Origin of the sequence: Streptomyces sp. NPDC048211 (assembly GCF_043202315.1) — a bacterium.
Classification (GTDB): Bacteria; Actinomycetota; Actinomycetes; order Streptomycetales; family Streptomycetaceae; genus Streptomyces.
Window position 1 is genome coordinate 689,126 of sequence record NZ_JBIDAD010000003.1, and the last position, 53,927, is coordinate 743,052.

General features: G+C 64.9%; 70 protein-coding genes and 2 pseudogenes (1 of these 72 cut by a window edge). 63 read left to right on the top strand and 9 right to left on the bottom strand.

Annotated features, from left to right (window positions below; genetic code table 11):
* The first annotated feature begins 416 nt into the window (after positions 1-416).
* From ACGFZA_RS15760 to ACGFZA_RS15835, 16 genes are all read left to right on the top strand, one after another.
* Entirely contained in the window at positions 417-560 is a 144-nt protein-coding gene (locus tag ACGFZA_RS15760) for a hypothetical protein (RefSeq protein WP_393679474.1), read from the top strand.
* 10 nt (positions 561-570) lie between these two features.
* A complete protein-coding gene (locus ACGFZA_RS15765; protein WP_393679476.1) occupies positions 571-816 on the top strand; it encodes a hypothetical protein in 246 nt (81 codons plus the stop codon).
* Complete coding sequence (locus tag ACGFZA_RS15770) at positions 813-959, top strand: hypothetical protein (RefSeq protein WP_393679478.1); 147 nt, start codon at positions 813-815, stop codon at positions 957-959. Before ACGFZA_RS15765 ends, ACGFZA_RS15770 begins: the two co-directional genes overlap by 4 nt.
* Complete coding sequence (locus tag ACGFZA_RS15775) at positions 956-1,081, top strand: hypothetical protein (protein ID WP_393679480.1); 126 nt, start codon at positions 956-958, stop codon at positions 1,079-1,081. Before ACGFZA_RS15770 ends, ACGFZA_RS15775 begins: the two co-directional genes overlap by 4 nt.
* The gene (locus tag ACGFZA_RS15780; RefSeq protein WP_393679482.1) at positions 1,078-1,236 is read left to right on the top strand and encodes a hypothetical protein; all 159 of its coding nucleotides are present in this window, start codon (positions 1,078-1,080) and stop codon (positions 1,234-1,236) included. Before ACGFZA_RS15775 ends, ACGFZA_RS15780 begins: the two co-directional genes overlap by 4 nt.
* A 5-nt stretch (positions 1,237-1,241) precedes the next feature.
* A complete protein-coding gene (locus tag ACGFZA_RS15785; RefSeq protein ID WP_393679484.1) occupies positions 1,242-1,511 on the top strand; it encodes a hypothetical protein in 270 nt (89 codons plus the stop codon).
* Between the two features lie 34 nt (positions 1,512-1,545).
* Positions 1,546-1,827, top strand: a complete 282-nt coding sequence (locus tag ACGFZA_RS15790; RefSeq protein WP_393679486.1) for a hypothetical protein — start codon at positions 1,546-1,548, stop codon at positions 1,825-1,827.
* A gap of 89 nt (positions 1,828-1,916) precedes the next feature.
* The gene (locus ACGFZA_RS15795; protein WP_393679488.1) at positions 1,917-2,096 is read left to right on the top strand and encodes a hypothetical protein; all 180 of its coding nucleotides are present in this window, start codon (positions 1,917-1,919) and stop codon (positions 2,094-2,096) included.
* Complete coding sequence (locus tag ACGFZA_RS15800) at positions 2,093-2,410, top strand: hypothetical protein (protein WP_393679490.1); 318 nt, start codon at positions 2,093-2,095, stop codon at positions 2,408-2,410. Before ACGFZA_RS15795 ends, ACGFZA_RS15800 begins: the two co-directional genes overlap by 4 nt.
* A 142-nt stretch (positions 2,411-2,552) precedes the next feature.
* A complete protein-coding gene (locus tag ACGFZA_RS15805; protein ID WP_393679492.1) occupies positions 2,553-2,813 on the top strand; it encodes a dsRBD fold-containing protein in 261 nt (86 codons plus the stop codon).
* Positions 2,803-3,234: an endonuclease VII domain-containing protein gene (locus ACGFZA_RS15810; protein ID WP_393679494.1), complete on the top strand. Its 432-nt coding sequence runs from the start codon at positions 2,803-2,805 to the stop codon at positions 3,232-3,234. Before ACGFZA_RS15805 ends, ACGFZA_RS15810 begins: the two co-directional genes overlap by 11 nt.
* A 49-nt stretch (positions 3,235-3,283) precedes the next feature.
* Positions 3,284-3,487 carry a hypothetical protein gene (locus ACGFZA_RS15815; RefSeq protein WP_393679496.1) on the top strand — a complete coding sequence of 68 codons (204 nt, stop codon included), beginning with the start codon at positions 3,284-3,286 and terminating at the stop codon, positions 3,485-3,487.
* Between the two features lie 19 nt (positions 3,488-3,506).
* Entirely contained in the window at positions 3,507-4,328 is an 822-nt protein-coding gene (locus ACGFZA_RS15820) for a hypothetical protein (RefSeq protein WP_393679498.1), read from the top strand.
* Entirely contained in the window at positions 4,315-4,491 is a 177-nt protein-coding gene (locus ACGFZA_RS15825) for a BldC family transcriptional regulator (protein WP_393679500.1), read from the top strand. Before ACGFZA_RS15820 ends, ACGFZA_RS15825 begins: the two co-directional genes overlap by 14 nt.
* Positions 4,488-5,105, top strand: coding sequence for a hypothetical protein (locus ACGFZA_RS15830; RefSeq protein WP_393679502.1), 618 nt, complete (start codon positions 4,488-4,490; stop codon positions 5,103-5,105). The genes ACGFZA_RS15825 and ACGFZA_RS15830 overlap by 4 nt, the downstream gene beginning before the upstream one ends.
* Positions 5,106-5,182: 77 nt before the next feature.
* A complete protein-coding gene (locus ACGFZA_RS15835) occupies positions 5,183-5,479 on the top strand; it encodes a hypothetical protein (RefSeq protein WP_393679504.1) in 297 nt (98 codons plus the stop codon).
* 62 nt (positions 5,480-5,541) lie between these two features.
* Here ACGFZA_RS15835 and ACGFZA_RS15840 read toward each other — a convergent pair whose 3' ends face one another.
* A complete protein-coding gene (locus tag ACGFZA_RS15840; protein WP_393679506.1) occupies positions 5,542-5,736 on the bottom strand; it encodes a DUF397 domain-containing protein in 195 nt (64 codons plus the stop codon).
* Entirely contained in the window at positions 5,733-6,575 is an 843-nt protein-coding gene (locus ACGFZA_RS15845; RefSeq protein ID WP_393679508.1) for a helix-turn-helix domain-containing protein, read from the bottom strand. Before ACGFZA_RS15845 ends, ACGFZA_RS15840 begins: the two co-directional genes overlap by 4 nt.
* Before the next feature lie 650 nt (positions 6,576-7,225).
* On the opposite strand from ACGFZA_RS15845, the gene ACGFZA_RS15850 reads away from it, so the two are divergent.
* From ACGFZA_RS15850 to ACGFZA_RS15940, 19 genes and pseudogenes are all read left to right on the top strand, one after another.
* A complete protein-coding gene (locus ACGFZA_RS15850) occupies positions 7,226-7,387 on the top strand; it encodes a hypothetical protein (RefSeq protein ID WP_393679510.1) in 162 nt (53 codons plus the stop codon).
* Positions 7,388-7,397: 10 nt separating this feature from the next.
* The gene (locus ACGFZA_RS15855) at positions 7,398-7,583 is read left to right on the top strand and encodes a hypothetical protein (RefSeq protein WP_393679512.1); all 186 of its coding nucleotides are present in this window, start codon (positions 7,398-7,400) and stop codon (positions 7,581-7,583) included.
* A gap of 102 nt (positions 7,584-7,685) precedes the next feature.
* Entirely contained in the window at positions 7,686-7,946 is a 261-nt protein-coding gene (locus ACGFZA_RS15860; RefSeq protein ID WP_393679514.1) for a hypothetical protein, read from the top strand.
* Positions 7,933-8,100 (top strand): hypothetical protein, encoded by a 168-nt coding sequence (locus ACGFZA_RS15865; RefSeq protein WP_393679516.1) that lies wholly within the window; start codon positions 7,933-7,935, stop codon positions 8,098-8,100. Before ACGFZA_RS15860 ends, ACGFZA_RS15865 begins: the two co-directional genes overlap by 14 nt.
* Positions 8,097-8,693: pseudogene (locus ACGFZA_RS15870) on the top strand (bifunctional DNA primase/polymerase); the annotation flags it as partial. The gene ACGFZA_RS15865 and the pseudogene ACGFZA_RS15870, both read left to right, overlap by 4 nt.
* A gap of 178 nt (positions 8,694-8,871) precedes the next feature.
* The gene (locus ACGFZA_RS15875) at positions 8,872-9,081 is read left to right on the top strand and encodes a hypothetical protein (protein ID WP_393679717.1); all 210 of its coding nucleotides are present in this window, start codon (positions 8,872-8,874) and stop codon (positions 9,079-9,081) included.
* 3 nt (positions 9,082-9,084) lie between these two features.
* Positions 9,085-9,585, top strand: a complete 501-nt coding sequence (locus ACGFZA_RS15880; RefSeq protein WP_393679518.1) for a DNA cytosine methyltransferase — start codon at positions 9,085-9,087, stop codon at positions 9,583-9,585.
* Positions 9,586-10,530: 945 nt separating this feature from the next.
* Positions 10,531-10,788, top strand: coding sequence for a hypothetical protein (locus ACGFZA_RS15885; protein ID WP_393679520.1), 258 nt, complete (start codon positions 10,531-10,533; stop codon positions 10,786-10,788).
* A 2-nt stretch (positions 10,789-10,790) separates the two neighbouring features.
* Positions 10,791-11,822 (top strand): hypothetical protein, encoded by a 1,032-nt coding sequence (locus ACGFZA_RS15890; RefSeq protein WP_393679522.1) that lies wholly within the window; start codon positions 10,791-10,793, stop codon positions 11,820-11,822.
* Complete coding sequence (locus tag ACGFZA_RS15895; protein ID WP_393679524.1) at positions 11,819-12,052, top strand: hypothetical protein; 234 nt, start codon at positions 11,819-11,821, stop codon at positions 12,050-12,052. The genes ACGFZA_RS15890 and ACGFZA_RS15895 overlap by 4 nt, the downstream gene beginning before the upstream one ends.
* Complete coding sequence (locus ACGFZA_RS15900; protein WP_393679526.1) at positions 12,049-12,321, top strand: hypothetical protein; 273 nt, start codon at positions 12,049-12,051, stop codon at positions 12,319-12,321. The genes ACGFZA_RS15895 and ACGFZA_RS15900 overlap by 4 nt, the downstream gene beginning before the upstream one ends.
* On the top strand, positions 12,321-12,533 hold the full coding sequence (locus tag ACGFZA_RS15905; protein WP_393679528.1) for a hypothetical protein: 213 nt from the start codon (positions 12,321-12,323) through the stop codon (positions 12,531-12,533). The genes ACGFZA_RS15900 and ACGFZA_RS15905 overlap by 1 nt, the downstream gene beginning before the upstream one ends.
* Positions 12,520-12,786 (top strand): hypothetical protein, encoded by a 267-nt coding sequence (locus tag ACGFZA_RS15910; RefSeq protein ID WP_393679530.1) that lies wholly within the window; start codon positions 12,520-12,522, stop codon positions 12,784-12,786. The genes ACGFZA_RS15905 and ACGFZA_RS15910 overlap by 14 nt, the downstream gene beginning before the upstream one ends.
* Positions 12,787-12,829: 43 nt before the next feature.
* Positions 12,830-13,732, top strand: a complete 903-nt coding sequence (locus ACGFZA_RS15915; RefSeq protein WP_393679532.1) for a helix-turn-helix transcriptional regulator — start codon at positions 12,830-12,832, stop codon at positions 13,730-13,732.
* Complete coding sequence (locus tag ACGFZA_RS15920) at positions 13,729-14,538, top strand: sigma-70 family RNA polymerase sigma factor (RefSeq protein ID WP_393679534.1); 810 nt, start codon at positions 13,729-13,731, stop codon at positions 14,536-14,538. The genes ACGFZA_RS15915 and ACGFZA_RS15920 overlap by 4 nt, the downstream gene beginning before the upstream one ends.
* Positions 14,529-14,714 carry a hypothetical protein gene (locus tag ACGFZA_RS15925; RefSeq protein ID WP_393679536.1) on the top strand — a complete coding sequence of 62 codons (186 nt, stop codon included), beginning with the start codon at positions 14,529-14,531 and terminating at the stop codon, positions 14,712-14,714. Before ACGFZA_RS15920 ends, ACGFZA_RS15925 begins: the two co-directional genes overlap by 10 nt.
* A gap of 151 nt (positions 14,715-14,865) precedes the next feature.
* Positions 14,866-15,099: a hypothetical protein gene (locus tag ACGFZA_RS15930; RefSeq protein WP_393679538.1), complete on the top strand. Its 234-nt coding sequence runs from the start codon at positions 14,866-14,868 to the stop codon at positions 15,097-15,099.
* A complete protein-coding gene (locus ACGFZA_RS15935) occupies positions 15,089-15,781 on the top strand; it encodes a hypothetical protein (protein ID WP_393679540.1) in 693 nt (230 codons plus the stop codon). Before ACGFZA_RS15930 ends, ACGFZA_RS15935 begins: the two co-directional genes overlap by 11 nt.
* The gene (locus ACGFZA_RS15940; RefSeq protein WP_393679542.1) at positions 15,675-16,877 is read left to right on the top strand and encodes an AAA family ATPase; all 1,203 of its coding nucleotides are present in this window, start codon (positions 15,675-15,677) and stop codon (positions 16,875-16,877) included. The genes ACGFZA_RS15935 and ACGFZA_RS15940 overlap by 107 nt, the downstream gene beginning before the upstream one ends.
* Before the next feature lie 154 nt (positions 16,878-17,031).
* On the opposite strand, the gene ACGFZA_RS15945 is transcribed toward ACGFZA_RS15940, so the two are convergent.
* The gene (locus tag ACGFZA_RS15945) at positions 17,032-17,529 is read right to left on the bottom strand and encodes a hypothetical protein (RefSeq protein WP_393679544.1); all 498 of its coding nucleotides are present in this window, start codon (positions 17,527-17,529) and stop codon (positions 17,032-17,034) included.
* Positions 17,530-18,230: 701 nt separating this feature from the next.
* Here ACGFZA_RS15945 and ACGFZA_RS15950 point away from each other — a divergent pair.
* The 25 genes from ACGFZA_RS15950 to ACGFZA_RS16070 all read left to right on the top strand — a co-directional run bounded on the left by ACGFZA_RS15950 (position 18,231) and on the right by ACGFZA_RS16070 (position 46,448).
* Positions 18,231-18,623 carry a hypothetical protein gene (locus tag ACGFZA_RS15950; protein WP_393679546.1) on the top strand — a complete coding sequence of 131 codons (393 nt, stop codon included), beginning with the start codon at positions 18,231-18,233 and terminating at the stop codon, positions 18,621-18,623.
* Positions 18,624-20,333: 1,710 nt separating this feature from the next.
* Complete coding sequence (locus tag ACGFZA_RS15955; protein WP_393679548.1) at positions 20,334-21,644, top strand: hypothetical protein; 1,311 nt, start codon at positions 20,334-20,336, stop codon at positions 21,642-21,644.
* A gap of 12 nt (positions 21,645-21,656) precedes the next feature.
* A complete protein-coding gene (locus ACGFZA_RS15960; RefSeq protein WP_393679550.1) occupies positions 21,657-22,160 on the top strand; it encodes a hypothetical protein in 504 nt (167 codons plus the stop codon).
* Between the two features lie 2 nt (positions 22,161-22,162).
* On the top strand, positions 22,163-22,750 hold the full coding sequence (locus ACGFZA_RS15965) for a hypothetical protein (protein ID WP_393679552.1): 588 nt from the start codon (positions 22,163-22,165) through the stop codon (positions 22,748-22,750).
* Between the two features lie 80 nt (positions 22,751-22,830).
* Positions 22,831-24,012 carry a hypothetical protein gene (locus ACGFZA_RS15970; RefSeq protein WP_393679554.1) on the top strand — a complete coding sequence of 394 codons (1,182 nt, stop codon included), beginning with the start codon at positions 22,831-22,833 and terminating at the stop codon, positions 24,010-24,012.
* Between the two features lie 258 nt (positions 24,013-24,270).
* The gene (locus ACGFZA_RS15975) at positions 24,271-25,824 is read left to right on the top strand and encodes a terminase (protein ID WP_393679556.1); all 1,554 of its coding nucleotides are present in this window, start codon (positions 24,271-24,273) and stop codon (positions 25,822-25,824) included.
* Between the two features lie 6 nt (positions 25,825-25,830).
* Positions 25,831-27,510 (top strand): phage portal protein, encoded by a 1,680-nt coding sequence (locus ACGFZA_RS15980; RefSeq protein WP_393679558.1) that lies wholly within the window; start codon positions 25,831-25,833, stop codon positions 27,508-27,510.
* A 30-nt stretch (positions 27,511-27,540) separates the two neighbouring features.
* The gene (locus tag ACGFZA_RS15985) at positions 27,541-28,251 is read left to right on the top strand and encodes an HK97 family phage prohead protease (RefSeq protein ID WP_393679560.1); all 711 of its coding nucleotides are present in this window, start codon (positions 27,541-27,543) and stop codon (positions 28,249-28,251) included.
* Between the two features lie 4 nt (positions 28,252-28,255).
* Positions 28,256-29,500, top strand: a complete 1,245-nt coding sequence (locus ACGFZA_RS15990) for a phage major capsid protein (RefSeq protein ID WP_393679563.1) — start codon at positions 28,256-28,258, stop codon at positions 29,498-29,500.
* Positions 29,501-29,610: 110 nt separating this feature from the next.
* A complete protein-coding gene (locus tag ACGFZA_RS15995) occupies positions 29,611-30,177 on the top strand; it encodes a hypothetical protein (protein ID WP_393679565.1) in 567 nt (188 codons plus the stop codon).
* A 17-nt stretch (positions 30,178-30,194) separates the two neighbouring features.
* On the top strand, positions 30,195-30,806 hold the full coding sequence (locus tag ACGFZA_RS16000) for a head-tail connector protein (RefSeq protein WP_393679567.1): 612 nt from the start codon (positions 30,195-30,197) through the stop codon (positions 30,804-30,806).
* Positions 30,803-31,213 (top strand): hypothetical protein, encoded by a 411-nt coding sequence (locus tag ACGFZA_RS16005; protein ID WP_393679569.1) that lies wholly within the window; start codon positions 30,803-30,805, stop codon positions 31,211-31,213. Before ACGFZA_RS16000 ends, ACGFZA_RS16005 begins: the two co-directional genes overlap by 4 nt.
* A gap of 19 nt (positions 31,214-31,232) precedes the next feature.
* Positions 31,233-31,580, top strand: a complete 348-nt coding sequence (locus ACGFZA_RS16010; RefSeq protein WP_393679571.1) for a hypothetical protein — start codon at positions 31,233-31,235, stop codon at positions 31,578-31,580.
* Positions 31,581-31,802: 222 nt separating this feature from the next.
* Positions 31,803-32,219, top strand: coding sequence for a hypothetical protein (locus tag ACGFZA_RS16015; RefSeq protein WP_393679573.1), 417 nt, complete (start codon positions 31,803-31,805; stop codon positions 32,217-32,219).
* A 62-nt stretch (positions 32,220-32,281) separates the two neighbouring features.
* On the top strand, positions 32,282-32,710 hold the full coding sequence (locus tag ACGFZA_RS16020) for a hypothetical protein (protein WP_393679575.1): 429 nt from the start codon (positions 32,282-32,284) through the stop codon (positions 32,708-32,710).
* A gap of 81 nt (positions 32,711-32,791) precedes the next feature.
* Complete coding sequence (locus tag ACGFZA_RS16025) at positions 32,792-33,190, top strand: hypothetical protein (RefSeq protein ID WP_393679577.1); 399 nt, start codon at positions 32,792-32,794, stop codon at positions 33,188-33,190.
* A gap of 271 nt (positions 33,191-33,461) precedes the next feature.
* Positions 33,462-36,911, top strand: a complete 3,450-nt coding sequence (locus ACGFZA_RS16030) for a transglycosylase SLT domain-containing protein (RefSeq protein WP_393679579.1) — start codon at positions 33,462-33,464, stop codon at positions 36,909-36,911.
* A gap of 2 nt (positions 36,912-36,913) precedes the next feature.
* The gene (locus ACGFZA_RS16035) at positions 36,914-40,888 is read left to right on the top strand and encodes a hypothetical protein (RefSeq protein WP_393679581.1); all 3,975 of its coding nucleotides are present in this window, start codon (positions 36,914-36,916) and stop codon (positions 40,886-40,888) included.
* Positions 40,889-40,900: 12 nt separating this feature from the next.
* Entirely contained in the window at positions 40,901-42,022 is a 1,122-nt protein-coding gene (locus tag ACGFZA_RS16040; RefSeq protein WP_393679583.1) for a DUF5047 domain-containing protein, read from the top strand.
* The gene (locus ACGFZA_RS16045; protein ID WP_393679585.1) at positions 42,019-42,939 is read left to right on the top strand and encodes a hypothetical protein; all 921 of its coding nucleotides are present in this window, start codon (positions 42,019-42,021) and stop codon (positions 42,937-42,939) included. The genes ACGFZA_RS16040 and ACGFZA_RS16045 overlap by 4 nt, the downstream gene beginning before the upstream one ends.
* Complete coding sequence (locus ACGFZA_RS16050; protein ID WP_393679587.1) at positions 42,936-43,175, top strand: hypothetical protein; 240 nt, start codon at positions 42,936-42,938, stop codon at positions 43,173-43,175. The genes ACGFZA_RS16045 and ACGFZA_RS16050 overlap by 4 nt, the downstream gene beginning before the upstream one ends.
* Positions 43,176-43,215: 40 nt before the next feature.
* Complete coding sequence (locus ACGFZA_RS16055) at positions 43,216-43,983, top strand: CHAP domain-containing protein (protein WP_393679589.1); 768 nt, start codon at positions 43,216-43,218, stop codon at positions 43,981-43,983.
* A gap of 26 nt (positions 43,984-44,009) precedes the next feature.
* Positions 44,010-45,713, top strand: a complete 1,704-nt coding sequence (locus ACGFZA_RS16060; protein ID WP_393679591.1) for a peptidoglycan DD-metalloendopeptidase family protein — start codon at positions 44,010-44,012, stop codon at positions 45,711-45,713.
* A gap of 10 nt (positions 45,714-45,723) precedes the next feature.
* Positions 45,724-46,257, top strand: a complete 534-nt coding sequence (locus ACGFZA_RS16065) for a DivIVA domain-containing protein (RefSeq protein WP_393679593.1) — start codon at positions 45,724-45,726, stop codon at positions 46,255-46,257.
* Positions 46,258-46,271: 14 nt separating this feature from the next.
* A complete protein-coding gene (locus ACGFZA_RS16070) occupies positions 46,272-46,448 on the top strand; it encodes a hypothetical protein (protein WP_393679595.1) in 177 nt (58 codons plus the stop codon).
* A gap of 105 nt (positions 46,449-46,553) precedes the next feature.
* Here ACGFZA_RS16070 and ACGFZA_RS16075 read toward each other — a convergent pair whose 3' ends face one another.
* From ACGFZA_RS16075 to ACGFZA_RS16085, 3 genes are read right to left on the bottom strand one after another with little or no spacing between them, the layout of a single operon-like run.
* Positions 46,554-46,844, bottom strand: coding sequence for a hypothetical protein (locus ACGFZA_RS16075; RefSeq protein WP_393679597.1), 291 nt, complete (start codon positions 46,842-46,844; stop codon positions 46,554-46,556).
* A complete protein-coding gene (locus ACGFZA_RS16080; RefSeq protein WP_393679599.1) occupies positions 46,841-47,113 on the bottom strand; it encodes a hypothetical protein in 273 nt (90 codons plus the stop codon). Before ACGFZA_RS16080 ends, ACGFZA_RS16075 begins: the two co-directional genes overlap by 4 nt.
* Complete coding sequence (locus ACGFZA_RS16085) at positions 47,110-47,664, bottom strand: helix-turn-helix domain-containing protein (protein WP_393679709.1); 555 nt, start codon at positions 47,662-47,664, stop codon at positions 47,110-47,112. Before ACGFZA_RS16085 ends, ACGFZA_RS16080 begins: the two co-directional genes overlap by 4 nt.
* A 388-nt stretch (positions 47,665-48,052) precedes the next feature.
* On the opposite strand from ACGFZA_RS16085, the gene ACGFZA_RS16090 reads away from it, so the two are divergent.
* On the top strand, positions 48,053-48,274 hold the full coding sequence (locus ACGFZA_RS16090; protein WP_393679601.1) for a hypothetical protein: 222 nt from the start codon (positions 48,053-48,055) through the stop codon (positions 48,272-48,274).
* Positions 48,275-48,504: 230 nt separating this feature from the next.
* Here ACGFZA_RS16090 and ACGFZA_RS16095 read toward each other — a convergent pair whose 3' ends face one another.
* Complete coding sequence (locus ACGFZA_RS16095; protein ID WP_393679603.1) at positions 48,505-49,533, bottom strand: tyrosine-type recombinase/integrase; 1,029 nt, start codon at positions 49,531-49,533, stop codon at positions 48,505-48,507.
* 105 nt (positions 49,534-49,638) lie between these two features.
* Between ACGFZA_RS16095 and ACGFZA_RS16100 the strand changes: the two are divergent.
* Positions 49,639-50,940, top strand: a pseudogene (locus ACGFZA_RS16100) (MFS transporter); the annotation flags it as partial.
* Positions 50,941-51,045: 105 nt separating this feature from the next.
* Here ACGFZA_RS16100 and ACGFZA_RS16105 read toward each other — a convergent pair.
* Together ACGFZA_RS16105 and lnt are read right to left on the bottom strand one after the other, a co-directional pair.
* Positions 51,046-51,528, bottom strand: a complete 483-nt coding sequence (locus ACGFZA_RS16105) for an NUDIX domain-containing protein (RefSeq protein ID WP_385271702.1) — start codon at positions 51,526-51,528, stop codon at positions 51,046-51,048.
* A gap of 30 nt (positions 51,529-51,558) precedes the next feature.
* Positions 51,559-53,154, bottom strand: coding sequence for an apolipoprotein N-acyltransferase (gene lnt, locus ACGFZA_RS16110; protein WP_385271705.1), 1,596 nt, complete (start codon positions 53,152-53,154; stop codon positions 51,559-51,561).
* 194 nt (positions 53,155-53,348) lie between these two features.
* Here lnt and ACGFZA_RS16115 point away from each other — a divergent pair, with 194 nt between their 5' ends.
* Positions 53,349-53,927, top strand: partial view of an O-antigen ligase family protein gene (locus ACGFZA_RS16115; RefSeq protein WP_393679606.1) — the 5' portion only. The gene runs 531 nt beyond the window's last position; only the first 579 of its 1,110 coding nucleotides appear in the window; the start codon lies at positions 53,349-53,351; its stop codon lies beyond the right edge, outside the window.

Below are 53,927 nucleotides of genomic sequence, written 5' to 3' on the forward strand. Positions count from 1 at the left end.
AAACATACCGAACAGTGCAACTCGGACAGCCCTCTCCCGCCAACCCCCCGAAGCGGAAACGGACTCGCGCCCCCTCCCCGTGGCGCCGGCCCGCACACCGGCAACCCGAACTATGGTGTCCCGCCACATACGCCCCTGACCTGGCCCTTCCTACGGTATGGCGACACGGAACCGTCCCCGCCCACCGTCCGGAAGTGGTACCCATGGCCGCCCCAGCAACCTCCCCACCAGCACCGTCGAACCTCCGCCGCATCGTCGCCGCCAGCCTCATCGGCACCACCATCGAGTGGTACGACTTCTTTCTTATGGCCTCTGACCTGCGATAACACCAACGCTACTCCACAACCCCCTAGGCGCCCCTGGGGGGTTGTTTTCATCCCATCAAGTCCGATTTCTCCGCAAATCAGGTGAGTTCGATGACCAACCAGGAATTCGAAGCAGTGCAAGAGCAGATCGCCGCGTACGTCAAGGCGACGTCGTTCGGAGACCCGGACGACGACGCCGACGCCGAGCATCACCGCCACACCGAGCACGCCGAGTACGGCGCCGCACGGCACTGAGGGGTTCGTCATGAACATCACCGAGCGGAAGAAGATCCACAAGCGGTTCTACCCGGCCGTCGACTACTACGCCGACGGTCACTGGCACGTCGCTACTCCCCCTCACCCGCTCGACGGCCGAAGCGTCGCCGAGTTCGTCCAGGAGGCCCGAGCCGGCTGGCCCAAGGTGCCAGTCCCGGGCGACCCGCGAAAGGCCGCTCAGGCCCTCGCCAAGAAGTACAGCGCCGGTCTCGACGTATCGGAGTGGAAGTCATGAGCGCACATGTCTGGCCGCCGCACACCCCCGGCTCCCTCGTCTGGGACTGCCCCGGCTGTGAAGACGTCGCCGCCGAAGAGGCCGCATGGTCGGCCCACGGAAACGGCGCCGCGATGAACGTCGACTGGGACGACCCGGAATGAGCGACCACCGGCCGCCGCGAATGACCGACCGGCGGTTCTACGCACTCCTCGTCTACACGGCCCTGCTCACGTTCTTCGTGGGCGGGGTCGTTCTCACTCTCGCCGGAAAGGGCCACTCATGAACGACACGCAGATCATCCTGAACGGCGCGAATGCCGAGCACGAGGAAATGGAGCTTGAAGCCCTTGTTCACGTGCTCGGCAACGAGGAATGCCAGCGCGCCGTTCGGCATCAGATCCTTCCGGTCACCATCGCACGCGTGCAGATCGAAGAGTGATTCCGATGATGGAACTCAAGAGCATCGAGGGGTTCGACCGTGAGCAGTGGACGACTGTTCAGGTTCACCGCCTCCACAAGGGCGACGTCTTCCGTTTCCCGGATGACGAGTCGGAAAGCGTGGTTTCGACTGCGCCGTTTCCTTACGAGGATGACGGCGCCGCGTGGGTGGAATTCGCAACCCGCAATGCGCGCACAGGAGTACGTGAGGGCAAATCCATCTACCGGCGGACGACTTCCGTTCTCGTCCGGCGCGACGTCACGGCGGTGTTCTGACATGGGTATATGGCCACAAGACCCGGACGGCGATATGACGCCGATCCTCGAACAGTCCATTGAAGCCGTCAAGGAACGGCACCCGTCCGGGAAGGCCGTACCGATGGCACCGAATCTCACCGCGCACGACCGGTGCGACGCCTGTTCTGCCGCAGCACAGTTCCGGGTCCACCGGGTCGGCGGGCTCGAACTCGACTTCTGCGGCCACCACTGGCAGAAGCACCACGCCCCCCTCTACGCCGAAGGCTGGTTCGTCGTCGCCGGAACCAAGCTCGCGATGGAAGAGGCGTACGCCGCCCTGGACGGCGTCTCGTGAGCTACCCGGCATGGGTCGAGGAATCCCCGAACCCCGGATACGAACGCCACCTTTTCGACCAGATGGCAAACGCAGACAGGAAACCCGTCATGAACCAGCAGCGAATCCAGCGCCGTAAGGTCACCCGTCGTCGCGAGACGGACTGGGAGACGGCCGCCGATGCTGAGCGCCACGACCGGGAGCAGCGGGCGCGGAGGCAGGCGCGGAAGGCCACCGCGCAGGCAGAACGGTTCGTGGCCTACCTCAAAGAGTGCGAGGTCGACGCGTGAGCGATGGCGAACTGGTCCCGGTGTCTCAGGACGTCGCTGATGACTGGCAGGCGTACGAGACTGCGAAGGCCGCCCGCGCCCGGTGGGACGCCGAGGAGAAGCGACTCAAGCTGAAGATCCTCGGCGCCCTCGGGTACACCGACGACGATGACGCCCCGGCCCCGGTGCAGGCCGTAGCCCCTACTGGGGAGCCCCTGTTCCGGGTCTCGATCGGCCGGTACCGAGGAATGGACTTCAACCACCTCCGTACCAACTATCCGCACATCTACGCCGAGTGCGAGACGTCGAAAGCGACCAAGTCACTCAAGGCATGAGCGGGGGTGGGCATGGACGGCTGTGCCCACCTCTGGAACTCCGCAATCGGCGTCCCTTCGAAGGTCGTTGAGTGCGACTGGTGCGTTCGCTGCTCTGTGACGCGCCCCGGCTATCTGGACCCGAAACAGAAGTGGAAAGAACATGACCCGACCGAACCGCACGCTGACCATGACTGATGAGATCAAGGTCGTAGTGCTCGCCGACGACGACCGGACCCAAGCTGAAGTGATGGCCAAGCGCCCCTTCGGCTATGCGAGCGTCGGAGTAGGTGAGGCTCGGCGCCGCCCCGGCGACCCCCGGGACGCGGAGCTGGGCGAGATGCTGGCCTTGTCTCGGGCGTTCAAGGACGCGCACCGGACCATGACCAAGCTCATCTCCGAGGCGTACCCGAATGGGGCGTGACCCCGAGGCGAAGCCGTGCAAGGACTGCGTGACGGACTGGGCAGGCTTCCCGCCCCCGGCCGCGAAGCAGCGCCCCGCCCCTCACCCGGGGCCCCGGTGCGCAACGCACTGGCGAGCGGAGAAGAAGCGCCGGAGCGCCGCCGCGCATGAAGCGTCGGTACAGCGGACGTACGGGCTGAAGCCCGGCCAGTACGAGCAGCTGTACGAGGCGCAGGGCGGAACGTGCGCGATATGCCCCCGGGCGACCGGGGCGACCCGTCGCCTGTCCGTCGACCACGACCACAAGACGGGGGAAGTCCGCGGGCTGCTCTGCCGCCCCTGCAACGACATGTTGGGGCACGCCCGCGACGACTGGGCGATGTTCGCGAAGGCCGCCCGCTACCTGACGAATCCGCCGGCTCGGGAGGTTCTTCGACGATGACGCCCCGCCGCAAGGTTACTGATCTGCCGCTCCCCCCGGAGGCCCCGCCGTGTTCGGACGAAACACCCGCTGGCACACCGACACCTGCCAGGTCTGCGACATGTTCGCCGCCGTCTCCCACGACACCGGACCCATCACCCCCGAGCCCCATGAGCGCATCCCCGCAGATGTCGTCTACCGGGCCGAGCCCGGCCCCGGCTGCCGGTGCACGTTCTTCAGTCAGTGCACCGCATGCGCCGCCGGGGGTGGGTGAGTTCCGGCAACCCAAGCCGATGTTCGACCAGCCGTCGAGGGCGGGGACGTCGAAGGTGGTGACGTCTGCGAAGCCGATGACGCCGCTGGGGTTGGAGATCACCGCCCGTCTCAAGGAGATGTTCCACGGGTTCTCGAACCGGATGGAGCGGAACCAGCAGGCCACCCTTGGGCCGTCAGAGATCGGCACCCCGTGCGATCGGCGTATCGCCATGTCCCTGATGCGGTTGCCCCCGGTGAATCCGGGTGGCGACAACTGGGCGTCGTTCGTGGGGACGATGGGGCACGAGGGCATGAGCCAGATGCTCGAATGGGCCGACGCAGGTTCCGGCCGGTACGCGTCCGAGCTTCGCATGACGTCCCCCTCGAAGCGTGTTCCGCACGGCACGACGGACCTGATTGACCGGGTCCTGCTGTACGTCGGTGACTTCAAGTTCATGGGTCAGTGGTCCCTCGACAAGCTGAAGACGGAGGGGCCGTCTCCCACGTATCGGGTGCAGGCACACACGTATGCGTTCATGGCGTCGCTGCGAGGCGAAACGGTCAAACACGTTGCGATCCTCGGCATGCCCCGGGACAAGCCGAACCTGGACGACATGTACGTGTGGACGGAGCCGTACAACCCGCAGATCGCGCGTGACGCCCTCGCCCGCGTCGACCGCATCGGGGAGTCCGTAGATGCGCACCTAGCCACTCTCTACGGCAAGGCCGAAACGAACGAGTCGGAGTCCAAGGTTATGACTGCCGCTCAGTTCCCGATCGATGCTGCCGACTGCCGTTTCTGCCCGTTCCACAAGCCCAACTCCTCGAACCTCGAATGGGGGTGCAATGGCCGCAACTGATCTGATGACGCCCCGGGAAGTGGCGAACCTGTTTCGTGTCGACGTCAAGACCATTGCCCGTTGGGCCAAGCTCGGCAAGCTGTCGAGCATCCGGACTCTCGGCGGGCATCACCGGTACCGCCGAGCCGAAATAGAAGCGCTACTGGAAGAGGAAACCGAGTGAGCGAATTCGCGCAACCGTCGAGCGGTGGCGACAAGTTCGAACCAGGGGACTACAACGGCCGGTTGCTGCTGTTCTACCCCAAGAGTTACAACCCCAACGAAACGACGAAGTTCGGGCCGTCGACTTCGGCCGACGTCGATGTGATCGTGGTCGACCTCCCGGACCCGGCTACCGGCCAGCCCACCATCAAGTTCAACGCCCGCGTGTTCGGGAATCTCGCCAACAGCGTGCGCGACAGCATCGGCGCTGTGGTCCTGGCCAGGCTCGGCCAGGGTCCGAACACGAAGGGCAACCCGCCGTGGATTCTCCTGCCCCACACGGACGCCGACGGCGCGATGGCGTCGCCGGTGAATCAGGCGTACCAGGCCGGGCAGTTCAAGCAGCCGGAGCGGCCCCCACAGGGTCAGCAGCCCCCCGCGAACGATGCGTGGGCCGGGATGGGCCCTACGACTGCGGCGCCCCCGGTTGCGGCTGCACCTGTTGCCGCCCCGGTCGCTGCACCTGCTCCGACTGGTGATCCGAACGTTGCCAAACTCATTGCAGCCGGGATCGACCCGGCGAAGGTGGCCGCGATGGACCCGAACACCCGGGCCATGGTCGCCGCGACCCTGTGACCCCTTCCTGTCGGCACGGCTGCACTCGTGGCTGTGACACCGGATGCCCTGAATGGACGACCCGAAAGGACCCGTACATGCCCCCTCGCACGAAGAAGACCACCGTCCCCGCCCCGGAGAAGGTAGAGGCCGTGACCGAAGAAGCTCCCGCCCCCGTCGTCGCCGAGGCGGACGAGAAGCCGAAGCGCGGCCGGAAGGCTTCGCCCCTCACCGCGGTTCTCAAGGAGTTCGAGACGGCGAAGACCAAGCTGGAGCGGGCCGCGAAGAAGCGGGCCGGTGTCGATGCCGTGGTCCAGGAGCACGAAGCGGCTCAGGCCCGGTACGACGCGGCGAAGACCGCCCTGGACGCGGTGTACGCGGACCTGACGGCCTAACCAGAAAGGGCCCCGACCGGAGGTGAGTTCCGGTCGGGGCCCTGCTCTGGGGGTGGGGGTGGTCAGAGAGTGGAGACGAACGACGTCCAGGCAGCGTCGCCGAAGACGACGGCCGGGCCGTCGGTCACCTTCGAGTCGCGGACGGGGATGATGCCGGTGAAGCCGTCGGCGACCTCAACGCACGCACCGCCGTTGCCATCGCTGTACGTCGACTTCCGCCACGTGGCTGCGGTGAAGTCGGGGGCAGTTGCGCTCATGTGCTGTACTCCTTCGCCGCCGACTCGATGAGTGCTAGGGACGCCTCCGGCGACAGTGCGGCGGCCCTGGCGAGATCGTATGACAGGAGACACGCATCTAGCGTCTCCTCTTTCTCCATCATCGTTCCAGCGTGTGGCGCTTCTACGTAGGCGACGGGGGGTGCGTCCCGGAATCGCATGATGATCAGCTGTCCGGACAGTAGGGGGTGCGCGCCGGCTGAGAACGGCAACACCTGTAGAACGATCTTGTTCGAGCGTACTAGGTCTGCGACATGCAGCAACTGACCGCGCATCACCTCGGACGGTCCGATGCAGCGCCGCAACGCCGACTCGTCGAGGATCACGAGAATTTTGGGACCGCCGTCCCGGTCGAGCACCTTGGCCTTGCGCTGCATACGAGCGTCGACCAAGTCCTTGATCTCGGCTTCCGTTCGGAACGGTCCTGCCTTGCGGGTGATCTCCGTGGCGTACTCCGGGGTCTGGAGCAGACCGGGGAACAGGGCGGCCCCGTACCAGTCGATGCGCTTGGCTGTCGGCTCCAGCTCGGCGACGGCCGCGAAGTAGTCGGCGACGCCGTTCGACTCCCCAGCCCGTGTCGCCATCCGGTAGACAACCAGCAGGTGACCGTCAGCGTTCAGCGCGTTGTCGATGCGCTCGACCATGGACTCTTCGGGCTTGCGGGCCCCGGTCTCGAACTGACTGATGTATCCCTTCGATACGAACACCAGCATGGCTAACTGCTCAACGGTGAGACCCCGTTCGCCTCGGATGCGCCGGATCTCGCGCCCCAAGAACTTGAACGGGCTTTCGGTTGGGTCTAGTTCTTTAGGGTCAAACATGCCGCGATCTCCCGTTTAACAGCAGCTGTAAACACGCCGTGGCTTCCGAGCCTACCCACGTCGGGCCAAGCTTGTGCCTGTTCGGTCCCGCAGTACCGAACGGCTTCTCGCCCCCGCAGGCACGTCTTTCCCCTGGGCACGCTGTGTGTCCGCTTGCGGGGGCTGAGAGCCACCACCGACCGAAGGGAGTGCCCCAATGCGGCGCGACGCTATCGAAGGCGCGACGGCGGTCGCCGCCGACCCCCAGCCGGCCCTTACGGCTCCCATCCCGTCGCCGGGATGCCTGACCTGCTCAGCCCGGATGAAGCAGTGGCGGCAGGCACGCGACCCCGACAGCCCGGCGTACGACCTGTCGCACGCCGTGGATCTCGCGGTAGAGATCCGGCGTCACCCCCACCGAACGCTGAAGGGCCCGAACAGGTGAAGACCCTCGGCCGGTACGCGGGCGCCCTACTTATCTTCATGGTCGCCGCGTCCTGCGGCCTGGTCATCGCCATGGCCTTGACCCTCTGAACTTCCGTGCACGCGCACCCCACCCGGAGCGTGCACGGAACCGCTCCTCGACGACCGAGCCCATCGGACCCCCGTCCATACCTCGGCCGTCGGGGGGCACCCCAAGCAACAGACCGAACCGAAAGGGAGAAAGTCTGATGAACTGCCCGAATTGCGGCGCAGGGGCCACGCAGGGCTCCGACGGAAGTTGGATCTGCAACAACTACTGCGGCTGGGCGTCCGGCTTCGCCCCGGCTCCGACCACGGCGGTATCGTTCGAGCATGGATACGCCCCCGACGAGCGGCCCGGAACAGCCTGACCCTGTTCCCATGCCGCTGCCGATGCCGGAGATCACCCTTACCAGCTGCGAGCGGTGTGGAACGGTGATCGCCGGACTCGACGGCCGGTACGCCTGCGGCGGGTGCGGCTGGGTCAACCACTACTCGGAAGGGCATCACCCGATCCCAGAAGTGGTCGACGACGACGATCAAGGCCGCCCCAACATCCTCCAGTAGACCGGAACCCCCCTCGCCCCCGTGAGGGGGGTTCCTCCCCTTGTGGCGCCCCTGAGCCCTTACCGGCTCCGGGGCGCTTTTTGATGCCCCTGGGAGGGCCCCTTGAGCGAGGAAGAACCCCATGTGTGCTGCTGGCACCAGAGCGCCCCGCCGTCGCCGACAGAGTTCGTCGCTGAGCGGGCGGACATCTACCGCACGGCCGTGAAGCTGATCAGCGACTCCGGTGTTGACCACGACTCCGACGACGTCTTGAACACCGCCGGGTGGCTGGCCGGCGACAACCTCCCGGACGTCGTCACGACGATCATGCTGCGGCAGGCCGACGACGACGAGACCGAAGGCGCCGACGATGAGTCCGCGTAGCACCCCGGTCTTCAGCTACGCCCGTTGCGACTGCACGCCGTGCAGTTACCGGCATGGCCCGCCGGTTCGCCGGTTCTACATGAACAGGACCGAGCTGGGCGAGGAAGCCTGGCGGTACCTCGCTCGCATCTTCGGCGTGGCGGTCGCCCGGTGACGCTTCTTCCTGACGCGGTACGCGCGATCCGGATGGGGCTCCACATCTTCCCCGTCGAGCCGCTGGGCAAGACCCCGGCCCGAATCCACCAGGACAAGACCAAGGAAGAAGCGCCATGGACTGTGAAGTGGTCGGAGATAGCAACCAATGACATCAACACAGTTGTCCGTTGGTGGACTTACGCACCTGACTGCAATATCGGAGTCGCGTGCAAGCCGTCGGGGATATTCGTTGTCGACTGTGACGTCCCTAAGCGTGACGGCGTTCTCATTGGAACCCCATGGGAAGGTCTACACGCCGTGTTGGGCCCACGCGTGGACGGAGAGACAGCGTTCGACCAAGTGGTCCAACGTTACGGTGGCGTTGAAAGCATCCCCGACGCTTTCGACACGTACACAGTTGCCACCGGTTCCGGCGGTAAACACTTCTACTATCGATGGCCTGACGGTGTCCATTCTAGTCAGGACAGCATCATCCGAGGACTGCTGGACGTGCGCGGAAATGGCGGCAGTAGAGGCGGCTACGTCCTCGGCGCAGGGTCCCACACAGACAAGGGTCCTTACGTACCCGAGAATGTTCGGGAAATCCGTGATGCTCCTTCGTGGCTGGTCGAACTCTGCCGAGACAAACCCCGCCCGGTCGCTCCTCGATCACCACTAGCGCAACCCCGGTCCGTCTCGTTCGGCGGGCTAGTGATAGCTGTACGGACTGCCCCCGACGGGAACCTGAACAACGCACTGTTGTGGGCAGCCCGCGCCATGTGCGCCGACGGTGGCACCGAAGAACAAGCCGTCGAACTACTCGCCCCCGAATATGTCGCCGCGAACGGCCGAGGCGGACAACGCCAAGCCGAAGCGACCATTCGGAGCGCGTACCGGCTTCAAAACAGAAAAGGGTAAACCCATGACCGATGCTCAGACCTGGTTCATTCTCGTTGGCGCGTTCATCGTCGCCGTTCTTCTGGTCACCCGGGAATTCTAGCGGGTGCCGATCCTTGAACTCTGCGCCGGTTACGGCGGACTGGGGCTATCAGTCCAGGCGTTGACCGGTGACAGGGTGGCCTACGTCGCCGACTCGAACCCTGCCGCAGCAAAGGTTCTCGCCGAACGGTATCCCGATGCCCCGAACTTGGGCGATATCCAGTTCATCGACTGGGCGGAATACATCGGCAAAGTCGACATCATCACAGCCGGATTTCCGTGCCAGGACATCAGCAACGCCGGACGACGGGAAGGGATAAAGGGTGCCCGATCCGCAATGTGGTACCACGTCGCCGAAGCAATACGGGTCATACGACCGCGATACGCGTTCCTGGAGAACGTTGGAGCACTCCGAAATAGGGGGCTCGGCGAAGTCGCCGCATCGCTTCACGAAATCGGGTATGACCTCAAATGGACAACTCTTCGAGCTTCCGCCGTCGGAGCCTGCCATCATCGCGAACGGTGGTTTGGACTGGCCACACCTACCGACGCCGACCGCAGCTGACGGCGTACGCGGACCGGACTACGCCCGAAGGGATCGGGACGGTTCCGGCGGAGATGACCTAGTAACAGCGGTTGCCAGGCTCTGGCCGAGACCCAAAGCGGAGAAACTACTCAAGACCCCGACCGCCAATCTGGCTTCGAACGGGGCGCCGCAGCACCCGGAAAAGAGAAAAGCGGGCGGGCACGGCCCCACCTTGGAAGACGAATTGGCGTTCCTCCTGAACGTCGACCCCAACCAGCCGGACCCCAACACCCCTACCTCACCGGCCGAATGGTGGAACGAATTCGGGCCTGCGGTGAGGCGTTGGGAACTCCTCATGCGTCGGCCGGCGCCGGTCCCAATCGAGTACGGGCCCCGGGGCGGATTGAAACTCCGGGCCCTTTTCGGCGAATGGATGATGGGCCTCCCCGAAGGGTGGGTCACCAATGTTGCCGGGCTCGACCGGGCCGACCAGATCGCCCGAATCGGAAACGGGGCCTGCCCTCAACAGTCATACACGGCATACAGGTGGTTGATGTGCGCGAACGAATAGCCGACTTGGCACAGAACATCGTCGGTTGGTTCATGGACCGAATCCATGCTCTCGGGTGCGGTTGCTGGGAAGGCATCGACTGGGACGACGAGTGAAAGCGCATGAGCACGACTGGCGAAAAAGGTGGGTGATCGTATGGCTGATAGGTCGAGTTCAGGAAATCCCGTACAAGACGTGTCAATCGTGCGGGCAAATCCTTACCTGAGCTACTGCCGCCGATGTTGGGGGGAAGACACGAACACACCCCATGGCCGCTACTACTGCCCCAAGTGCGGGGAAGTCACCTGCGGCATGAAACGCGTCGGGGAATGGGTGGCGCTCCCCCACTACCGGAAACCAAACGAGGGGCAGCGGACACCTGTCGGCCCCCCTTGCCCCGGGGGCGTCATCGACCCGAGGAAGGACAAAGCGCCGTGAACGAATTCGATGGCTTCCTGGACGACGTCACCGACGCGTCCACCCACAAGGGCGGCTGCGGCGTCGGGAAGCTCCTGACCGAGCTCGGCGACCAGGGCGCGCAGATCGGCGCAGCACTCGACCGGCCGGAGATCACACACCAGGCGATAGCGGCGGTACTCAAACGGCGGATCGGGGCCGACGCCCCGTCGGCGTTCACCGTCGGCCGGCACCGCCGCGGGCTGTGTAAGTGCCCCCAGACAGAAGAGAGTTGAAAGTGACGATCGAAGACGACGCGGAGTACGAGGATCGCCTAGCGAAACGGACCCGCGAACGTGACCTCCTCGCCCGGCAGCTGTACGAGGTGAAGCACAAGCACGCCGACTACATCGAGACCGTCCGCGACGCCATCGCCGACAGCATCGGCCGCCTCACCCTCGCCCCGGTCGACCCCCCGACGTGGCAAGAGCTGGGCGGACAGCGAAGGCAGCCGGAACACGCCATCGCGCTCCTGTCCGACATGCAGACAGGGAAGCTCACCCCGGACTACAACTCGGATGTCTGCCGCGAACGCGTCATGCGGTACGCCGCGCGGATCGTCGAGATAGCGGAAGTGCAGCGGGCACACCACCCGGTCGACGAGATCACCGTGTGCATGCTCGGCGACATGATCGAGGGAGTCGACATCTTCCCCGGTCAACAGTGGCTGATCGACTCGACGCTGTACGACCAGCTGTTCAACACGACCCCGGCGATCCTCGCCGACTTCTGCCGGTACCTCCTCGCCCACTTCGAGAAGGTTCACGTCCTGGCCGTGGACGGCAACCACGGCCGGATCGGGCGGAAGGGCCAGTACGGGCCGATGGACAACGCCGACCGCATGGTCTACCGCATCCTCGGCCTGCTCATGCGGGACGAACCCCGCTTCGACCTGACCATGACCGACCCCCAGGGCGAACGGAACTGGTACATGGTCGGGCAGTGGGGCAACTACTCGGCGATGCTCATCCACGGTGACCAGATCCGGGGGTCCAACGGGTTCCCCTGGTACGGGCTCGGCAAGAAGGTCAACGGCTGGGCATCCGGCGGGATCGAAGAACGCTTCGACGACCTGTTCATGGGCCACTACCACCAGCTTGGGCGGATGCCGCTGAACCAGCGGTCGGTATGGGCGAACGGGTCGACCGAATCCACCAACACGTTCGCCGCCGAAACCCTGGCCGCGCAGTCCGAGCCGTCGCAGTGGTTGCTGTTCTGCGACCCCGACGCCGGACACATCACCGCAAGTTACGGGGTGGGGCTCAGGTGAAGTTCCGCATCAACGTGTTCCGCTCCGGCCCCGGCGAGAAAGCCAAGTTCGGGTGGGACGTCCACCGTTACGCCGCCTCGGGGCTCATTCAGGAGTTCCTGTTCCGAGGCACGAACGAGTCAGCTCGGAATGCCCGGAAGGCCGCCGAGGAGTGGGCCGACGCCTACGTCTCAGCCGACGAACGGGCCCTCGGGGCGTACGACTACACCAGTTACGGGGTGAAGAAGTGACCCATCACATCATGTCGTGGTCCTACCAGAACGCCGAGCACTTCATACGGCTCGCCGGCCTCAACCGGAAAGACTGCGTCATCCACACCGCCGAGACCGTCCAGTACTCCATGCGCGGTGTGGCCCGGGGTACCAAGGTCACCGTCCTCGGCCCCGAGGACATGTACGACCCTCATTACGTCCGTGAGGCGTGGGCCACCCTCACCGTCCGGGGCGTCCGCATGATCCCCGACAGCTGCGACCGGCTCATGGGCGTGGTGAGGCCCTGATGTACGAGCCCGTATACGCCCGCGTCGCAGCCTCCGGCCAAACCCGCGACCACATCGTCCGCCTCGGCCAGTTCTTCGACGGAGAAGGCAAAGCACTGTGCGGGGTGAAGCCGTTCCCGGACAAGTGGGTCGAGGTCAACGACGACACCGCCGGGGTCAACCCCTGCCCCGGCTGCATCCAGGAACTCGGGGGGCGCCGTGCCGTTCGATGACTGGCCCTGGGGCCACTGCCGCCCCTGCGGACGAGACGTCGTCACCGTCCCCGAACGACTGACCCCGCTCGACGACACCGGGCCCGTCGTGACCCGGCAGGTACTCAGCTGGCACACCACGCAGCGCATGGCCGGACAGCGCTGCGCCGGCTCCGGCCTACCCCCGTCCGCGCCGAGACCCGAACTCACGGCCGCGCAAGAAGCGGCCCTAGTCCCGATCGACACCGTCGACTACTCGGCGGAAGCCATGTAGCGAGGTGACCCCCATGGGTGGATACCGGCGACCCCGAAGGGTCATGACCGAGACCGAGAGAGAACAGGAACGCCGTAAGGCGAAACACCGGGCGTACCTGAAGCATCAGGGCAGAGGCGGCATGGTCGACGCGGCGGCGGCCGTCCAGTACCTGCGGTGGCTGCACGACGAACACGGCCTCACCTACCGCACCATCGAAGGGGACACCGGACTCACGGTCCGCACCCTGATGCGCACCTACTCCGGACCGCCTGAGATCCGGGCCCGTACCCGGGACCTCATCCTCAACTACCAGCCGGAGTCCCCCGGCCAGTGGCTACCGCCGCACGGCACGCAACGCCGAGGCCGAGCCCTGTACGCCGCCGGGTACACCTTCACGCACGTCGCCGCCATCGTCCGGATACGTGAGTGCCAGTACCACTACATGATCACGAAGGCTGCTGAGCGGGTCACTGCGGAATACGCGCACCGCGTGACCGCCGCATACGACACCCTCACCGCCACGACCCCCGAGGCCGAAGGCGTCAACCCGGGGTCGGCGCTACGCGCCCGGAACATCGCGGCGAAACGCGGGTACGCCCCGCCCGGCTGCTGGGACACCGACACCATCGACGACCCCGACGCCTTCCCCGAATGGACAGGGGTGTGCGGCACACCCAGGGGCCGGGCCGTACACCGCCGAGCAGGCATCCCCATCTGCCCCGCCTGCCGGACCGCCGCAGCCGCGCCCGTGGAGCAGCTGCCCCCGTTCCTCGCCGCGGAACTGAAACTCCACGCCGAAGCCCGCGGCCTCACCCCCGCCACCCTCGCCGCCCGGATCGGCGTCCACGAGAACACCGTCAGCCGGTGGTGGAACGGGTGGCGTGCACCCGGGCGGACCACCCGGCAGGAACTCGCGCACGCCCTGGGCGTGGCCGTCGCCGACTTGGAAGGGCCCACACCATGACCGACACCGACGACGACCCGTACACCGTGGCCGACCTCCCCAGCATCGAACGCTATCTGCGGGTCCGGTGCCGCGCCTACCGGTGGCAAGCCGACTGGGCGGACTGCATCCAGGAAGGCGTCATCTACGCATGGAAAGACATCACCAACCCTGACCGGGACTTCGAGCGGGCCCACATCCGGAACCGTGCGGCACAACGGGTGCGCGCTGTCGCCACATCGGGGCACCACCCGTTCACCGGCACCCCGGAACGGAAGCGCACAGGCACGTTCTACGGCGACCCGTCGCCCCTCACCGCGAAGGTGGGGGCGTTCATCGACGAGTACGCCGCTCTCCACGACGGCTACATGCCGTCGGGGCGTGCCATCGCCGACGCCACCGGTTGCCACATCAGCCAGGTGAAGCGGCACGTCGACCAGGTTCGGGGCCGGCGAGCACAGTACAGCTCAACTCTCCTCAAGGACGGGAAGGTTGACCGGAGGGCATACCGGTATCTGCCGCTCGACGGATGGGGTTCCGGCCCCTTCGAGTCGGACACCACGCCGGAGATCACCGCAGCTTCCGGGGTGCCCTCATTCGAGGGCGGCACCGTCGAAGACCTCTCCTATCAGCAGATGCTGACCGACGTGTTCGGGGACGACGAGCGCACGGTGAAGATCCTCACCCTGTACGTCCAGGACGGACACACCCAACGGGAAATCGGCGACGTCGTCGGCGAATCCCAAATGCAGATATCACGCATCGTCAAGAAGGCGTTGGCCAAGGTTCGGGCGTACTACGAAAGCGGCGGTACCCAATGGGTCTGATCAACATGGAGCTACGGATCAACCCGTGCCAAGACCAGCCGGGGCAGGTCGAGTTGTCCGTCCACAACCAGGCCGGCGAGAAGCAGTGGCGGGTAGTGATCCCGGCAGAGAAGGCGTACCTGGCCGCTCAGCGCCTCACGGTGTGCGCGATGGCTGTCGAGGACGACGCCACGTGAGCGGACCCCGTTGGATGACAACCCCTCACCTCGGTCTAGCTCACATCCTGCCGGGCCAATGGAACTCGCTGTGCGGTGTCGGCGAAACCAAATGGGAGCCCGACACCGAAAAGGCCCGATGCGGAGTATGCCGGGAAAGGTGGGCCGAAATATGCGACGCCGAACCTCAGAAGTGACACGCGCCGACGTCAACGCGTTCATAAACGATGTCCTCGATTTCGACGTGAACGATGTGCAATCCGTCGAGATCACACCCAAATACATCGAGGTCCGTGAATACATGCGGGACAGCTCCGGGACGCTGCGGCTCGATCACCTCGGCCCGATCGTCTGGACACGAACCCTCGAAATCGTCGAGAAAGCCGAGCCCGACAATGATCACTAACAGTGACCTCGACGCCCACTGGTTCACCCGACACACCTGGGAAGAACGCGACGCAATCCTCTGGCTCGAAGAAGACGCGTGCGACCACCTCAACGGACACCCAGACATCGACATGGCGGACCGCTACCGGTGGGCTCACCTACTCCGCGAAGAACGGGCCGCGAACCCTGAAGCCTGGCAGAACCGGCCCCGGACCCCGTACACGCAGGAACTGTTCATGGTGAAGAACGACGACTGCGCGTACGAGCAGAGCGACGAATGCGGATGCAGCCTCTCCACGATGGACCGCCTGCCCTGCAACGTCCTGTCACCGGGACCGCCCACTGACGCCGAACTGGACGCCTGGGTGAACGGGCGCATCAACGAATACAACATGCGCATCCACGCACTCACCAAGGAAGGGCAGGATCTTGGAGTTCCGGCAACCGAACCTGACCCCTCCATCCGAGGAATGTGGCGAGGCATCCGCCCCGGGTACGCCATCCTCGACGAGATCGGCGCCTTCGACACCGAACAGCTTGAACGGGCCGCCGAAGGACTCCGACGGTTCGCCCGGGGGCTCGGCGCTCACGATCGTGCCCTCACCTTCTCCCGAACCATCGCCGACCCCGGACGAGATCGTCCAGCAGATCATCGCCAAGGATCTGAGGGACCGGAACATCCGGGACCTGGCCGAACATGAACTCCTCAAGCGCGACGCCCGCCGCTACGCCGACGCCCTCGAACGCAAGGACGACCGCAAACCCGTCTGGCGGTCACTGAGCGAACAGCTCGAACGGCCACTCAATCCGCAGCTGTACAGCATCGACCGACTGCTACCCCTGTCCGGCAACGGCCTTTTCGCCGGACGGTACAAAGCCGGGAAGACCACCTTCAACGGGCAGCTGCTCAAGGCATGGGCCGACGCCGACGAGGGGGCGAAGTTCCTCGGGGAGTTCCCCTGCTACCCGGACCCCGACCGCCCCAACGTCACCTTCTTCAACTACGAGATGTCGGAAGACCAGCTTCAACGGTGGCTCGCACGGGTCGGCATCATCAACACCCACCGGGTCAACCTCGTACACCTCCGCGGCCTCTCCATGCCGTTCGGGATCGAGGCCGTACGCAAGGAACTCGCGCAGCAGCTGGCCGACGCCGGAACCGGGCTGTGGGTGGTGGACCCCGCCAGCCGGGCCTTCGCCGGAGCCGGCGACGTCAACGACAACTCCGCCGTCGCCACGTGGCTCGGGCAGCTCGACGAGATCAAGGCCGAGGCCGGAGTCAGGGATCTCGTCCTGAACATCCACATGTCACACGGCGCCGCGAAGAACACCGAGGACGAACGCGCCATCGGGGCACAGGCATGGTCCGCCTGGGCCGACGCCCTCTGGTTCCTCAACAAGAAAGAAGAAAAGGGAATTACCTCACGGTGGTTCTCAGCCGACGGCCGAGACGTCCACCTAGACAAACTCCTCGTGTCCTACCAAGCCGAAGACATGAGCGTCGCACTCGTCGAAGCCGACCCCGACAAACACGCCGAACACGAATTGCGGAACACAGTTATCCGGGTAATTAGAGAGGACCCCGGAATTACCGCAACGCAAATTCGAAGCAACGCCGGAGCGTTCATCAAGGCGCGAGTAACGGAGTTCGACCAGACCGTTGCAGACCTCATTTCTGAACAACTCGTAAGGGTTATCCAGAAGGGGAAAGCTAAGCGGCATTACTGGTACGACCAGATGCCTCAACCGGTGGATGACGATCATGACGGGGATGACCCGGATAGCGACAATCCATGATCATCGTCCGTGTGTCCCACATCGTCCGGACGGACGGACACATACCCCGGGTCGTCTGTCTGTAAATGTGTCCGTCCGAACCCCCCCTGAAAGGGGGTTCTGGGACACATACGACGACTCCCTCTGACACATCCGACCCAGAAGGAGAAAATGATCAATGGCGGGACGGATAGAACACCTGAAGCCCGTACCCCCCGGATGGGTACTCGTCGCCGAGGACGAAAGCGGAACCCCCGACGATGCCAGCGTCCGCAACCTGGCCGGATGGGGACGCTCCCAGGAATACACCGAATGGCGAGCGGTTGTATTTGAATTCGGAAAACTCCGATACGCCGATGACGTGTACGGCTTCCGGCAGAAATACGAACTGCGCCACCGGACAGGGTGAGGCATGGGGCAACACATCATCGACACACCACTGAAGGTAGCCACCTGCAATAGGTGCGGCAATATCGTATTCGCCGCAGATGTGGCAGGGCTGAAAGTAATGGCAGACCCCGCACCAATGCAAAGCCTGGCCGAGGCAGGAATAGCACTCGTTGACGGCCGGTCGCTGTACCGGGTGCTGAGGGTCGCGGGGAAGCCCCACAAGCTGCAACTGATCATCAGGGACCCCGGGCGCGTGCCACTGGGCGACATGGTGGCCGAACACGGTTGCGGCTGCTCAGGCCGTGACGCCGAGCCGGTGGAGGTCACCGAGAAGGACCCTCGCCGAGCCCCTGCGACGCGTGGAAGGCCCTGGGCTGGTCTCAGCCTGCCGGATGCCCTCGCAGGGGCGCAGACGAGCGCTCAGGGCTTTTGTTCGGCGACGTCGTCGCCCCTCGCTCATGCAAAACGTGTGAGCCCCCGCCGTTCTGAAGTCCAATTCATCAACCGGGTCTGTCAACGATGCCGACGGCTCATTGGACGCGACAAGAACGTAATCGGCATTGAATACAACGGACGATGGGTGTGGGTGCAACATGACGACTGTTGAAACCAGTGCACACGAAAACAAGGTCCTGGTGCACCTTGGCGGATCACTCGTCGAACTCACCACGCGTGACGCATTCACGTTGGTCACTCACCTACTAGAGGCCATCGACACGGCGCGACGCTTCAATGAGAGCGAAAGGGTGTGGAATGCGGGCTACGGGCGAGATACATGAACACGTGATGCATTTGTGTCACGGCTACGATGAACTCGTCACCTACGGGCCGGCGGGCTCACAAAGCCAACGCAGAGTGCATTTCAAAGCCCTACTCGACCAATTGAGCATCGCGGCCAGAGAACAGCGCTCCATAAGATCCGGCGGTGGCTCAAACCCAAACAAGTCGAGTTCCAGGCCGCCCGTAAACCAAGCGTTCCTGAACATGCTCGACGACATCCACGACAACGCCACACGCACACACCAAGCCATGTGGGCACGAATGTACCCCGATGGTGTCGACGTGCCCCACATGTGGTCAAGGGTGCCCACCCGCGGCCTACTGCACGAGATAGACCGACTAGCAGCAGCATTCGACAGCAGCGATCCCGCTTTCCTGGAAACCGTCGCCATGTGTGTTGAATCATGGGTGCGCTCCGCTAAAGTGCTCCTCGACCATGAGTCACGTGTCGTCATCTTGGCCGACACCGTATGTGGCGCCGAAGGGTGCGGATCACCGTTGCAGGTGGCATTGGACGCGAGTTCTCACGTATCCTGCACCAAATGCACAACGACCTATGAACAACACTCCTGGGCGGAAATGCTCGATGCATCGTGACCTTGACAAAGTAGACGTCCCAACAGACCAGGCAATAGCGTTTCTGGTGCGTGAAGGCGTGAGCGAGCACAACGCCAGGGAAGCGATTCATTACTGGCACCGAATCGGCCGCATCCTCAACCACGGCGGTTCGAAGAGAGGCGAGGCGCGCTGGAATCTGGGCGAATTGCAGCGCGCCACGTGGCCTCGAAGATGAGGGGTTTACGGATTCCCTTTGGCGGGAATACCATCATTTGGTGGCGGTAGCGTCGCCTACACGGAAGCACACTCCGCATTCGGTGCCACACAATGCGTCACCCAAGGGCCTTACCCCAATCGGGGTCGGGCCCTTTTTCATGCCCAAAACACCCTGGACTTAGGGGAGTTGGTACGCATCGCCGGCCCCGAAGATATCGAGTACAGGCGCGGCCGAAGCGGACGCCCCATCCAGCGAATACGGGATCACCTGCGCAAGACCGGTGCCCATATCTGCTGGCTGTGCGGTGGGTTCATACAGGTGGACCTACCGGATACACACCCCATGTCCTGGACCCTGGACCACGTACTCCCACTGAGTACCCATCCACATCTAGCTCTAGAACCTACCAACCACCGTGAAGCACACCGACGTTGCAATAGCAGCAGAGGTAACAGGACTACCACGCAAGGTAAGACATCACGTAACTGGTAGTACGTACCCCATATGCATACCCATATACCACATAGGTACATAGGTAGTGGATGCAGGTATGGGCATGGGCACATGGGTAGGTACGAGGCAGGCACATGGGTAGGTATGGGTATGTGGGTAGGCTTGGGTGTGTGGATAGGTAATGGATACGCAGTGCATATGTGATATGCATTGTGTGTTTGATTACTCAATTCGAGTTCATCATCGAAGAACTTTTTCTTTTTTGTTTTCATTTCTTTTGTCAAACTCACACGCTAAGGAATCCCTTACGGTGTGAGTAGGGTCCCCTTTTAGGGTCCCCTTTTCATGCTTTGTAGCACGCATCGTGTGCCAGCCCCACAACCCCCGAGGGCCGCAGCCCCATGCGCATAGGGATGCACGACCATGCATAGTGGAGCCCCCTTGTGCTGCATCTATATGCACGCGACCGGATGGAGGGGGGTGGGGTGTCGGCCGCTTTTCGCGGGCCCGACTGACCCCGCTCTGTGAACCGTTTCTCTCTCTACGTTGCGGGGGCTGCGGCGATCATGCATAAATGCAGGTCAGAGGCTAATACGAGGTGCGATACAGAGCTCGCTGCAGTTTGACCATGATCGTTGCGCACTCCTGCATGTCGATCATGGAATCGCGTATGCATATCCATCCATGGCCGCAAGCCGGCGCGTATAGCCGTGCATAATTCCGGGAGGTGTTGATCTTGGCTCAGGACTGGACGAAGGACCCGGATGCGGTGCTGGATTACGCATTCGACTGGCAGTACTGGCTTGCCGGTGGAGAAACGATTACGACATCCACGATGATTGCCTCACCGGGAATTAACGTCGACTCATCGTCGAACACATCGGACCGGTGCACGGTGTGGCTTTCGGGCGGTTCGGCGGGGCAGCCGTACACCATCACGAACCGAATCTCTACATCGCTCGGCCGGACCGACGACCGAACAATTACAATTCGGGTGACGAACCGCTAAAGGGGTAGCCGTGGATTTCATCGACGGCGTGGCGACGCATTCCGGGACTTCCTTGGTGGACCCTTTCGACGTGACGGCCCCCGTCATGGAGGACGGCTGCATCGTCCTGTGTTGGATGGTGCTGAACGCATTGCAGTCGTCGCGGACCATCACACCCCCGGCTGGCTGGACGCTCCTCGACGGTGGCGACAGCAGTGCGGGCAGCATCCAGGGCGCCTTGTTCTACCGGGTGGTTATGGACGCGGCCTCGGAGCCGTCCACGTACTCGTTCGACTTCAACGGCACGGTGATCGCTGCGGCGCACATGGTGTCGTACTCCGGCGTTGACCCGGACTTCCCGATCTCTGACCACAACGGCTCGGCCGGAGCTGGCACGTCCGTCACGATCGTGACTCCGTCGGTGGTCCAGGGCCACGACTGGGGTGTGTACTTCGCTGCGGTGAAGGACAACGCCACGGGCGGGAGCTTCACGAACAACCGCACGGAACGGCTCGACACGGCGGGCGGAAACGCCACGCTGTCCCTGTACCTGTCGTCGGCGGACAGTCCGGAGTCGTCGGGCGCCAAGACGACGACCTTCACGTACTCGACGTCCGGGCCGCAGGGCTCAGTAGCGGCCGGGGTCACGCTCAACCCGAAGGGGTCGAACGTCCTCTACGTGGGGAACACCCCGTACACCGACGTCACGTACATGGGGAAGTCCGAGGACTTCGGGACTGCTTCGACAGACACCCTCGTGTTCGTCCCGGTCGCCGGCCTCCGCGTCGGCGACCTGATCATCATGAACGCGGGTACGAATCAGGCGACTTGGTCGAGCATTCCCACGGGCTGGACGGAGACGTACCGGCAGAACGCCCCCACTGACACGTTCTCCGATCACGTGTTCATCCGGATCGCCGACGAGAACGACGTAGCTGCGAGTTCGTTCCTGTTCATCGCGTCTGGGGGCATTACGGCCCCGATCTTCGGGGCGATGACGTTCTGGCGGGGTGCCGACCCCAAGCAGCCGGTGCACTTCCAAGGTGTGTCGACGCAGACGAACACGACGGGTGGAACGACCCCGTCGGGTACGAACACGGTCCCGGTCTTCTGGTTCTACACCAGGGTTGCCCGAAACCCGAACTCGACGAAGATCACGTACACCGGTGCCGGATATGAGCGTTGGGACGGCGGCAACAACGGGGCGGTGGCGTACTCCGGCACGTTCCATGATTCCGGCTTCCTGACGGCTCCGGGTGGCGGGACGGGCGGTCTGTCGATGCCGGGTAGTGCGACCGGCGCGGACTGCATCCTCCGCACGATCGGCATCACTGCCGCGGCGTGCCCTCCGGCTGTAACTGGGCCAAATCCACAGGCAATTGTCCGCGCTGCGCGGTGGTAAGGAGATTCACGCATGACCCTGTACATCGCGCACAATGCTGCGCTTTCGGCGACGACGGGCATTCAGGCCGGCACGTCGTACGCGACGGGTGCGAAGGTGGCGTTGCAGCTCAACGTGCCAGACAACAAGTGCATCAACATCGTGGAAGTCGGCTGGTCGCAGGACGTTGCGACGTCCACTGGGACTCTGCTGGAACTGGCGACGACGGACACAGCGACGACCGGTCTCACAACTCACTCGACGACGACCGTCAAGCCGTTGCTGAACAACCTCTTCAGCGCGTCGGGTCTGACGATGGGCACGGCAGCGACCGGCTACGGGGCGGTTGCGATCACGTCGAACACGACGCTCCGGACCATTCACAAGCTGTACGTCCCCCAGCAGTACGTCTATCAGTACCCGTTGGGCAACTACCCGGTGGTCGGCAATGGTTCCTCGGAATCGTTCGTGCAGCTCCGGGTCAACACAACCGCCACCGTGAACGCGCTGGCATGGATCATCTGGGATGAGGCGTAAACATGGGTAACACTCCTGACAATCTCGGCTGGCATGCGTTCGCGCGGGTCGCCAAGTACACCCCCGAGCAGACAGCAGAGCTGCGGGACTTCCTCGGGCGTGAGCCCCTGGCCGCTGACTGGGAGGCGTACCGCGTCGACCCGGACCGGGTGACCGAGGCCGACGGCAACCTGATCACGACGGCCGGTCTTCAGCGGATCACCAACCTGATCATCGGGACTGGTGCCGCAGCGTTCACCGCGACTCAGGCTGTGATCGGTGTCGGGGACTCCGCGACGGCTGCAACCGCCTCGGATGCGGCGCTGGGGGCGAACGGGTCGAACGCGTGGTATCAGATCGCGGACAGTGCGCCGACGGCCGTGGCCGGTGTCATCACAGCCGTGACGACGTACGACAGCACTCACGGGAACTTCGCGTGGAACGAGTGGGGCTGGGCGGTCTGCACCGGCACCGTCACGGCAGGCGCGACGCTCGCCAGTGTCGGCGCGACGGCGAACCAGCTGATCAACCACAAGATCGCGTCGCTCGGTACCAAGGCGTCCGGCGCGTCGTGGGTGTTCACCACCACGGTGACCCTGTCGTCCAGCTGATCTGAGAGGGGCCCGCGATGGCTAGGTACGGTCGCGGGCGCCCCGCACACGCGCTCATCTTCGGGCGCGTCATTCAGTACGTGTCTGACGGCGACACGGCGACCGTGGCCGAGGCCGGACAGGTCGCCGCGCACGTTCCGTCAGCTGACGCGGTCGGGGCCGTTGACGGGCAGCTGGTGCGCGCCCACGTCTCAGCCGGCGAAACCCTCGCTGTCGTCGAGGGCGGAGCGGCCGGGTACGGGGAGCTGCACACGGACCAGGCCGCGTCGCTGGCCGAGGCGTCGTCCATCGTGGCGTCGATGTCTGACCAGGACACCGGTACGGGCGCGGAGGGCGGTCCGGCTCCCCCGGCGACGCAGACCGGCGCCGAGGCGGCCGGGGTCGTCGAGGCGTCCCCGCGCACGGGCGTACGGGGCGCGACTGAGACAGCCGCTGCGGCGGAGTCTGGGCGGCTCGCGGTCACGAACGGCGACTCGGTCACGACGGCGGAAACGTTCTCGCTCGATGCGTTCGGCGGGAACGAGAAGCTGGGGCAGGAGTCCGGGGCGTTCGCGGAGGCTGCGACGGCTCCCCCGGCGGCCCTGTCCGCTGCTGGTCAGGGTGGCTCATTCAGTGAGGGTCAGTTCGTCACTGTCCCGGACACCGACGACACGCTGTACATCGTCGAGACCGGTGTCCGCCGGAATGTGTTCTCCGCCGACTCGGCCACGGTCACCGAATCCGCGGTGGTCGTTGCTGCGATCAAGAGCGTCGACACGATGGCGCCGACGGAGTCGGCCCCTGCCCGGGTTGTCGTCTCCTTCCCTGGTCTGACGAACCAGACCAGTCAGGTGCGGGACAACGGCATCACGCCTATCGACCTGGCCGAGGATGAGCCCCTGGGCGTCGTCGACAGCGACGGCACCGTTCGGGTGCGCGCCGCCGACGCGGCATCTTTCGCCGAGGCACGTTCGATCGTCGCTTCTCCGCCGGTTCAGTCGGATGGGTTGCGGTACGTCGAGACCGAGCAGTCCCCGGAGGTAAATCTCCCGGTCGGCGTGGACCCGGTCACCGTGACGGAGTCCGCAACGGTTCACGCCACCCTTTCGGCTGCTGACTCCGGCGCCGTGGTCGACGCGTACGACCTGGACCGGGGCACCCCGCCGTCTCGGGTGTTCATCGTCGAGCAAGAGGTACGGCTCAAGGTTGTGCCGGCCGTTACTCGAATCCTCGAAGTTCCCCCGGAGGTACGGGTTTTGGTGGTTACGGGAGGCTTCCGGTGACAGACCCATTTCTGAGTTCCGATGCAGCTGAAATCCATTTCCCTCGCAAGGACTTGACGGACGCCGTCAAGGGGACCCGGCGAGAGCAGTTGGAAGCTATCCGCGACTACGTCGCGAACGAGCTGGAAGTCAACCGCTGCAATTCCTGCACGGCATCCAAGCTTCGCACTGGCGATCAAGCGTCGCTGATCCTCCGACTCCAAACCATCTTGGGCGAGTTGGACGCACTACCGTCTGAAGAAGAGGAGGAAACCGGCCTTGAGCGAATCAAGCGCGGGCTTTTCTCCGTCCCCAATCCAGGGGGATCAACGCCCCCGGCTGTCGTTTCTCCCGACCCAAGTGGCCAGCGCCGGACTGGCAGCCGTCGACCTCGCGCGGCTGGCGGGCCTGGAGCTTGACCCCTGGCAACAGTGGGTGCTGCAACACGCGTTGGGCGAGAAGGACGAGTGGTATTACAACTCGGTCCTCGGCAAGCAAATGCGGAAGTCGTCCGCGTATGAGATAGCGCTCATCGTTGCCCGTCAGAACGGCAAGGGCACCGTTATGGAGGCCCTGGAACTGGCTTGGCTGTTCCTCATGGGCGCCAAGGTGATCTGTCACTCGGCCCATGAGTTCGCGACGTCGAAAGAGCATTTTCAGCGCATCGAGTCTCTGATCTCCGGGACACCGGAACTCAAGGGCGAGTTGGCCCGGGGCGGCATCAAGTGGAGCCACGGAGACGAATCGATCACTCTCGCCAACGGGCAGCGTCTCATCTTCAAGACCCGCACCAAGGGCGCCGCGCGTGGCTTCTCCATCGACAAGTTGGTGATGGACGAAGCGATGATCCTGAAGAACGAACAGGTCGCGGCTATGCAGTTCGCGACGTCGGCCCGTCCCGATGTGCAGATCATGTACGCCGGTTCGGCTGGTGACCGGGACTCCGAGCACTTCGGCCGCGCCCGTGACCGAGGCATCGCCGGCTCCGACCCTCGCCTGTTCTTCGCGGAGTGGTCGGCGGACCTGTGCGACGAGATGTGCTACCGCGACTGCACCGAGCACACGGACCGCCGGGACGACCCTCGCACGTGGGCGCGCGCGAATCCTGGGCTTGGCTACCGGCTCCAAATCGACAACATCCAGTCTGAGTTCAACGGCATGGACCCGGACGTCTTCAACACGGAGCGTCTGTCCGTCGGCGACTGGCCGGTGTTGGGCGAGGCGTGGCGGGTCATCAGCCAAGCCGCGTGGATGAACCGGCTCGACCCTCTCTCGAAGATTCAGGGCGCCCCGGTGTTCAGCATCGACACCACCCCTGACCTTCGCTATTCGTGCATCGCTGCGGCCGGTGGCAACGGTGAGGGCAAATGCCACATCGAGGTGACCGGGCAGAACGGCGTGATGGACCACCGGCCCGGAACCAAATGGGTCGTCCCCCGTGCGGTCGAGTTGTTCAAGAGGCACCGCGGTTCGGTGTTCGTCATCGACAAGGGCACCCAAGCCGGTGCGTACATCGACGAGTTGGAAAAGGCTGGAGTGAAGATCTTGACGCCTACAACTCGCGAGTTCGCCCAAGGTTGCGGCGACTTCTATTCCGGCGTCGTTCCGCGCGGCCAGGGGCCGGACCCGGACATCGTCCATATCGATCAGCCGGAACTCAAAGCCGCTGTAGCGGGTGCCGATAAGCGAGAGCTTGCGGACCTTTGGGCCTGGGACAAGCGGAATTCGTCCGTGGATATCTCCCCGCTGGTCGCAGTGACCAATGCGGTGTGGGGCTACCGGAAGCAAGTCAACAAGCCGAAACCGAAGCCGTTGGCAGCATGGGGCGGGTGAGAACACATGATGGACATACGTAAGCAGCTCGCCTCCCGCCTGAAGAATTTCAGGTCTGGCGGTTGGGACGGCAGGAACCTTTCGATTTGGTCGCCCGACCACCCGCTGAATCAGGCAGCAGCGTTTGCCGGTTCCTCGACAGGCTCTGACCGCGAGAAGATCGAGAACGATTTCGAGGGCTACGTCCAGGGCGCGTACAAGGCGAACGGCCCGGTGTTCGCGTGCGTCACCGCCCGGCAGTTCGTGTTCTCCGAGGCCGTGTTCAAGTTCCGGTCCAAGCAGGACGGGAAGCTGTTCGGCAGTCCCGAGCTGTCGATCCTCGAAACGCCGTGGCCCGGCGGGACGACCGGTGAACTCCTCTCCCGCATGGAGCAGGACGTCAGCCTGACCGGCAACAGCTGGTGGACGCTCACCAACGACCAGGGCGACTTCGGCGAGCGTGCACGCAGGGGCACGGGGCTGCGTCTGGCCCGTCTGCGGCCGGACTGGGTGACGATGGTCATCGCGTCCAAGTCCAACGATCCTCGGGCCCTGGACGCGCATCTCGCGGGTGTGGTGTACACGCCGCAAGCTGCTGTTGGTGGTCGGCCGGCGGCGCCTCGGGTGCTGCTCAAGGCAAGCGAGGTTGCGCACTACTCGCCGATCCCTGATCCGGCGGCACAGCTTCGCGGTATCTCGTGGATGACACCGGTTCTCCGGGAGATCGAGGCGGACAAGGGCGCCACGAAGCACAAGGGTGCGTTCTTCGATAACGCCGCTGTTCCTAACATGGCTGTCACCTTCGACAAGGAAACGTCTCGTGAGGACTTCGAGGAGTTCGTAGAGGCGTTCAACGGGAACCATTCCGGCGCCTGGCAGGCGTATAAGACGCTGTTCCTCATGGGTGGTGCGGACGTCACTCCGCTGTCCCATGATTTCCGGTCGATGGACTTCTCGGGGATCGTCGGCAAGGGCGAGTCGCGTATCGCGTCGGCTGCTCAGGTACCGCCGTCATGGGTCGGTTTCAGCGAGGGTATGCAGGGGTCGGCGCTCAACTCCGGCAACATGGCTGCGAACAGGCGCCGTTTCGCCGATGGAACGATCCGGCCTCTCTGGCGCATGGCGGTAGCAAGCCTCTCGGTTCTCCTTCGTATACCTGCCGGGGCTGAACTCTGGTGGGATGAAAGCGGTATCGCATTCCTCCGTGAGGATCAGCGCGACCGTGCCGAGATCATGCGTATCGACATGAACGCGGTGGACGCTGCGATTAAAGCCGGGTTTGAGCCTGACGCGGCTGTCGCGGCCGTCGAGTCTAACGACATTCGGAAACTTCTCACCAAGCACACCGGCCTTGTGTCGGTCCAGATGCAGCCCCCTGTTGACCCGGATAACGAGGTCGAGGAGACGCAGGGTCAGGCGAACATCATGGAAGCCCAGGCGAAAGCGATTCAGGCGTTCATCACCGCCGGGTTCACCGCTGAGTCTGCCGTTGAGGCAGTCGACAACAACGACTTGAGCAAGCTCAAGAACGACCCCAAGGCCGACATCTGGTCGCCCACGGGGCAGGCCCTGATGACCGCTCCGCCCGGGTCTCCGGGTGCTGCTGCCGGTCCAGCCAAGCCCGCCGGCCCGGGTGCGCCCAAGCCCGCGGCGACCCCCGCGAAACCTGCGGCTGCTGCGAAGCCTGCCGCACCGAAGAAGCCCTGACCGGGCGCAACTACCCCGGGAGGGGGCGGAATGGATAAGAAGTCGCTCGCTCGCGTCGAGATCAAGGACGAGAGCAAGGGAGAGGTCGAGGCGGTTTTCGCGACGCTCGACGTTGTCGACAAGGACAACGACGTGACCCGCAAGGGTGCGTTCGAGAACGGCGCGGAAGTCGTGATCTCCGCGTACAACCACAAGACTTGGGAGGGCGCTCTACCTGTAGGGAAGGGCGTCATCCAGGAAGTCGGCGACAAGGTAGTCATGAAGGGTCAGTTCTTCATGAACACGACCCACGGTCGCGATCACTTCGAAACCGTGAAGGCGCTCGGCGACAAGCAGGAGTGGTCTTACGGCTTCAATGTCGACGACAGCGAACAGGGCGACTTCGAAGGAAAATCGGTGCGCGTACTCAAGCGCATGACCGTCCACGAGGTTTCGCCGGTTCTGCGCGGTGCGGGTGTTGGAACACACACCACATACGCCAAGGGTCACAAGACCCTGAACGAGGAAGTTACGGCCGTGGTCGCGGCCGTGGACTCCGTGATTGAAAGTGCGGGTCGGGTGGTCGCCCTCCGCGCTCAGAAGGGCAAAGAGCTGTCCCGGGTGAATGCCGAGGGTCTGGACGGACTCGCCGCAAAGCTCGACGAACTCAAGTCCCTTCTTTCCGCAGAAGAAACCCCCGAGGCCGACGACGACACGGACTTGATCCTGTCGCTGGTCGCTGCCGAACTCGAAAGCGAGTAACACCATGGAATTCCCCGCACTCACCGAGGCTCAGGGCAAGCTCGACCACGCCCGCAAGGAACTCGCCTCCGTCATGGCCGAGTCGAAGGACTCGACCGGCGCGTACAACCTCGACAACATCAAGTCGGTGTCCGGCGACAAGGCCGCCAAGCTCGCCTGGATTCAGGCCAAGCAGGCTGAACTGGTGCCGCTCAAGCAGGCCGTGGAGGGCGCCAAGTCCCTGAAGCAGGCCGCAGAGTCGGCGATGGAGTACGACGCCGAGCAGGCCGAGTTCAAGGGCGGCGACCAGGGCCGCGAGACGAAGGGCGGCCGTGAGCTGTCCATCGCCGAGCACTTCACCAAGTCGGAGGCGTTCAAGTCCAAGGGGCAGAAGTCCCATCTGGACGTGGACGTGAAGACCCTGTTTCAGACCGGCCGCGTCTCCGGCGCCGGCTGGGCCCCCGAGGTGACCCGATCCGGTCTCGTCACCCTCAAGCCGATGGTGCCCGCACCCTCGGTCGCCGATCACCTCGTGACTGTCCCGATCTCGCAGACCGGGTACAAGTACATGGAGGAGACGACCTACACCAACGGCGCGGCAATGACGCAGGAAGGCGCCACCTTCGGCGAAGCGCAGCTGGCGCTGACCGAGCGGAACCAGCCGGTCGAGAAGATGACCGTCTGGATTCCGGTCACTGACGAGCAGCTGGAGGACGAGCCCGGGGCCGAGGCGTACGTCCACGCCCGTCTTCAGAACATGCTGCGTCAGAAGATCGACGTTCAGGTCCTCCAGGGCGACGGCTCGACCCCGAACCTGCTGGGCACCGTCAACAAGGTCGGCATCCAGACCCGCGCGCTGGGCTCTGACACCCTCCTCGACGCGTCGTACAAGCTGTTCACCACCATCCGTACGGACGGCTTCGCCGAGCCGTCGGTGTGCTTCCTGAACGCTGCTGCCTGGCAGCCCGTCATGCTGCTGAAGACGGCTGACGGCCAGTACATCTACTCGAACCCCGCGTCGGGTGCGCCGTCCGTCCTGTGGGGCGTCCCGGTGGTCCAGACACAGGCCGCGGTGGCCGGAACGATGGTGACCGGTGACTACTCCGGCTACGCCTTCCTCGGCGTGAAGCGTGGCATCGACGTCCAGGTGACGAACAGCCATGACACCAACTTCATCAACGGCAAGCAGGCGATCCGCATGGACACCCGCATGGTCATGGTCCACATCCGTCCGAAGGCGTTCGGCACCCTGACGGGCCTCGACTCCTGACCCTCTCTTCTGCTGTTCGTTGACACGAGTCAACGCGGGCCGTCCCGATCCCGGGACGGCCCTTTCGCATGGGCCAAGCGCGGTCCGCAAACCCAAAGGAAGTACGCGTTATGGGAGTTCAGGGATACCAGTACAGCCAGGGGCGTTCGCGCATCCTGTCGGCGAACTACGGGACGCCGCTCCTCGGCGCTGGCACGGCCGTCCACGCGGCGGTGACAGACACCGGGGTCGACCAGGTCGTGACGACCGGTCTCACCAACCCGGACGTGCCTCGGAACATCACGGCGACGGCGGGCGGCACTGCTGCTGACGTCAAGGCGGTCCAGGTCGTCATCACGGGGACCAACACGCACGGCGACGTGATCACGGAGACCCTTCCGGCGTTCACGGTGAACACCACGGGGACCGTGACTGGCTCGAAGGCGTTCGCGACCGTCACGAGCGTGACGATTCCGGCGCACGACGGAACCGGGGCGACTACGGCAATCGGTACCGGCTCCAAGCTCGGTCTGCCGGTGAAGTTCTCGCGGAAGACGTTCGTCAACCTGTTCGTCGCGGACGCCGTGGACACTATCGCCGCTTCGACCGTTTCGGCGACTGCTGTCGAGTCGAACACGTTCACCACGACTACCGCTCTCGACGGCTCCAAGTCTGTCGTTTTCGACTACTACAAGTAGGCCGAAAGGCGGACGGTGTGGCTATCGGCGACGACTACATATCTACCGAAGAACTCAAGACGTACATGGCGATTCAGTCAGACATGTACGACGCGCTGATAGCGAATGCCATATCGTCCGCATCGCGCGAAATCGAGAAGTACACGCATCGTCAGTTCAACTCGGCCGGCTCGGCTACGGCGCGCGTGTTTCAGCCGGAAGTCGCATACCGGCTGCATGTCGACGACTTCCACACAAACGCCGGTCTCGTCATCGAGACGGACGATTCCGACGACGGCACGTTCGGGACGTTGTGGGACGTCGGGGACTACGAGCTGACCCCGTACAACGGAACGATGAACGGTCTCCCTGGGTGGCCGTTCACCGGCATTACGGCGGTCGGACAGAAGCGGTTCCGCTGGTCCCGTCGGGCTTCGGTTCGCGTAACGGCGAACTGGGGCTGGGCGGAAGTCCCCGACGACGTCAAGCAGGCGTGCTTCATTCTCGCGTCCGACACGTTCCAGCTCAAGGACGCCCGAATGGGCATTGCCGGGTCTGACCAGTTCGGGCAGATCGTGCGTGTCCGCGATAACCAGATCGCACAGAACAAGCTGCGCGCATACGTGCGAGGGTCGGTGTTCGTTGCATGACGTCTTCCCTTTCGGAGATTCGTGACGCCATTAAGCGCACGGTGTCTCAGGCCGGACTGAATGTGTACGACACGGCCCCGGATGTGACGAACAGTCCGGCGTGTGTGATCCAGCCGTCGGAGTCCGATTTCAAGGGCTCGATGCGCATGGGTGGCGACCGGTACTGGTTCGACTTGTTCGTTGTCGTCGCCCGTACAGACACGCGCGAGTCTCAAGAACGGCTCGACCAGTACGTGACTGGTCGTGGCCCAAAATCCATCCGCGAATTCATCTTCCACAACAGCGACTTGGGCTTGCCCGACGTCGATTGCTTCGTGGACCGAATGCGCGGCTATGGCGGCACTTTTGATACCGCCGGAACCAATTTCGTCGGCGCGGTCTTGCGCCTTTGCGTCACCGTCACGTGACAAGAAATGGAGAAAGGGCATGGCTGCTCTCGCAACGCAGAACGTCGTAGCTGCCGGGACTGCCCCCACGTTCGGCGCCGCATCGGCATCGGACACGGCGGAAGTCGGAAACGGCTACAACACCTTCGCGATCTACCGGAACTCCGGCGCGACTCCGGCGACCGTAACGGTTGCCGCACCCGGCAATACGTCTTACGGCGAGCCGAACCCCGATCCGGACTTCACCCTCGCCGACGGATCGGGTACCCCGACTGAGGTATGGGTGCCGCTCCGCAAGGAGTACGACTCAGGCGACGGCAACGGCCGGGCCACCATCACCGTCTCGCCGGCTACCGATGTAACGGTGGCGATCGTCAGGGTCGGCTGATGACAATTCGGCAGGCAGTGCCTGCAACTCCGGTTGAGCCGGAGCCGATCCCTTTCCGCCTTTACGAGGTGGTCAGCCCCCGATGCGTTTGGGGCGCCGTTGGTGAAGTAATCGAACTTCAGCTGACGGATAACCAGGAGCTGTCGCTCCTCGAAGCGGGCACCGTGAAGCGTGCCACCGTCCGGCCTTTCAAGAAGGCCATTCCTGAAAGGTCTACGGACAATGGGTAAGGTCGTCCTGAAAGACTGCTACATCGTAGTGAACGGTACGAACTTCTCCGACCATGTGTCGGAAGTGACGGTCAATCTCTCCAAGGATGACGTGGAAACCACGTCGTTCTCTGGCGGTGGCCGTGAACGCGTCGCGGGTCTCAAGGATGACTCGTTCGAGCTGAAGATCCAGCAGGACTACGCGAACGGCTCGACCGACGCGGTTCTGTACCCGCTCTACAACAACGAGACCGAGTTCACGATCGAGGTGCGGCCGACCAGTTCGGCGGTCTCGGCGACCAATCCGAAGTACACCGGGACCTGCATCCTGCTGGAGTACAGCCCGCTGGACGGCAAGGTGGGCGACCTCTCGGAGACGAAGGTCAAGATCCCGACGCAGCGCGCCGGTATCACTCGCGCTACGAGCTGATGGCGGACCGCGCGGGAGTATCGATCGTTCTTGGGCCGGAATGGGAAACCGTTTCGGCCCAATTGCGTGAGACCGATCCGGCGATGCCCGGCAACCTGCGCGACGCCTTGCGTAAGGCCGCCGACCCCATCGCCAACGACACCCGGCGAGCCGCTCTGGCTCTGCCGGCCCGGGGGCGGAAACACACCGGACTCCGCGGCCGTGTGGCCGCTGGTGTGAGCGTCCAGCCCTCGACGACAACCGACATCGGTGTCCGCTTCACGACGTCCATGGCCGACCCCCAGGAGGCCGAGTTGCCCCGGGGGTTGGACAACGGCGTCAGGGGATGGCGGCACCCGGTGTTCGGCAACTCCAACAACTGGGTCCAGCAGCGCGGCGGGTCGTGGTTCCGATCCACGATCGCCGACGACGGCCCCCAGGTCGAGCGCGCCCTTACGGACGTCCTCGAACAGGCTGCGGCATCGATCGCAGCGGCGGGCATCGGCCCGTAACCCCAAAGCAGGGGCGGGAAGGTTTCGGGTCCCTTCTCGCCCCGCTCTCTGGCCCGAATCAGACCCGTTGGGAGCAAAGTCATGGCACTTCTGTCACGCGATCAGATCCTCGACGCTAAAGACCTCAAGACCAAGGATGTCTCGGTTCCGGAGTGGGGTGGAGACATCCGAATTCGGATGCTCACCGGCAAGGAGCGGGACGACTTCGAAGCGTCGCTGGTGGAGATGAAGCGGGATGGGTCGGCTAAGCGGAACATCGAGAATGTCCGCGCCCGCCTCGCAACGCTCTGCATCATCAACGAGGCCGGTGAACTCATGTTCAACCGGGCCGATATCCGCATGCTCGGCAACAAGTCGTCGGCCGCGCTCGGCCGCGTCTTCGACGCCATCAACGAACTGAACGCGTTCTCAGATGAGGACATCGAGGATCTGGCCGAGGGTTTCGGCGAAACCCCGATCGAGAGTTCTACTTCCGACTAGCTCTCGCTCTGGGGATGCCTGTCCCCCAATTGCTCGCCACTCACACAAGCCGTGAGCTTTCCGAGTGGCGAGCATACGAACGCGCCGCCGGGCCCGTCGGTCCGGCTTATCTGCAAACGGTGTTGGCGGCACTCCATGAGGAAGTGCAGCACACCAACGTCCTTTTGGGTGCCGCTCACTTCTGCGAGGACCCGGAAGACAACCCCGTCGAGTTCAGGCCGTACCCGCGACCGAATGAGATCCTGCGCAAGCCGAGTGAGGAATAGGCACCATGGCAACACTTACCGCTCTCGGCTTCACCATTTTCTCGACGTACAGCGGGACCGGTGTGACTGCGGCCCGTCGCGACATCACCAGCTTGCAGCGTGACTTGCAGCGCGGTTCGTCCGGGCTGAACACGTTCACGGGGCGCATGGGCGCGATGATCGCGACGGCCGGTGCTCTGGGTCCGGCGCTCATCCCGATTGGCACTGCGGCGGCTGGAGTTGGCGCCGCCACCATCGCCATGGGTGCGAGCGCCGGCTCAGCTCTCGGCATCTTCGGTGTTGCCATGAAGGGCGCCATCTCCTCGACGCTCGCCCTGGCCGCAGCACACAAGCAACTGACCCCGGTGCAGACGACGTTCGTCGGCAACGTCAACAAGATGAAGGCTGCCTGGCAGCAGTTCATCCGGGACACGCAGAACGACACGCTGTCCGTGGCGAGCACGGCTATCCAGGGGATTACTGCGGGCATCGGGAAGTTGGCGCCAGTCGTCCGCGCGGTGACGCCTGCGATTCAGGGTGTCGCGACGGCGTTCAAGAACTGGGTCAACGACGGCGGGTTGGACCGGTTCATCTCCGTCATCATCAAGAATGGCGTGCCCGCCCTCAACCACCTCATAGCCGCTGGCAGGAACGTTCTGTCGGTCCTTGGGACTGGGTTCCGGGCGTTCGCCCCGCTGGGCGTGTCCGTCGCCGAGGCCCTGGAACGAGGGTCCCGCGCACTTAAGGGGTGGGCCGACGGCGGCGGGTTCCAGCGGTTCGTACAGACCGTGAACCAGTACGCCCCGTCGGTGAAGGAGTTCTTCAAGGCGCTGGGCGACGCCCTGAAGAACGTGGGCGCGGCCATGGTCGGGCTTGGGCCTCTGTCTCTGGGCTTGGCGACGAGCCTGTTGAAGATCGTGGCTGCTCTGCCCCCAGGCGTGATTCAGGCCCTGGTGGTCGGCTTCGTCGCCTTCCGCGTCGCGATGATCGCGATGACGATCGCGACGGTAGCCCAGACGGTGGCGACGGTCGCCCTGGCGGTGGCGTCCAGCCCGTTCCTGCTGCTCATGGCGGGGGCGGCCCTGACGATCGGTCTGGTCATCGCTGCGGTCGCCGCGCTGGCGGTCGGGATTTACTTCCTGGTCACCCGGTGGGAGACCGTCAAGACGGCGTTGGTCGCGTCGTGGAACGCGGTGTGGAACGCGTTGAAGGTTGCGGCCGAGGCGGTGTGGACGTTCCTTCAGCAGCGCTGGAACACGTTCATCAACAACATGATCTTGGTGTGGACCACGGTGTCCGGCGCCCTCACGACCGCGTGGACGGCGACGTGGAACGCGCTGAAGACGGCGGCCGAGGCGGTCTGGAACGCGCTGAAGACTGCATGGCAGGCGGTGCTGACCGCCCTGTCCACGGCGATGACGGCGACGATGAACGCGCTCCGTACCGCCTGGACGACGGCGTGGAACGCCATCAAGACGGCCGGCGAGGCTGTCTGGAACGCGCTCAAGACGGCATGGCAGGCAGTACTGACGGCGCTTCAGACCGCGGCGACCACGACCCTCAACGCTCTCCGCACGGCGTGGACAGCGGCTTGGAATGCCATCAAGACGGCGGCCGAGGCGGTGTGGAACGCGCTGAAGACGGCTTTCTCTGCGTTCTTTACCGCCATGAACGCGGTGTGGAACACCTTCAAGGCAGCTTTCACCGCTGCTTGGTCTGCGTTCTGGAACGCCGTGAAGACGGTCGCGAACACGATCTGGACGGCGATCAAGACCGCGTGGCAGGCGTTCTTTACCGGCCTGAACACGATTTACAACGCGTTCAAGGCTGCTTTCCAGGCTGCTTGGACTGCCGCGTGGAACGCGGTGAAGACGGCCGCTCAGTCGGTCTGGGACGCCATCAAGGCAGCGTGGTCTGCGTTCTTCGAGGCCATCAAGTCGGCGCTGTCGTCGGGCATGGACGCCATCAAGTCGGCCTGGTCGTCTGCCTGGAACACGGTGAAGGAAGTCGCGTCCGACATCTGGGGAAAGATCACTGACGTCATTCAGGGTGCCGTCGACAAGATCAAGGGCATCATCGGCACGATCGTCGGTGTCTGGAACAAGATCGCTGGTGCGGTCGGCCTCGACAGTCTGAAGATCAACCTGGCCGAAGGCGGGGTTGTCGGCGGGAGCCGCACGGGTGGTGGCCGGTTCGCCACGGGTGGAGTCGTCGGCTACGCGCAAGGCGGAGAAGTCGGTGCCACGATGAACTTCAGTCGTGGCGGCGGGGTCCTCTCCGGCTACGCCCCGGGGAAGGACACCGTCCCGGCGGTCCTCTCCAAGGGCGAAGGAGTCCTGGTCCCCGAGGCCGTTCGAGGTCTCGGCGCCGGGTTCGTCCACGGAGCGAACTACCACTTCAGCAACGGGCGCGCGGGGTCGCGCGGTGCAGCTGCCGCGTACGGCTTCGCTCAGGGCGGCGTGGCCGGCGGATCGCTGGGCGGCGTCCAGGCGTGGCACAGGGATGCGCCGAACGGGTGGCATGCCGCTGTCGGCGGAGTCGTCCCGGGTGAGATCCCGGTACCTGGTGGAGGCACCGCCGGACAGGACCCGGCCGACCCCGAGGTGAAGGACGGCGACGACGGGTTCAAGAGCGTCGTCGGGGGCGCCGTGAAGAACGCCCTGGCCGGTGCTGGGATGGTCCTCGGGTTCATCGGTGAGGCCGCGATCCGCGCCCTGTTCGATGGGGTGCTGGGGCAGGTGACGGGCTTCAACATGGCCGGTCACTTCGGGGAGATCCTGAAGGGCGGCACCAAGAAGCTCCTTGACGGCATGATCGAGAAGCTGGTGAAGAAGGACGCCGACGCGAAGGCGTCCTACACGTCGATGTCTGTCGCTGGCGCCAAGTCGGTGCAGGCGTGGGCTCCGTTGGCTGCTCAGGCTCTCGCGATGGCGGGTCTGGCTCCGGGCCAGTTGCAGGCGTTCTTGGCGCTCATGGCGGCGGAGTCCGGGGGTAACCCGAACGCCATCAACAACTGGGACATCAACGCCACCAACGGTGTGCCGTCTCAGGGCCTGATGCAGGTCATCCCGCCCACGTTCGCGGCGTATCACGTGGCGGGGACGTCAAACAACATCCTCGATCCGCTCGCGAACATGGCCGCGTCTGCGAGCTACATCAAGTCGCGGTACGGCGGCAGCGTCCCCGGTTCGCCTTACGCGCTGGGGACCACCTCGGCGACGCGTGGTTGGCATCTCGTCGGCGAACGCGGTCCGGAAATGGCGTACTTCCGGGGCGGCGAACGGGTCGACGCCAACAACCGCACGCGGACTCTCCGCCGAAGTGGCGGCGGGTCCGGCGGTGACGTCGTCTTCGAGGACGGCTGTTTCCGTATCGACGCCCGGGGCGCCTCGGTCGAGGCGGTGAAGCGGATGGAAACCGATCTGGTTCCGAAGCTTCGCATGGCAGTTCAGGCAGGGACCGGAAAGAGGGGTTAGCCATGGGCAGTTACAACCACTACTGCAACTCCGACTACAGGAACGAGGGTTGGACGTTCGGTGGTAGTGGTGTGTCCCATTGCTACCAGGCTTGGAACAACGACGACGACACCAAGTACGCCTCCTGCCCTTCGTACAAGGGGCGTGCGACCGTCAAGTTCCCGGTGGACATCTCTTCCGGTTCCATCCCGGACGGCGCTGTCATCACATCGGTGACGATCAACATCCGGGTGAAGAAGACCCTGGCATCAACCAAGTCCGTCACGGTCAACATGCTGTCGACGGAGGACACGTCCCGCTACACCAGCCGGACCCTGTACCCGACGATGACGATCGCCAACTATGAGGTCGGCACGTACACCGTCGACCCGGTCGGCAAGCCCTGGACGCGCGACCGGCTCAACCGGCTCATGGTCCAGGTGTTCTCGTACCTCGTGCCCCCGAACGACGGTGTTCGGGTGTACAAGGTGTGGGCCACGATCAACTACCGGGTCCGGCCCACCGTCAAGGTGAACCAGCCGACTGGCACCGTGGGTTCGCCGTCTCCGGTCGTCGACTGGACGTACACCCACTCTGACGGCGACCAGCAGAAGTCGGCGGAGTACAAGATCTTCACCGCTGTCCAGCAGGGCCTGTCAACGTTCAACCCTGACACCTCGTCGGCCACGTATGCCGGCTCGGTGTCCGGCGACATCACGAACTTCAACCTTCCGACCGCTCTCACTCCGGACGCGTACTACATCTACGTACGGGCCCGCTCCGTGTTCGACGCTCAGTCGGCATGGGCCGGTCGAGCGTTCACCGTCCAGGGAGCGGCCCCGGGTGTTCCCGGTGGCGGGTTCGCGGGAGTGGGCACGGGAGGCGGCGGGGGGTTCGAGTCGGTCATCGCAGACCCGGTCACCTCGAACGCGTACCTGACGCTTCGGGACGGCTCCAACCTTCTGTCGGTCCAGCAGGCCGACTTCGAAACGACGACGGACAGCCTCGGGTACACGGCAACGAACTGCACGATCGCTCAGGACACCACGACGTTCTTCAACGTCGGTGGCGGCTCGATGAAGCTCACGGCTTCGTCCCTCGGGACGATGTCCGCGCAGTCGTCGTTCATGGAGATCGCGCCGTCCACTCCGGTGACGGCGCGCGCTCAGTTCAAGGCCAAGACCACATCCCGGACGGTCAACCTCGACGTGCTGTTCTACGACGAGTCGTTCACCGCGATATCGGGGACGCTTAACGGGACCGGCACGGACCTGACGGGGACCTGGACCGAGATCACGTGCACCGGGCCGACCCCTGCTGGGGCGGTCTATGCCCGGGTTCGGCTCCAGGTGGTCACCGCGGCTTCGGGGTCGGTCCACAACGTCGACAACGTCGGGCTAATGTACGGCACCAACTCGGTGTGGTCGCACGGCGGGCACATGTCGCGGAACCTCCTGACGTCGGCTGCGTCCGACGGCGACGACCCGGTGACGGCAGAAGCGTGGGCGGCGGCCTCGGTCGCTTCCTCGTACTCCCGCGTCGCCGCGTCGGGCACGGGCTCGGAGGGCTCCAAGCAGTTCAAGATGACGTACGTCGGGCTGTCGCCGTCGCTCACCTACGTGGCGACGGGCACGGCGTTCTCCGACTCGACGTCCGGGAGCGGATACACCCTGAACAAACCGGCCGGGGTCGCCGACGGCGATCTGTTGGTGGCGTACGTGTCGTCGGAGAAGGGCGGCACCCCGACCCCGCCCGCCGGCTGGACGCTGGTGGACACCGTCATCAACGACGTGGGGCAAGTCGGTCTCACGGTCATGATGCGTGACGGGCTCGCCGCCGACCCCTCGACGTGGGTCGGGGACTTCCCCGTCACAGCGCTCCGCAAGCGGGCCGTGGTGGTCGCCTACCGGGGTGCGGCGGACACGTCGACACAGTTGGCCACGGAGAACGTAGCGACGTCGTCGGGCGGCAGCTACTACCCGACGTCGGCCACCATCGCGAACACCGACCCGAACGCGTGGCGGCTGTCGGCGTTCGCCTACCGCGACAGCGCGTCGACCGGAACGAGCATCGCGAACACCCAACCCCCGGCGACCGTTCCCCCGATCGCGTACGTGGGGAAGGCCCCAGTCTGGTGGTACGGCGGAGCACAGGCGTCGTACACCCTGAACCGGCCCACGGGCGTCGTGTCCGGCGACCTGATGTTGGCGTTCGGCTCATTCTCGGGGACGGCGACACCGACGGCCCCCACGGGCTGGACGCAGGTACGCCGCACGGTGAAGACCGTCGGGAACGGTGATGACCACTCCGGAACGTTGACGTTCGTGGTGTGGAAGCGGACGGCCGGATCATCCGAGCCGGCGTCCTGGTCGGCAGCGTTCTCCGGCTCGGGAACCCCGGCCCTGACTCAGGTGGTGGCGTACAGGAACTGCGAGACCGCGGCGAACCAGTTCATCGACGAGTCTGGGAACTCCACCTCGTCCAGCTATCAGCTGACGACTCCGACCGTGACGAACAACGACTCGAAGGCGTGGCGGGTCTGCGCGTTCGGGGCGACGACCGCGACGGGCGACAGCATGACGTCGACCGAGACGATCGAGCGGTGTGACGACTCGACGGATGTCGGCGCGCACCCCGACCCGCAGGTTGGTGTGTACGACTCGAACGGGCCGGTGTCGACGGGGTCGTACTCGCGTAAGGGCACGGTCCAGAACCAGGACCCTTGGGCGGTCTGTTCGTGGATCGGGATCATCAAGCCGTTGGCCGTCGCGCCGTCTGCTGGGGCGAACGAGACGGAACGGCAGGACGCTTCGATTCCGTCGTCCGGCTCCAACAGCCTGAACCTGTCGGTGTACGACTCCAACGGGGTCGCCCCGACCGGCAACCAGTCGGTGACCGGGCAGTACACCCCCGCTTCGGGTACCACTCCGCTCATGGGGACGGCGTCTTGGATCGGGTTCCTGACTCCGGCCGCCCCAACGGTCGGCGGTGAGGTGGGGGCGACCCTGGTCGACTATGTCGACATCACGTCGGTGGACCCGGCGGTGATCGCCCGGTCCGGGGGGAAGCTCACCTATCAGGCTGCGTTCCTCGGCTCGACGGCCGGGGCCCCGTTCCTGAAGGTGTTCTTCTACGTCGGGAACGAGCTGGTGTCGACGCAGGTTGCTGCGGGCCAGTCGTTCAACACCACGACGTGGGTGAAGTCGTTGGCGACGTTCAACATCCCGACCGGCACCACCCGCGTCAAGGTGGGCGTGTCGGCGACGGACCGGGCCGTCAACGACTTCGTGTGTTGGGACCGGGTCAGTGTGGCGTTCGGGGACTCCCCGGTGTGGCGTCGCGGCACTGGGCGGCCGACGCATCCCATCTTCAACGTGCCGCTGCTGGAGTACGCCGAGGACTTGGGCGACGGGTACGGCGAGTGGAAGACGCTGCCGGGGTCTGAGAGGGCGCTGTTGAAGTACGACCAACTCACGGGGTTGGCAACGTACATCGATCAGACGATCATCCCGCTGTCGTCGAGGAAGTACCGCGCCAAAACCGTCTCGTACGGTCTGGCCGGCGACCTCTTCGCTTCGGGCTATGGCCCGGAGTCCGACGAAGTGACGCTCAACGCTGCTGAGTGGTGGCTTAAGGACCCGCTGAATCCAGATAGTTCGATTCAGCTCAAGGTCAAGGCCATCCCGTTGGCGGTGGCGACGTCGAACACGTCGGCAGTATTCCAGCCTCTCGGGGCGGACCGGCCAATCGTTCTGACCGAGGGATACAAGGGCGACACCGTGTCCATCACGGTGGAGTGTGACCGCGTCCAGTACGCCAAGCTGCGGCGGCTGCTGAATTCCGGCCGAACCTTGTTCCTCCAATCCAACCTGGACAACGCGTGGTGGGTGCGCCCTGTCGGCGACCTAGGCGCGGAAACGCAGCTGACCGGCCACATGTGGACTGATCCGCTGCGTTTCGTGTCTCTCACGTTCACGGAAGTTGCGAGCGACTTGTAAGGAGGTGCGGGCATGGAAGCTGCAACCGCACGATTCCTCTCCCGTATCCGAGCCTCACACCAAGTCGTCTCGTACATCGACGTCCAGGGACCGAACCAGGATGCTTTCCGGTTGACCGCCACGGGTGGGAACGTTGCGGTCGACCGGACGGCAGCCATTCGGCGTCGCTGTGTGGCTTCCTGTGTGGACCCGGACGGAACACTGACTCCTCGGTCCGCCGAGGATCTGTTGACCCCGTACGGGACGGAGATACGCCCGTACCGGGGAATCCGGTACGACGACGGCACCGAAGAGGTGATGCCGCTGGGCGTGTTCCGGATATCGAAAGCGACCGTCACGGACTCCGTGGGAGGTTCGCCCGACATTCAGTTGGAGGCGTACGACCGGTCGAGGACGGTGTCCAGGGACAAGTTCACGTCCCCGTACAGCATCCCCGTCGGGACGAACGTCGTCCAAGCCATCAAGGACATTCTGGCCCGTACGTTTCCCGCTTTGACGTACGACAGCATCACGTCGGCCCTTTCGACGTCGGCCCCGATGCTGTACGACGTCAACGACGACCCCTGGGACATGGCGTGTCAGCTAGCGGTGTCCCTCGGGTGTGAGCTGTTCTTCGACACCCGGGGCGCTGTCGTCATCGCGCCCCCGGTCGACATCGACGCCTTGCCGGCTCCCGCCTTCACGTACATCGAGGGCCCGGGGTGCACGATGCTCGACCTCTCCTCGGTGTTCACGGACGAGCCCGGCTACAACGGCGTCGTGCTGATCGGTGAGTCCGTCGGCGATGAGCTTCCGCCGGTCCGCTCGATCGTCTGGGACGACCAGCCGACGTCGGCGACGTATCACCTCGGCCCGTACGGGGAAGTCCCGATGACCGTCACGGACCCCATCGTCAAGACGCAGTCCGAGGCGGACACGGCCGCCGCGGGCTTGTTGCGGGGGCAGCTCGGGTTCTCGTCGCAGCTGTCGTTGACGGCCTCGGTGAACCCTGCGCTGGACGCGGGTGACGTCGTCCAGGTGGTGCGGGCCCGGTCGGGGGTGTCTGGCCTGTACGCGGTCGACACGCTGACCGTGCCGCTTGAGGTGACCGGGACTCAGCCGATCGGGCTCCGACAGAAGCGGGTGGTGTCGTGACGTCTCCCGCCGAGCCTGCGAGCACTCCCGACGACGTTCCGGTCCCCGAGGCTGCACCCGGGCCCGGGGTGTCGGAGGGGGACATCCGGGACCTGGCCGCGCAGCTGATGGCGCCGCCTCTCTCCTTCGACCCCTCGACTATCCGCAAGGGTGTCGTGACGGCGGTGTCCGCCGGGGACGCCTCGAACGCACCGACGATTTCCGTGACGCTGTCGGGCGATGACTCGACGGTCATCGACGGGGTCAGACTCGCGGCGGACTACTCGCCGAACATCGGCGATACGACGATTCTCATCAAGCAGGGTGCAAGCCTGTTCGCCGCTTTCAAGATTGCGGAGGCCGGTTCCATTACGGCGTCCAGCAGCGTTGGGGGCTGGCAGCAAGCCAACTTGCTTTCGGGTATGGCCCATAACGGGAACTCGCAGGGAAATCTCATGTTCCGCCGGGTCCTGGAAGATGGGTCCTGGAAAGTGCAGTGGAAGGGTGGCGTCTCCATTTCGGGGACGCAGACCGCCATATGCACCGTGGACGGCGACTATCGGCCGTCGGGGTTGCGAACCCTGGTCGCTGCGAGGGATGCGAACGGCTCGAACGTCGTGAAGGTGGACTTCAACCAGTCGGGGTCGGTCTCCATCGTCGGGCCGACGACCCGTGCGGACAGTACTCAGCTAGCCGACTCCACCCATTCACACGGTGGTTCAACGAACGGCGGAGATTACACATCGTCTGCCGGCTCTCACTCTCATTCGTACTCGAACTACACCCTGGGCACCTACTCGACGTCGTCGGGCGGTAGTCATCAGCACTACGCCTATGCGCAGGGAATCAGCGAAAGCACGCACTCTCACGGGTCGCATTCCCATGCGGTTGCGTCCCCGGTCTGGGTGTCTCTGAACGGGTTGGAGTACTTCCTATGATCGACGACACCGGGAGCAATCACGTGATCGGTGGCGAAACGGTCGGCGAACGACTCGTGCGAATCGAAACGAAGTTGGACACCTTGCTCCAGCACGCCATGGATCACGAACAGCGACTCCGAAAGCTGGAGGATCGGGCAGATTCCCCGCTTCGCGCGTACGCCACCCCCATAGCCATGCTCGCGGCCATCGCATCAACTGCGGTCGCCATCTGGCAGACAATCACCAACAAGTAAGGACCCGAATATGTCCGGTGTAGAAGCAATGGTTGCCGCGATGGTTTCCTGCCTCGGTGCAGGCGAAACCAACGGCAACAACACCAACTACATAACCCGTTGGTACGGGCTCAACGACGCGTGGTGCGACATGACCATCACGTACGCGGCCTACCACTCAGGCAACGAATCTGCGGTCTGCTTCGGCGGGAAGTACGCGTACACCGTCGCGCACGCGCAGGCGTTCAAGGACCGGGGAGCCTGGCACACCGACACCGCCGGTATCCGCAGAGGCGACATCGTTTTCTTCGACTGGAACGGCTCGAACAGCATCTCTGCAATCGACCATGTCGGCATCGTCGAGTCGGTCAACGGGTCGGCCGTCCACACCATCGAAGGCAACATCGGGAACGTGTGCGCGCGGAAGGTCCGGTACGCCGACACCATCGCCGGTTACGGGCGGCCGAAGTACGTCAACCCGACACCGACAACCCCACAGCCGCCGACGACTCCGCCCCCGGCCTCGAACCTCCCAACGGTCCGCCTGTCCGTGGTGCAGCGCGCCGCGAACTCGCCGACCGGGAAGTACGGGGTCGACGGCACCGCCGGTTCGTCCGTGAAGGACACCACCCTCGTACAGAACGCACTCATCAAGCTCGGTCTGTGCGTGTTCCCGGGCCGTGGAGAGTTCGGCCCCCTCACCGTCCAGGGCTACGCCAAGTGGCAGCGGTCCCTGGGCTACACCGGGTCTGACGCCGACGGGCACCCGGGCCTCACCTCGCTCACCAAGCTGGGCGCCAAATCCGGCCTGTTCAAGGCGGGTAACTAAACGAACAAGTAAGGATGGTGGGCCCGGTGGCTCACGGAAGGCACAGAAAGAAGAAGGACAGCAGGGTCAAGGCCCTGTCGGTGATCGCAGTGGCCGGAACGGGAGTCGCCGTTCCGGCCACATTCGTTGGGACGGCCCACGCCGACTCCTCGACGGTGTGGGACCGCCTCGCAGAGTGCGAGTCCGGGCAGGACTTCGGGATCAAGACCCCGCCGTACTACGGCGGGTTCCAGTTCCTCCAGTCGACTTGGAACGCGGTGGGAGGGACCGGTAACCCGGCAGACGCCACCCCGGCCGAGCAGCTGAAGCGAGCGAAGATCCTCCTGGCCGAGGAAGGCCCGGGGCAGTGGACGTGCTCGACCATGACCCTGGTGTCCGGGCAGCGGTACGCCGGACAGTACGTGGGCCTCACCCGGGAGAACGGGGCGGCCGAGGGGCTGTCCATCCTCGGTGGTTCCGGCACGACCACCACCCCCGCGCCGGCTACCGGTTCGGGGACGACCGTGAACGCGGCGAAGGCCATCGCGTGGGCGGTCGGGCACGCCAACGCCGGGGATCTTCGGTACTCGTTCGGTGCTGAGGGGCCGACGGCGTACGACTGTTCCTCGTTCGTCCAGGCCGCCTGGCGGTCGGCCGGCGTCAGCATCGGCAGGGACACGTACGAGCAGGACGAGACCCTTCCCCACGTGTCGCAGTCGGACATGCGGCCCGGGGATCTGATCCTGTGGAACTTCCAGGGGACCGGTCAGCCGTCGCCGAACCACGTCACGATGTTCATCGGTGACGGGAAGATGGTCGAAGCGTCTGGGTCGCGTGGCATCACGGTGTCGAACGTCTCCGGTCGCGGCGGTCAGATCGTCGGCGTGGTCCGCCCGGACGCGTCTTCCGTCCCGTCGACTCCCACCACACCTACAACCCCGCCGGTCACAACTCCGCCGACGACTCCCCCGGTTGTGTCTCCTCCGGCAACGCCGAAGCCGCACAACCACAAGGGGAAGGGACACTGGCACGCCCCCGCCGTTCCCAAGACGGCAGGGACGTACACAGTTGTTCCGGGCGACACCCTGTCGGACATCGCGTACGCGCACGGTTCGAGTCACTGGGGCCCGCTGTACCAGGCAAACCGGGACGTTGTGGGCGCAAATCCTCACCTTATCTTCCCGGGTCAGGTGCTGCGCCTACTGGCCGGTTCTGGTGCAGTATCGGGACATTCCGACCACCACAAGGCGACGTCGAAGCCGGTGACCCCGGCCCCGGTCGACACCCCCACCCCGGCCCCGTCACAGACGGCGTCGCCGTCTCCGACGACCACCCCGGGGCAGGTGGCTGACTACGTGTCGCCGGTCGCTCAGGCGCCCGGCTACGCGTTCGGCGTCATCAACGGTTCGTACTCCGCGGGCTTCCACACGGGGACTGACTTCCCGGTGCCGGTCGGCACGCCTGTGCATGCCGTCGCCGCCGGGACGGTCATCGTCGGCGGGCAGGGCGCGGCGTACGGCAACCACATCGTCATCCACCACCCGGACGGGAAGTACACCCTGTACGCCCACCTGTCCCGGATCGACGTCACCGACGGCGCGACTGTCGCCGCTGGGGACGTCATCGGCATGTCCGGGGCCACCGGCAACGTGACCGGTCCTCACCTGCATTTCGAGGTCCGGAACACCAACACCTATGGGGACGTCATCGACCCCGTCAAGTGGCTCCGCAGCCACGGAGTTTCGATCTAAGGAGTTCTCGATGTTGACACCCGTAGACATCGACCGGAAGCAGTTCACCACCGTCCGCCTGAAAGAGGGCTACGACCAGGACGACGTAGATGACTTCCTGGACAGCTGCAAGGGAGCCTTGGCCGGCTCCCTTGCCCGGGAGCAGGCCGCGCAGTCCGAGCTGTCACGCGTCAAGTCTCAGCTTGCCGTTGTTCAGCGGCAGTTGGACGCGTACGGGTCGGCCCCGACCACGGCCATGCCTGCCATTCCCGAGTACCTGGGCGATGTGTCGCGGATTCTGTCCGTTGCCCAGCAGACGGCGGACCAGCAGACCGCCGAGGCCGCGAAGAAGGCTGATGAGCACATAGCGGCGGCTAAGTCGGAGGCCGCCCGCATCATCGGCGAATCGACGGTGGAGGCCGACAACCAGCGGAATCGGGCGCAGGGGGAGCTGTACACGGTGCAGACCACGCTGGCCGGTCTCCGCGACCAGGAACAGAAGCTTCGCGCGTTCCTGACGGATCACCTGACCGCTCTCGGCGCCAAGCTCGACGAGCCCCACTAGAAGGAGAAACCCCCATGTTCACTCTCGGATCGGCTGCCAAGGCTTTCGTGGCCGCAGCTGCCGCCGCTGCCGGAACTCTGGCAGTGGCTACGGCCGACGGTTCGCTGTCGACCGGTGACCTTGTCACCGTGATTCTGTCCGTGCTCGGCGCGCTCGGCGTGACGTACGCGGTCCCGAACAAGCAGCCGTAACCCAAAGGGCCCCCGCTTCTGGCGGGGGCCCGCTTTTTTGTGCCCGAGTTCCGTTACATTCAGGGCGGGCGTCCCCAGCTCATAGCCCGAGCTGGGGGCGCTCTCCTACCGGCGTGCCAGCCGGACCACCGCGTACGTGATGCCGAGGATGACGTCCACGAACGCCCACAGACCGATGATCAGGCCCACGCCGATCGCCGTCCCCGCGTCGGAAGCGTCCTTGCAATCTGCCGTGGACAGCGACCCGCAGTCGGTGGCGCCGCCGGAGTTGGCTCCGAGGATTACCCAGAGCAGGAAGACCACCTGGACGGCTATGAACGTCCACATGAACACCCGCTTCCTCTTCTTCGGAGTCTGCGCCGGCTGCGCCGTCGTATGTATCTGAGCGTGTGTCATGACACTTCCTTCTTTCCTGCTGCGGCGGCACTTCCTGCGGTGAGTCCCGCGACGAACACTTGGGTCATTGCCTCGACTGCCCGCATCCGGGACAGGGTGGTGTGGCCCGCGATGGCGATACCGATGAAGAGGATCGCGAGGGCTCCGTAGGAGGCTCCTGCTTTCTCCGTTACGCGGAGGATTGTGACGACGAGAGCCCCGGCCCATCCCCCGAGTACCGACGCGATGGCAAGCGCCCGTCGGTGCTCTTGTTTCAGACGCGCCGTCATGACGCGTCGCCTCCCGTCATGTCGTCGTATGCGTCCATGAGACGTTCCCTTTCCGCCTCGGTGAGCCCCCGGATTTTGCTCAACTGCCGCTTCACGGCCGCGCGCTGGGCGGTGGGCTCGGGAGTCGGCAGGGGCTCCACGTTGACGATCTGGCCGTCCATGAGGCCAGCGGTTACAGCCAGCCGCAAAGGATCGACTTTAAGCAGCTTAGCCAGTTTCAGCGTTGTGTCCATGGTTGGGACACCTTGTCCGCTTCTCCACCGGCTTACGGCTGAATCATGCACCTTCAGGCGCTTTGCAAGGTCACGCCCCTTTATGTCCTTGTTTCCCATGGTCAGATCCAGCCATCGGCCGAATCTTTCGGCACCGGTCGGCGTGGTTCCCATGGCTCGCAAACTTCCTTCCCAGGCATTAATTGGGACGAACTGCGTACATTCACGACGCTCCCGCAACGTGCGCCGCAGGTCAAGGTACGTTCCCACATAAATAGGACGTAAGCATCCTGACCTGCGCAAACGGGCGAAAGTATTACTTGAGGGTAGAAAGATCATGAAAAGTTCTGCCCTCGAACTCTTGACGCCCTCGCAACTTCGGCGCAAGGTTGAAACCAGACGAACCAACCGAAACAGGTTGAAAGACACCGAATCGGACACGATCGTTAAGACGCGGGAAGCGCGCCCCACCAGGGGAAACAGGTACGACGATCAGCCCGCAAGGGTCCTTGGCAAGATCGTGCGACGGCCCCGCCGGGGGCCCCCAAAAATCCCGGCGCCCGGCGGGCAGGCGATCCAGATCAACTTGGCTGTTTCGATCACCCCGCCGGACATGGGCTACCCCGGACGCTTAGCGGCCGACGGGAGGAGCGCACATCACCGCGCAGCGGGTTCGACTCCCGCGTAGCTCACGGATCACACCCAACCCCCCACGGAAGTGATCACCATGAACGAACATCGAGATCCTGGGCCCCGGCACCGGATCAAGATCCCAGGAACGGACGTCACCGCTCTCGTCTACTGGACGTCGATCGGATGGCGCTACCGGCTCCACACGTCGGATCACCCCGAACAGATGGTGTCGGGATACATCGATTGCCTGCCGTCCGAGGTCACCCCGGAGCAGGTTGCGAAGATCGCGTTCATCCTTCGGGAAACGGACTTCTGATCATGGACGCCGAACGTCTTGAGATCCGCTATGACGGTCGCACGGGTTCTTGGGGAGTCTGGGATACCGAGGCCGCACGGTTTGCCGCACACACGGGCAGTGAGAGGGGCGCAAAGGCCCTCCGCCGACTCGTCCGGCACTGGATTGAGACCGGCGCAGGAATTTACGCCGTTTAGACCGGGGGCGGGACATGCGACCCACACGACTCGCTTCCCGCCCCCACCTTCGAATTACACCGGCCTCCGGATCGGCGTAACCGTCGCATCCGGCGCCACCCCGATGAATCGTCGGCCCCGGAGGTTCCGATTCCGGGCCTCACGCTCAGCCTGCAACCCCAAGTACCGTTCCGTCGTCTCCTGGTTCAAGTGACCAAGGAATGCCGACGTCTCCCGCAATGCGTGATCGTGGCTGACCTCGGTACGGCGCCGGTCAAAGTAGATGCGGGCGACGGACCGCCGGATCACATGCCAGGCTTCCCCCTTCTCGACATGGACGCCCGACGCCTCGAACACCACCTTGAGCCGTTCCGACGCCCACGAGTATGAGCACTGTCGAACGGGGTCGGGCACGTAGTACACGTACCCCGTACCCGAGTGGTTCCGGCGCGACCAGCCAGGAAAGAGAAACCCTTCATCCTTGAGCGTCTGGCCGGTCTCGCGTGTGTACCAAAGGAGGTACCGGCGCAATTCATCTTCGAGATCGAGGGTTATGGGCATTGCGTCGAACCGGCCCGTTTTCATGACCCACACGTACAACTCCCCGGTGTCCATGTCGACGTCGGAGCAGCGCAGCTTTCGGACGTCAGAGACGCGGAGGGCGGTTCCGATGCATACGGCGATCATGGCGCGGAGCATCGGGTGTTCGGCCCGTTCCAGCATCAGCAGTAGCGCCGACTCGGGGAGCCGAGTGGGCAAGCCGTCGTGTCGGGTCCGAGCCTGCCTCGATCGGAAGACCTTGCGAGGTGCGACCAACGGAGAGCGGGACCAGCCGCGCATGTAGCCGTACGCGAAGAAGGAGTTCAGCGCGGACCGGTAGCACGTGCCGGTCTTGGGCTTCTTCCCGACTAGGATTCCCGCCGGCCCGTACAGGAAGTCGTTCAGTTCCTGAGTGTGGATTCCGGCGAACTTCCGCCCCGGGTAGCGGGCTTGGAGCCTGTTCAGTACGTGTCGGTACTGCTGGATAGTGCCCCGTGGGATGTTCTCTTTCCGCTGGGCGGTCTGGAACTCCTGTATCGCCTCTTGCAGGCTGGGACTGATCATGATGTCGCTCCGTGCGAGTGATGGACATTCTACGCCCGCAGGGACAGAAACACTGTTTATTCATTATGGGAACCAACCTGGACATATAGACCCGAAAGAGTCCAATACGACTTCTTCCTCTACGGATCAGCGGCCGCACTGGTCTTCAACAAACTGTTCTTCCCCGATTCCGAGCCGCTCGTCGGAACCCTGCTGTCCTTCCTCACGTACGCCGTCGGCTTCGCCGCGCGGCCGATCGGTGCACTGGTCTTCGGGCACTACGGCGACCGGCTCGGGCGCAAGAAGCTGCTGGTGCTCAGCCTGTTGATGATGGGCGGCGCCACGTTCGCCATCGGGCTGCTGCCGACCCACGCCACCGTCGGCGTCGCCGCTCCGGTCCTGCTCACCGTGCTCCGGCTGGTGCAGGGTTTCGCTCTTGGCGGCGAGTGGGGCGGGGCCGTACTGCTGGTGTCGGAGCACGGGGACGCGAAGCGCCGCGGGTTCTGGGCCTCGTGGCCGCAGACCGGTGCACCGGCCGGGCAGTTGCTCGCCACCGGGGTGCTCTCCGCACTCACCGCGATCATGTCGGATTCGACCTTCGAGGCGTGGGGCTGGCGTATCCCGTTCCTGCTCTCCGGCGTACTGGTGATCATCGGTTTGTGGATTCGTCTGTCTGTCGATGAATCGCCGTTGTTCAAAGCCGCGCTGGCACAGGCCGAGGAGCGCAGGGCCGCTTCCGGGGCAGCGGAGAAGCTGCCGGTCGTGGCCGTGCTGCGGCACCACTGGCGCGATGTGCTGATCGCCATGGGCGCCAGGATGGCGGAGAACATCAGCTATTACGTCATCACGGCGTTCATCCTCGTCTACGCGACGACCGCGGCCGATCTGAGCAAGCAGACGGCACTCAACGCCGTCCTCATCGCGTCGGCGATCCACTTCGCCGTCATCCCGCTGTGGGGCGCGCTGTCCGACCGGGTCGGGCGCCGGCCGGTCTACCTCGTCGGCGCGGTCGGGGTGGGGCTCTGGATGTTCCCGTTCTTCGCGCTGATCGACACCAGGAGCTTCTGGAGCCTTCTGCTCGCCGTGACGGTGGGTCTGTTCTTCCACGGGGCGATGTACGCGCCGCAGGCTGCCTTCTTCTCGGAACTCTTCGCCACCCGGATGCGGTACTCGGGTGCGTCGATCGGCGCCCAGTTCTCGTCCGTCGCGGCCGGTGCCCCGGCACCGCTCATCGCCACCGCGCTGCTCGCCGACTACAACAGCTCGACACCGATCGCGCTGTACGTGATCGCCGCCGCGCTCATCACCGTGCTGGCCGTCGTCTGCGCCAAGGAGACCCGGCACAGGGACCTGGCGGACGTGGAGCCGGACGGAGGGCAGGACACCTCCGCGAAGCCGTCCGCTGACGCCGTGCACAGCGGTACGTAGCGTCCGATCCGCTGGGGTGCGTCGTTCCTGATCCGCAGCGGTACGCAGTGTCTGACCCACAACGGCCGGGGGCCGGGGGCCGAGTGCGGCCGCCCGGCCCCGCGGTCACATCTGCGGGTCGGTGGCCTCGAACCAGGTGGGTCCTTCGGTCATCGACTGCTTGATCCGGAAGAGCGCGAACTCCTGCAGCGGTGGCAGCGCGTCGACGTGGAACCAGTCCACTTCCAGCGACTCGTCGTCATTGACCCGGGCCGTGCCGCCGGTCGCACGGCAGCGGAAGGTGACGTCCAGGTACTGGCACCGGTCACCGTTCTCGTACTGCACAGGAGGCAGGGCCTGGGTGAGCACCACCCGCTCGGCCACGCAGTGCACGGCGGTCTCCTCGTACACCTCGCGCTCCGCCGTCGCCGCCGGCTGCTCCCCCGGCTCGGAGATGCCTCCGATGATCGACCAGTCGCCGGTGTCGGCGCGTCGGCCCAGAAGCACTCTGCCTTCGTCGTCGAAGACGACGGCGCTGACGCCGGGCAGCAGGAGCAACTGTTGACCCGCGGTGGCGCGGATCTCGCGGATGAAGTCAGGAATTGCCATGCCACGACCCTACGCGGCGCGGCGGCCCGCTCAACGGGCACGTCGCGCGCGCACCGCCCCCACCGTCACCCAGCCGAGTCCGATCACCGCGAGCAGCGCCAGCAGTCCTTCGGGAAGCGGGCCCATCCTGGTCGCCGGGGTCAGCGAGGAGCGCAGCGGCACCTCGTCCACCAAGGCGTCCGGCGTGAACATCTTCGTCTTCTGGACGACGGTGCCGTCCGGGCGGATCACCGCGCTGACACCGCTGGTGACCGGGACGACCACGGAACGGCTGTGCTCGACCGCGCGCACCCGGGACATGGCGAGCTGCTGGTAGGTCATCTCGCTGCGGCCGAAGGTGGCGTTGTTACTGGGGACGGCGATCAGCTGGGCGCCGTGCTCGACCGTGTCGCGTACGGCGTCGTCGAACGCGGCCTCGTAGCAGGTGACCAGCCCGACGTCGGTCCCTGCCAGATCGAAGACGCCGACCTTCTTTCCCGGTCCGAAGTCGCGCTGCACACGGTCCACGTCCGAACTGAAGATGCGCACGAAGGAGCGCATCGGCATGTACTCGCCGAACGGCTGGATGTGCCGCTTGTCGTACGTGGCCACGGGGCCCTTGTCCGGGTCCCACTGGATGAGGGTGTTGCGCAGGTCGCCCGTGTCGGGTTCGACGACCGCGCCGACCACGGTCGGCACACCGATCGCCTTCACGGCGTCGTCGATGACGATCCTCGCGTCGGCGTTGCGGTAGGGGTCGAGGTCGGAGGAGTTCTCCGGCCACAGGACGAAGTCGGGCTGGGGGACCTTGCCCGCCTTCACGTCCCGGGCGAGCTGCTCCGTGCGGTTGGCGTGGTTGTCCAGGACGGCGCGGCGCTGCGAGTTGAAGTCGAGGCCGAGCCGCGGCACGTTGCCCTGGATCGCGGCGACGGTCGCGGTGCCGTCCTCGGCGGAGTCGTCCACCAGCGGCAGCGACGCGAAGGCCGCGGCGACCGGCACGAGGACGGCCGCCGCGGTCGCCGCAGCCGCCAGGCGGGGCAGTTCGCCCGTGGCACGGCGGATCCGGAACCGGCGGACCGCCTCGAAGAGCCCGAAGCCGCACAGCACCACGGCGAACGAGAGGAGCGGCGTGCCACCCAGCGCGGCGAGCGGCAGGAACACGCTGTCCGCCTGCCCGAAGGCGATCTTGCCCCAGGGGAAGCCGCCGAACGGCACCCGGGCCCGGAGCGCCTCGTCGAGCGTCCAGACCGCGGCGGCCCAGAACGGCCAGCCGGCGAGCCGGGACACGGCCGAGATGCCGATGCAGCCCACGGCGATGAACAGCGCCTCGGCCGCGGCGAGAGCCAGCCACGGCACCGGGCCGACCTCTTCGCCCGTCCAGTGCAGCAGCGGCAGCATGAAGCCGAGCCCGGCGAGCAGGCCGAGGCCGAACGCGGCGCGGAAACGGCGTTCGAACAGCACCCAGCCGAGCAGCGCGAAACCGGGCAGAACCAGCCACCACAGCGGCCGGGGCGGGAAGCTCGCGTAGAGCAGCACCCCGGAGAGGACGGCGGCGGCGGGCCGTGCGAGGCGCGGCAGCAGACGGCCGGCTCGGGTGGTGGAGACGGGCTTCTGCGGGTCGCCGACCTGGGCGATGGTGGTGCTCACCCGGCGGAGTCTACGGTGACGCGCCATGTCCCGGGGAGCCCCGTCGCGCTGACGGAATCCCTACCGCCGGATCGTTTCTTCGCATCTCCTGCACATATGACCGCTGTGACCGTTAATCTGTGCGCCAGTCCCCCGCCGACCGGCCGGATCCGGCCTTCGCGATCGGGACGGTCACAGGCCGGGGGACGGACGTGATGACTGCACCAGCAGAGCGGGGACCCGAGGACGGCAACGCCTCCGACGTCGCGGGGGCACTGATTCTGGCCGCGTGCGCGATCTGGTCGCTGATCAGCGCGGCCGGACGCGAGACCCGGCCCGAAGGGGTCCTGCTCGCGCTGCTCGCCGTCGCGGCGGGTTTCGCCTGCGGGCGGATCTGCGGAACGCTACTGCCGGTGGCAACCGCGGCCGTGTCCGCCCTGGCCGCCCTCGTCATGGCGCTCCTCTGGCGTCATGGCATGCCCGGTGCGACGGCCACCGTGGACACCGCTCCGGGACACACCGGCGCGGCGGCCGCGCTGCTGGTCCTGGCCGCCGGTGCGGCCTGCTGCGCGGCGGCCGCGGCCCGGCGGGAATGCCTGCGGTTCGCGCTGCGGCTGCTGGCTCTCGGCACGGCCTGTGTCGCACTCGCACTCGGTTCCGTCGCCGGGTTCGCGGCGGCGATCGGGGTGCTGCTGTGTTCCCTGGCAGCGGTCAGAATGCACCGTCGGCTGCTCGGGCTCGCCGGTCTGGCACTCGCCGCGGGCCTGATGGCCGGCCTGTCGTGGGCGATGGCC

What these genes read in the sequence shown, in the direction of transcription:
- ACGFZA_RS15760 (WP_393679474.1), top strand. Translation starts at nt 417, where the DNA reads ATGACCAACCAGGAATTCGAAGCAGTGCAAGAGCAGATCGCCGCGTAC.
- ACGFZA_RS15765 (WP_393679476.1), top strand. Translation starts at nt 571, where the DNA reads ATGAACATCACCGAGCGGAAGAAGATCCACAAGCGGTTCTACCCGGCC.
- ACGFZA_RS15770 (WP_393679478.1), top strand. Translation starts at nt 813, where the DNA reads ATGAGCGCACATGTCTGGCCGCCGCACACCCCCGGCTCCCTCGTCTGG.
- ACGFZA_RS15775 (WP_393679480.1), top strand. Translation starts at nt 956, where the DNA reads ATGAGCGACCACCGGCCGCCGCGAATGACCGACCGGCGGTTCTACGCA.
- ACGFZA_RS15780 (WP_393679482.1), top strand. Translation starts at nt 1,078, where the DNA reads ATGAACGACACGCAGATCATCCTGAACGGCGCGAATGCCGAGCACGAG.
- ACGFZA_RS15785 (WP_393679484.1), top strand. Translation starts at nt 1,242, where the DNA reads ATGATGGAACTCAAGAGCATCGAGGGGTTCGACCGTGAGCAGTGGACG.
- ACGFZA_RS15790 (WP_393679486.1), top strand. Translation starts at nt 1,546, where the DNA reads ATGACGCCGATCCTCGAACAGTCCATTGAAGCCGTCAAGGAACGGCAC.
- ACGFZA_RS15795 (WP_393679488.1), top strand. Translation starts at nt 1,917, where the DNA reads ATGAACCAGCAGCGAATCCAGCGCCGTAAGGTCACCCGTCGTCGCGAG.
- ACGFZA_RS15805 (WP_393679492.1), top strand. Translation starts at nt 2,553, where the DNA reads ATGACCCGACCGAACCGCACGCTGACCATGACTGATGAGATCAAGGTC.
- ACGFZA_RS15810 (WP_393679494.1), top strand. Translation starts at nt 2,803, where the DNA reads ATGGGGCGTGACCCCGAGGCGAAGCCGTGCAAGGACTGCGTGACGGAC.
- ACGFZA_RS15820 (WP_393679498.1), top strand. Translation starts at nt 3,507, where the DNA reads ATGTTCGACCAGCCGTCGAGGGCGGGGACGTCGAAGGTGGTGACGTCT.
- ACGFZA_RS15825 (WP_393679500.1), top strand. Translation starts at nt 4,315, where the DNA reads ATGGCCGCAACTGATCTGATGACGCCCCGGGAAGTGGCGAACCTGTTT.
- ACGFZA_RS15835 (WP_393679504.1), top strand. Translation starts at nt 5,183, where the DNA reads ATGCCCCCTCGCACGAAGAAGACCACCGTCCCCGCCCCGGAGAAGGTA.
- ACGFZA_RS15840 (WP_393679506.1), bottom strand. Translation starts at nt 5,736, where the DNA reads ATGAGCGCAACTGCCCCCGACTTCACCGCAGCCACGTGGCGGAAGTCG.
- ACGFZA_RS15845 (WP_393679508.1), bottom strand. Translation starts at nt 6,575, where the DNA reads ATGTTTGACCCTAAAGAACTAGACCCAACCGAAAGCCCGTTCAAGTTC.
- ACGFZA_RS15850 (WP_393679510.1), top strand. Translation starts at nt 7,226, where the DNA reads ATGAACTGCCCGAATTGCGGCGCAGGGGCCACGCAGGGCTCCGACGGA.
- ACGFZA_RS15855 (WP_393679512.1), top strand. Translation starts at nt 7,398, where the DNA reads ATGCCGCTGCCGATGCCGGAGATCACCCTTACCAGCTGCGAGCGGTGT.
- ACGFZA_RS15865 (WP_393679516.1), top strand. Translation starts at nt 7,933, where the DNA reads ATGAGTCCGCGTAGCACCCCGGTCTTCAGCTACGCCCGTTGCGACTGC.
- ACGFZA_RS15905 (WP_393679528.1), top strand. Translation starts at nt 12,321, where the DNA reads ATGTACGAGCCCGTATACGCCCGCGTCGCAGCCTCCGGCCAAACCCGC.
- ACGFZA_RS15915 (WP_393679532.1), top strand. Translation starts at nt 12,830, where the DNA reads ATGACCGAGACCGAGAGAGAACAGGAACGCCGTAAGGCGAAACACCGG.
- ACGFZA_RS15920 (WP_393679534.1), top strand. Translation starts at nt 13,729, where the DNA reads ATGACCGACACCGACGACGACCCGTACACCGTGGCCGACCTCCCCAGC.
- ACGFZA_RS15925 (WP_393679536.1), top strand. Translation starts at nt 14,529, where the DNA reads ATGGGTCTGATCAACATGGAGCTACGGATCAACCCGTGCCAAGACCAG.
- ACGFZA_RS15930 (WP_393679538.1), top strand. Translation starts at nt 14,866, where the DNA reads ATGCGACGCCGAACCTCAGAAGTGACACGCGCCGACGTCAACGCGTTC.
- ACGFZA_RS15935 (WP_393679540.1), top strand. Translation starts at nt 15,089, where the DNA reads ATGATCACTAACAGTGACCTCGACGCCCACTGGTTCACCCGACACACC.
- ACGFZA_RS15950 (WP_393679546.1), top strand. Translation starts at nt 18,231, where the DNA reads ATGCTCGACGACATCCACGACAACGCCACACGCACACACCAAGCCATG.
- ACGFZA_RS15960 (WP_393679550.1), top strand. Translation starts at nt 21,657, where the DNA reads ATGACCCTGTACATCGCGCACAATGCTGCGCTTTCGGCGACGACGGGC.
- ACGFZA_RS15965 (WP_393679552.1), top strand. Translation starts at nt 22,163, where the DNA reads ATGGGTAACACTCCTGACAATCTCGGCTGGCATGCGTTCGCGCGGGTC.
- ACGFZA_RS15980 (WP_393679558.1), top strand. Translation starts at nt 25,831, where the DNA reads ATGATGGACATACGTAAGCAGCTCGCCTCCCGCCTGAAGAATTTCAGG.
- ACGFZA_RS15985 (WP_393679560.1), top strand. Translation starts at nt 27,541, where the DNA reads ATGGATAAGAAGTCGCTCGCTCGCGTCGAGATCAAGGACGAGAGCAAG.
- ACGFZA_RS15990 (WP_393679563.1), top strand. Translation starts at nt 28,256, where the DNA reads ATGGAATTCCCCGCACTCACCGAGGCTCAGGGCAAGCTCGACCACGCC.
- ACGFZA_RS15995 (WP_393679565.1), top strand. Translation starts at nt 29,611, where the DNA reads ATGGGAGTTCAGGGATACCAGTACAGCCAGGGGCGTTCGCGCATCCTG.
- ACGFZA_RS16005 (WP_393679569.1), top strand. Translation starts at nt 30,803, where the DNA reads ATGACGTCTTCCCTTTCGGAGATTCGTGACGCCATTAAGCGCACGGTG.
- ACGFZA_RS16010 (WP_393679571.1), top strand. Translation starts at nt 31,233, where the DNA reads ATGGCTGCTCTCGCAACGCAGAACGTCGTAGCTGCCGGGACTGCCCCC.
- ACGFZA_RS16015 (WP_393679573.1), top strand. Translation starts at nt 31,803, where the DNA reads ATGGGTAAGGTCGTCCTGAAAGACTGCTACATCGTAGTGAACGGTACG.
- ACGFZA_RS16025 (WP_393679577.1), top strand. Translation starts at nt 32,792, where the DNA reads ATGGCACTTCTGTCACGCGATCAGATCCTCGACGCTAAAGACCTCAAG.
- ACGFZA_RS16030 (WP_393679579.1), top strand. Translation starts at nt 33,462, where the DNA reads ATGGCAACACTTACCGCTCTCGGCTTCACCATTTTCTCGACGTACAGC.
- ACGFZA_RS16035 (WP_393679581.1), top strand. Translation starts at nt 36,914, where the DNA reads ATGGGCAGTTACAACCACTACTGCAACTCCGACTACAGGAACGAGGGT.
- ACGFZA_RS16040 (WP_393679583.1), top strand. Translation starts at nt 40,901, where the DNA reads ATGGAAGCTGCAACCGCACGATTCCTCTCCCGTATCCGAGCCTCACAC.
- ACGFZA_RS16050 (WP_393679587.1), top strand. Translation starts at nt 42,936, where the DNA reads ATGATCGACGACACCGGGAGCAATCACGTGATCGGTGGCGAAACGGTC.
- ACGFZA_RS16055 (WP_393679589.1), top strand. Translation starts at nt 43,216, where the DNA reads ATGGTTTCCTGCCTCGGTGCAGGCGAAACCAACGGCAACAACACCAAC.
- ACGFZA_RS16065 (WP_393679593.1), top strand. Translation starts at nt 45,724, where the DNA reads ATGTTGACACCCGTAGACATCGACCGGAAGCAGTTCACCACCGTCCGC.
- ACGFZA_RS16070 (WP_393679595.1), top strand. Translation starts at nt 46,272, where the DNA reads ATGTTCACTCTCGGATCGGCTGCCAAGGCTTTCGTGGCCGCAGCTGCC.
- ACGFZA_RS16075 (WP_393679597.1), bottom strand. Translation starts at nt 46,844, where the DNA reads ATGACACACGCTCAGATACATACGACGGCGCAGCCGGCGCAGACTCCG.
- ACGFZA_RS16080 (WP_393679599.1), bottom strand. Translation starts at nt 47,113, where the DNA reads ATGACGGCGCGTCTGAAACAAGAGCACCGACGGGCGCTTGCCATCGCG.
- ACGFZA_RS16085 (WP_393679709.1), bottom strand. Translation starts at nt 47,664, where the DNA reads ATGATCTTTCTACCCTCAAGTAATACTTTCGCCCGTTTGCGCAGGTCA.
- ACGFZA_RS16090 (WP_393679601.1), top strand. Translation starts at nt 48,053, where the DNA reads ATGAACGAACATCGAGATCCTGGGCCCCGGCACCGGATCAAGATCCCA.
- ACGFZA_RS16095 (WP_393679603.1), bottom strand. Translation starts at nt 49,533, where the DNA reads ATGATCAGTCCCAGCCTGCAAGAGGCGATACAGGAGTTCCAGACCGCC.
- ACGFZA_RS16105 (WP_385271702.1), bottom strand. Translation starts at nt 51,528, where the DNA reads ATGGCAATTCCTGACTTCATCCGCGAGATCCGCGCCACCGCGGGTCAA.